This window comes from Amphritea atlantica (assembly GCF_018860855.1).
In the GTDB taxonomy this organism is placed as follows: Bacteria; Pseudomonadota; Gammaproteobacteria; order Pseudomonadales; family Balneatricaceae; genus Amphritea; species Amphritea atlantica_A.
The window spans coordinates 57672-115342 of record NZ_JAHKQE010000019.1 but is presented as its reverse complement, the minus strand read 5'-3'; the positions used below and the strand labels follow the sequence as shown (position 1 = coordinate 115342).

The 57671-nt window shown below is 48.0% G+C and carries 47 protein-coding genes (2 of these 47 cut by a window edge); 28 read left to right on the top strand and 19 right to left on the bottom strand.

The genetic code is table 11. The features are described 5' to 3' along the window. The 5 genes from KO512_RS07740 to KO512_RS07720 all read left to right on the top strand — a co-directional run. Positions 1–299, top strand: partial view of an SPOR domain-containing protein gene (locus tag KO512_RS07740; RefSeq protein ID WP_215951755.1) — the end only. Its footprint begins 1207 nt before the window's first position; 299 of the gene's 1506 nt are visible here — the last part of the coding sequence; the start codon falls outside the window, past its left edge; the stop codon is at positions 297–299. Positions 300–400: 101 nt separating this feature from the next. After that, the gene (locus KO512_RS07735; protein ID WP_215951754.1) at positions 401–2083 is read left to right on the top strand and encodes an SPOR domain-containing protein; all 1683 of its coding nucleotides are present in this window, start codon (positions 401–403) and stop codon (positions 2081–2083) included. A 121-nt stretch (positions 2084–2204) separates the two neighbouring features. Next, positions 2205–3407: a tetratricopeptide repeat protein gene (locus tag KO512_RS07730; RefSeq protein ID WP_215951753.1), complete on the top strand. Its 1203-nt coding sequence runs from the start codon at positions 2205–2207 to the stop codon at positions 3405–3407. A 24-nt stretch (positions 3408–3431) separates the two neighbouring features. Further along, complete coding sequence (locus KO512_RS07725) at positions 3432–4547, top strand: tRNA-queuosine alpha-mannosyltransferase domain-containing protein (RefSeq protein WP_215951752.1); 1116 nt, start codon at positions 3432–3434, stop codon at positions 4545–4547. 322 nt (positions 4548–4869) lie between these two features. After that, entirely contained in the window at positions 4870–6474 is a 1605-nt protein-coding gene (locus tag KO512_RS07720) for an ABC-F family ATPase (protein WP_215951751.1), read from the top strand. A 142-nt stretch (positions 6475–6616) separates the two neighbouring features. Here the strand turns inward: KO512_RS07720 and KO512_RS07715 are convergent, their stop codons facing one another. Beyond that, positions 6617–7093: a PACE efflux transporter gene (locus KO512_RS07715; RefSeq protein ID WP_215951750.1), complete on the bottom strand. Its 477-nt coding sequence runs from the start codon at positions 7091–7093 to the stop codon at positions 6617–6619. A gap of 149 nt (positions 7094–7242) precedes the next feature. Here KO512_RS07715 and KO512_RS07710 point away from each other — a divergent pair, with 149 nt between their 5' ends. Then, positions 7243–8142 (top strand): LysR family transcriptional regulator, encoded by a 900-nt coding sequence (locus KO512_RS07710; RefSeq protein ID WP_215951749.1) that lies wholly within the window; start codon positions 7243–7245, stop codon positions 8140–8142. Positions 8143–8163: 21 nt separating this feature from the next. Here the strand turns inward: KO512_RS07710 and KO512_RS07705 are convergent, their stop codons facing one another. The 7 genes from KO512_RS07705 to puuE all read right to left on the bottom strand — a co-directional run bounded on the left by KO512_RS07705 (position 8164) and on the right by puuE (position 14029). Beyond that, positions 8164–8967: an IclR family transcriptional regulator gene (locus tag KO512_RS07705; RefSeq protein ID WP_252734903.1), complete on the bottom strand. Its 804-nt coding sequence runs from the start codon at positions 8965–8967 to the stop codon at positions 8164–8166. A 91-nt stretch (positions 8968–9058) separates the two neighbouring features. Next, positions 9059–9718, bottom strand: coding sequence for an HAD hydrolase-like protein (locus KO512_RS07700; RefSeq protein WP_215951748.1), 660 nt, complete (start codon positions 9716–9718; stop codon positions 9059–9061). 14 nt (positions 9719–9732) lie between these two features. Beyond that, entirely contained in the window at positions 9733–10911 is a 1179-nt protein-coding gene (locus KO512_RS07695) for a urate hydroxylase PuuD (protein WP_215951747.1), read from the bottom strand. Positions 10912–10992: 81 nt separating this feature from the next. Next, complete coding sequence (locus KO512_RS07690) at positions 10993–11502, bottom strand: ureidoglycolate lyase (RefSeq protein WP_215951746.1); 510 nt, start codon at positions 11500–11502, stop codon at positions 10993–10995. A gap of 12 nt (positions 11503–11514) precedes the next feature. Beyond that, the gene (gene alc, locus KO512_RS07685) at positions 11515–12504 is read right to left on the bottom strand and encodes an allantoicase (protein WP_215951745.1); all 990 of its coding nucleotides are present in this window, start codon (positions 12502–12504) and stop codon (positions 11515–11517) included. Between the two features lie 50 nt (positions 12505–12554). After that, positions 12555–13073 (bottom strand): 2-oxo-4-hydroxy-4-carboxy-5-ureidoimidazoline decarboxylase, encoded by a 519-nt coding sequence (uraD, locus tag KO512_RS07680; RefSeq protein ID WP_215951744.1) that lies wholly within the window; start codon positions 13071–13073, stop codon positions 12555–12557. After that, positions 13070–14029, bottom strand: a complete 960-nt coding sequence (puuE, locus tag KO512_RS07675) for an allantoinase PuuE (protein WP_215951743.1) — start codon at positions 14027–14029, stop codon at positions 13070–13072. The genes uraD and puuE overlap by 4 nt, the downstream gene beginning before the upstream one ends. Positions 14030–14312: 283 nt before the next feature. On the opposite strand from puuE, the gene uraH reads away from it, so the two are divergent. The 3 genes from uraH (at position 14313) to KO512_RS07660 (ending at position 17380) form a co-directional block, all read left to right on the top strand. Next, positions 14313–14669, top strand: coding sequence for a hydroxyisourate hydrolase (uraH, locus tag KO512_RS07670; protein ID WP_215951742.1), 357 nt, complete (start codon positions 14313–14315; stop codon positions 14667–14669). 1195 nt (positions 14670–15864) lie between these two features. Next, positions 15865–16590, top strand: coding sequence for a spermidine synthase (locus KO512_RS07665; RefSeq protein WP_215951741.1), 726 nt, complete (start codon positions 15865–15867; stop codon positions 16588–16590). A 166-nt stretch (positions 16591–16756) separates the two neighbouring features. Beyond that, entirely contained in the window at positions 16757–17380 is a 624-nt protein-coding gene (locus KO512_RS07660) for a LuxR C-terminal-related transcriptional regulator (RefSeq protein WP_215951740.1), read from the top strand. Here KO512_RS07660 and KO512_RS07655 read toward each other — a convergent pair. Continuing rightward, a complete protein-coding gene (locus tag KO512_RS07655) occupies positions 17373–19205 on the bottom strand; it encodes a sensor histidine kinase (RefSeq protein WP_215951739.1) in 1833 nt (610 codons plus the stop codon). The genes KO512_RS07660 and KO512_RS07655 overlap by 8 nt on opposite strands. 186 nt (positions 19206–19391) lie before the next feature. Further along, a complete protein-coding gene (locus KO512_RS07650) occupies positions 19392–21881 on the bottom strand; it encodes an FG-GAP repeat domain-containing protein (protein ID WP_215951738.1) in 2490 nt (829 codons plus the stop codon). A gap of 298 nt (positions 21882–22179) precedes the next feature. Between KO512_RS07650 and KO512_RS07645 the strand changes: the two genes are divergently transcribed. After that, positions 22180–22698, top strand: a complete 519-nt coding sequence (locus KO512_RS07645) for a lipocalin family protein (protein WP_215951737.1) — start codon at positions 22180–22182, stop codon at positions 22696–22698. A gap of 26 nt (positions 22699–22724) precedes the next feature. Here the strand turns inward: KO512_RS07645 and KO512_RS07640 are convergent, their stop codons facing one another. The 3 genes from KO512_RS07640 to KO512_RS07630 all read right to left on the bottom strand — a co-directional run bounded on the left by KO512_RS07640 (position 22725) and on the right by KO512_RS07630 (position 26264). Continuing rightward, positions 22725–24077: an NAD(P)/FAD-dependent oxidoreductase gene (locus tag KO512_RS07640; RefSeq protein WP_215951736.1), complete on the bottom strand. Its 1353-nt coding sequence runs from the start codon at positions 24075–24077 to the stop codon at positions 22725–22727. A gap of 167 nt (positions 24078–24244) precedes the next feature. Next, positions 24245–24655 (bottom strand): GFA family protein, encoded by a 411-nt coding sequence (locus KO512_RS07635; protein ID WP_215951735.1) that lies wholly within the window; start codon positions 24653–24655, stop codon positions 24245–24247. A 163-nt stretch (positions 24656–24818) separates the two neighbouring features. After that, positions 24819–26264 (bottom strand): NCS2 family permease, encoded by a 1446-nt coding sequence (locus KO512_RS07630; protein WP_303493309.1) that lies wholly within the window; start codon positions 26262–26264, stop codon positions 24819–24821. A gap of 465 nt (positions 26265–26729) precedes the next feature. On the opposite strand from KO512_RS07630, the gene KO512_RS07625 reads away from it, so the two are divergent. Next, positions 26730–27452: a GntR family transcriptional regulator gene (locus KO512_RS07625; RefSeq protein WP_215951734.1), complete on the top strand. Its 723-nt coding sequence runs from the start codon at positions 26730–26732 to the stop codon at positions 27450–27452. 138 nt (positions 27453–27590) lie between these two features. Here the strand turns inward: KO512_RS07625 and guaD are convergent, their stop codons facing one another. Genes guaD through xdhA form a run of 4 tightly spaced genes read right to left on the bottom strand, consistent with a single transcriptional unit; the run spans position 27591 to position 33647 of the window. Further along, positions 27591–28901: a guanine deaminase gene (gene guaD, locus KO512_RS07620; protein ID WP_215951733.1), complete on the bottom strand. Its 1311-nt coding sequence runs from the start codon at positions 28899–28901 to the stop codon at positions 27591–27593. A 51-nt stretch (positions 28902–28952) separates the two neighbouring features. Further along, positions 28953–29783, bottom strand: a complete 831-nt coding sequence (xdhC, locus tag KO512_RS07615) for a xanthine dehydrogenase accessory protein XdhC (protein WP_215951732.1) — start codon at positions 29781–29783, stop codon at positions 28953–28955. A gap of 56 nt (positions 29784–29839) precedes the next feature. Further along, the gene (xdhB, locus tag KO512_RS07610; protein ID WP_215951731.1) at positions 29840–32215 is read right to left on the bottom strand and encodes a xanthine dehydrogenase molybdopterin binding subunit; all 2376 of its coding nucleotides are present in this window, start codon (positions 32213–32215) and stop codon (positions 29840–29842) included. Then, a complete protein-coding gene (gene xdhA / locus KO512_RS07605; RefSeq protein ID WP_215951730.1) occupies positions 32208–33647 on the bottom strand; it encodes a xanthine dehydrogenase small subunit in 1440 nt (479 codons plus the stop codon). The genes xdhB and xdhA overlap by 8 nt, the downstream gene beginning before the upstream one ends. Before the next feature lie 669 nt (positions 33648–34316). On the opposite strand from xdhA, the gene KO512_RS07600 reads away from it, so the two are divergent. The 7 genes from KO512_RS07600 to KO512_RS07570 all read left to right on the top strand — a co-directional run bounded on the left by KO512_RS07600 (position 34317) and on the right by KO512_RS07570 (position 46789). After that, positions 34317–35663 carry an 8-oxoguanine deaminase gene (locus KO512_RS07600; protein WP_303493306.1) on the top strand — a complete coding sequence of 449 codons (1347 nt, stop codon included), beginning with the start codon at positions 34317–34319 and terminating at the stop codon, positions 35661–35663. Between the two features lie 65 nt (positions 35664–35728). After that, entirely contained in the window at positions 35729–36307 is a 579-nt protein-coding gene (locus KO512_RS07595) for a phosphoribosyltransferase (protein ID WP_354667738.1), read from the top strand. A gap of 59 nt (positions 36308–36366) precedes the next feature. Beyond that, positions 36367–36942, top strand: coding sequence for a phosphoribosyltransferase (locus KO512_RS07590; RefSeq protein WP_215951729.1), 576 nt, complete (start codon positions 36367–36369; stop codon positions 36940–36942). Positions 36943–37106: 164 nt separating this feature from the next. Further along, a complete protein-coding gene (locus KO512_RS07585; RefSeq protein WP_215951728.1) occupies positions 37107–38369 on the top strand; it encodes a DEAD/DEAH box helicase in 1263 nt (420 codons plus the stop codon). Positions 38370–38633: 264 nt separating this feature from the next. Continuing rightward, a complete protein-coding gene (locus KO512_RS07580; RefSeq protein WP_215951727.1) occupies positions 38634–44024 on the top strand; it encodes an alpha-2-macroglobulin family protein in 5391 nt (1796 codons plus the stop codon). Further along, positions 44014–46347, top strand: coding sequence for a penicillin-binding protein 1C (gene pbpC, locus KO512_RS07575; protein ID WP_215951726.1), 2334 nt, complete (start codon positions 44014–44016; stop codon positions 46345–46347). Before KO512_RS07580 ends, pbpC begins: the two co-directional genes overlap by 11 nt. Before the next feature lie 205 nt (positions 46348–46552). Continuing rightward, positions 46553–46789, top strand: a complete 237-nt coding sequence (locus KO512_RS07570) for a hypothetical protein (RefSeq protein WP_215951725.1) — start codon at positions 46553–46555, stop codon at positions 46787–46789. Between the two features lie 275 nt (positions 46790–47064). Here KO512_RS07570 and KO512_RS07565 read toward each other — a convergent pair whose 3' ends face one another. Next, positions 47065–47931 (bottom strand): LysR family transcriptional regulator, encoded by an 867-nt coding sequence (locus KO512_RS07565; protein ID WP_215951724.1) that lies wholly within the window; start codon positions 47929–47931, stop codon positions 47065–47067. A 256-nt stretch (positions 47932–48187) separates the two neighbouring features. Here KO512_RS07565 and KO512_RS07560 point away from each other — a divergent pair, with 256 nt between their 5' ends. Together KO512_RS07560 and KO512_RS07555 are read left to right on the top strand one after the other, a co-directional pair. Continuing rightward, complete coding sequence (locus tag KO512_RS07560; RefSeq protein WP_215951723.1) at positions 48188–48463, top strand: hypothetical protein; 276 nt, start codon at positions 48188–48190, stop codon at positions 48461–48463. 190 nt (positions 48464–48653) lie between these two features. Next, complete coding sequence (locus KO512_RS07555; protein ID WP_126158874.1) at positions 48654–48866, top strand: cold-shock protein; 213 nt, start codon at positions 48654–48656, stop codon at positions 48864–48866. A gap of 299 nt (positions 48867–49165) precedes the next feature. Here KO512_RS07555 and KO512_RS07550 read toward each other — a convergent pair whose 3' ends face one another. After that, on the bottom strand, positions 49166–49642 hold the full coding sequence (locus KO512_RS07550; RefSeq protein WP_215951722.1) for a Crp/Fnr family transcriptional regulator: 477 nt from the start codon (positions 49640–49642) through the stop codon (positions 49166–49168). Between the two features lie 430 nt (positions 49643–50072). Between KO512_RS07550 and pcaF the strand changes: the two genes are divergently transcribed. The 8 genes from pcaF to KO512_RS07510 all read left to right on the top strand — a co-directional run. Next, positions 50073–51281, top strand: a complete 1209-nt coding sequence (gene pcaF, locus KO512_RS07545; RefSeq protein WP_215951721.1) for a 3-oxoadipyl-CoA thiolase — start codon at positions 50073–50075, stop codon at positions 51279–51281. A gap of 98 nt (positions 51282–51379) precedes the next feature. Further along, the gene (paaK, locus tag KO512_RS07540) at positions 51380–52690 is read left to right on the top strand and encodes a phenylacetate--CoA ligase PaaK (protein WP_215951720.1); all 1311 of its coding nucleotides are present in this window, start codon (positions 51380–51382) and stop codon (positions 52688–52690) included. Between the two features lie 90 nt (positions 52691–52780). Next, on the top strand, positions 52781–53725 hold the full coding sequence (paaA, locus tag KO512_RS07535; RefSeq protein WP_215951719.1) for a 1,2-phenylacetyl-CoA epoxidase subunit PaaA: 945 nt from the start codon (positions 52781–52783) through the stop codon (positions 53723–53725). Between the two features lie 12 nt (positions 53726–53737). Further along, a complete protein-coding gene (gene paaB / locus KO512_RS07530) occupies positions 53738–54031 on the top strand; it encodes a 1,2-phenylacetyl-CoA epoxidase subunit PaaB (RefSeq protein ID WP_126158879.1) in 294 nt (97 codons plus the stop codon). 15 nt (positions 54032–54046) lie between these two features. Continuing rightward, the gene (paaC, locus tag KO512_RS07525; RefSeq protein ID WP_215951718.1) at positions 54047–54811 is read left to right on the top strand and encodes a 1,2-phenylacetyl-CoA epoxidase subunit PaaC; all 765 of its coding nucleotides are present in this window, start codon (positions 54047–54049) and stop codon (positions 54809–54811) included. 5 nt (positions 54812–54816) lie between these two features. Further along, a complete protein-coding gene (gene paaD / locus KO512_RS07520) occupies positions 54817–55356 on the top strand; it encodes a 1,2-phenylacetyl-CoA epoxidase subunit PaaD (RefSeq protein WP_215951717.1) in 540 nt (179 codons plus the stop codon). Positions 55357–55392: 36 nt separating this feature from the next. Further along, on the top strand, positions 55393–56490 hold the full coding sequence (paaE, locus tag KO512_RS07515; RefSeq protein ID WP_215951716.1) for a 1,2-phenylacetyl-CoA epoxidase subunit PaaE: 1098 nt from the start codon (positions 55393–55395) through the stop codon (positions 56488–56490). Positions 56491–57211: 721 nt separating this feature from the next. Further along, a protein-coding gene (locus tag KO512_RS07510; protein WP_215951715.1) for an alginate export family protein crosses the window boundary here: on the top strand, positions 57212–57671 show its 5' end (the start). 821 nt of this gene lie beyond the right edge of the window; 460 of the gene's 1281 nt are visible here — the first part of the coding sequence; its start codon is at positions 57212–57214; its stop codon lies off the right edge, out of view.

The following is a 57671-nucleotide window of genomic DNA, read 5'->3' as shown; positions in this document are numbered from 1 at the left end:
AATATGCATTGGCTGATGGTTGGGTGATGGATAAATTGCCACCTAATTTCACCATTCAGTTGTTATACGGTACTGATGAGCGAGGTGTGCTTAAGTATATTGCCAAACATAAACTGCCGGACACGGTACGTTATTTCCGTACACAGCGTGAAGCAGGACTCTATTACGTACTGGTGTATGGAGATTATGAAAGCATCCCTGAGGCGCGTGCGGCTCTAGCAGAGATACCCGCATCAGCGCGTAAGAGTCATTGGATTCGTAAGTTCAGACGTTTACAGGAGCTTTACGTAGCCCCTTAGGCTGATGAATCTGTCAGCGTTTTAGGTTGCTGCACTCTTATGGTCGGTTGAAGTATTGACCTATCTTGCGTTGTTTTTTAGTCCTGTTGATCGGAAGTGATATGGCCCGTATTATTTTTTCTCTGTTGAGTGTGTTGTGCTTATATGCCACAGCGGTTGCTGCTGATGAGCAGAGTTGTCGAACCTTTTATCAGAATCAACAAACCCGTGAAGCGCTGCATCACTGTATGCCCTTGGCTGCACAGGGTGATGGGGAAGCCAGCTTTATTCTTTCTAGCCTCTATAGTCAGGGGTTTGAAGGGGGATCATCCGATCTACAACAGGCACTTAAATGGTTAACCCGTTCTGCTGAACAGGGTTATGCGCCGGGTTGCTATAACTTGGCGGTACTCTATGAACGGGGTGAGGTGGTTGACCGGGATCTCGGTGTGGCCTTTCGATGGTACCTTCAAGGTGCAGAATTGGGCCACCTTGCTAGCCAGCTAAAAACCGGTATTGCTTACCTTAAGGGAAATGGCACTCAACAAGACTATGTCGAGGCTAAACGCTGGTTAACTATGGCGGCAGATCGAGGTGATCAGAGCGCTAAGATTACCCTCGCGACACTGCTTAAAACGACGGAGCCGCAAAAATCAGTCAAACTCTTCCGCGAAGCCGCACAAGAGGGCAGTAACTTTGCTTTTTATCAGCTAGCGTTGCTGTTTCGTGAACCACCTGCTGGCTTGAGCAAAGACCTAGCACAAGCGCTTCACTATGCATCCGAAAGTGAGCGCTTAGGTTATGCTCCAGCAGTCGATCTTGTTGAAAGTATTAAACAGCAACAGGTGCTGGAAGAGGCTCATCGGATCTCAATCGCAGAGCATGCAGGTACCGAGTTAATGTCTGAGGCTGATAAGCCAGAGTCTCTCTCACCGAGCGTTGCGGAACCGGCATCTAGCACTTCTCTGCAAATAGAAACTCAGAAAACCGCACCTAACGAACAAGCGTTGAAAGTTGCAGCGGAAAAAATGGCTGCCAAGCAAGCTGCGGATGAGAAAGCTAAGGCTGAAGCCCTTGCTGCTAAGCAAGCTGCGGATGAGAAAGCCAAAGCTGAAGCCATTGTGGCTAAGCAAGCTGCGGACGAGAAAGCCAAAGCTGAAGCCCTTGCTGCCAAGCAAGCTGCGGATGAGAAGGCCAAAGCTGAAGCCCTTGCTGCTAAGCAAGCGGCCGATGAGAAAGCCAAAGCTGAAGCTATTGCTGCTAAAAAAGCTGCAGATGAGAAAGCTAAGGCTGAAGCTATCGCTGTCAAGAAAGCCGTCGATGAGAAAGCCAAAGCTGAAGCTATCGCTGCCAAGAAAGCCGCCGATGAGAAAGCCAAAGCTGAAGCTATCGCTGCCAAGAAAGCCGCCGATGAGAAAGCCAAAGCTGAAGCCATTGCTGCGAAGCAAGCTGCGGATGAGAAAATTAAGGCAGAAGCATCGGCAAGCAAAGATGTAATGGCTGGTTTACAGGACTTTACTTGGTTAATGGCTCAGCCGAGTAAACATTATGTTCTTCAATTAGCCCAGTTGAGCAGTAATGACTCGGTAAATGCCTATCTTCGCGATCATAAACTGCAAGGTAAGGTTAACTACTTCAAGGCGATCACCGCGGCAGGCAATAAGTATGTGGTGCTGTATGCGGAGTCGGCAGCTTCATTGCAAGGGGCTAAGCAGATAGCAGCTCAGTTGCCCAAAAAACTCTCTGGTATGGTCTGGTTTCGAACTTATCATGCGATTCAACATGCTTATAAACCGGTTAAATAGCGCGTAAAACGATATTGTCGGCAGGCAGAGGGCTTTCAGTTTTTAAACAGACGCTACGTAAAATGTATCGATATTCAAAGTAGATCAGTCCATGAGTGTGATTGAGTTTCAAGGATTTTAAATGCGTCAGGAATTTAAACTAGCGATTACCGCCGTCATTGTATGGTTCTCCTCGGTAAGTTTTGCCGCCGATAACGAGCAGTGTTATCAAGATTATAGAGAAGAGAGGGTGGTACAGGCCTATAACAGTTGCCTGCCGTTGGCTCAGGTAGGTGATCCTCAAGCGGCATTTATTTTGGCACGTCTGTATGCGCTAGGCGTTGAGGGCGGTGGGCCTGACTGGGAGAGGGCTGTTGAGTGGTTAACGCTCTCAGCGAAAGGCGGATATTCTGAAGCGGCTTATAATCTCGCCATTGCCCATCAGGTAGGTAAAGGGACTCCGGTAAACCTGTCAGAGAGCGTTAAATATTATCGTCAATCAGCAGAACTGGGTAATCCTAAGGCGATGCGTAATCTCGCGCTGCTATATGAAAAGGGTGACGGTGTTGAGCAAGATCTAGCTCAGGCATTTTCACTGTATCAGTCTTCTGCTGAAGCGGGGCTAGTCGATAGTCAGTTAAAACTCGGCTTGATGCTCTTTCAAGGCGAAGGCGTCGATCAAGATCAATTAGCTGCACGTCGTTGGATCGAACAGGCGGCAGAATCAGGCTATGGTCAAGCGCAGTTGGCATTGGCTGGCATATTGATTAATTCAGAGCCCGCCAATGCGATTGAGTGGTACCAACGGTCGGCTGCCCAAGGTAATCCCTATGCAGCTCATAATCTGGCCTTAGTCTACTCCGACGGATTTATGATCCCTCCCGATCTATTGCAGGCGTTGGCCTATGCGGATGTCAGTATCGAGTTAGGTAACCAACAGACTCAAGCCCTGTATGACAAAATACTCACCAAAATTCAGCAAGAAGGTATTAAAGAGCCGGCATTGAGTCATATTCAGGATGCTGCCGATAGTCAGATTGGCTCTGCGACTGAAACGGCAGCCTGGCTACGGGGTAGAGATTGGCTACAACAGCAGTTACCAGGTTTATACGCGATACAATTGGCGCGGCTAGCGAGTCAAAAAAGTGCCATACGCTTTATGACCGAGTATCAATTACAGGGTAGGGTGGACGTTGTACGTCTTACACCTGATGACTATGTGGTGCTGTTACAGGATAGTTTTGCTGATAAAACCATGGCGCAGAATGCTTATCGAGATAAACTTCCCCCAGCCTTAGTGAATGAAGCATGGGTTCGTAGCTACCGCTCGCTGTATGCCAAATAAGTTTAGCGATACGAGACGTGGAAAGTGAAGATACTGCTGCTGTCCGCCTACGATGCGGCGAGTCACCGTTATTGGCATCAGGGGTTGGTGAGTAATCTCAATCAGCATCAGTGGACGGTGCTCACACTGCCGCCACGTTACTTCTCATGGCGTATTCGCGGTAACAGCCTGAGTTGGGCCATGAATGAGCGAGAGACTCTTGAACAGCCTTACGACTTGATTATCGCTACGTCAATGACGGATCTATCAGCGCTAAGAGGATTTGTGCCTCATTTGGCGAGCATCCCGACACTGGTTTATTTTCACGAAAATCAATTTGCCTACCCGGAATCCGGAAGAGAGTATGGCAATGTCGAACCGAAGATTCTCAATATATACACGGCACTGGCTGCCGATCATATCTGTTTTAATACCGCCTATAATCGCAATACTTTTCTGGATGGTTGTCGCGCCTTATTGAAGAAACTGCCGGATCAGGTGCCTGCCGGTGTAGTTGAGCAGTTAGAAGAACGTTCATCGGTGCTTCAAGTACCCTTGCCGTCATCGGCCTATCTTCCCCATAAGCCTCAGCCGGGGCCTGTACGGCTGATCTGGAATCACCGGTGGGAGTATGACAAAGGGCCGCAGTTATTACTGAGTGCTGTCGAAGGACTTATTGCGGCGGGTGTAGATTTTCGTTTAGACCTCGTGGGTCAGCAGTTTCGCAAGCTGCCGGCGCCATTTGAGACCCTTAAAACCCTATTGGCGGATCAGGAAGGTCATTGGGGTTTCGTGGAATCGGTGGCTGAATATCGTCGGTTGTTGCAACAGGCCGATATCGTGTTATCCACAGCATTACATGATTTTCAGGGGATTGCCGTACTCGAAGGCGCCGCTGCTGGTGCGTTGCCGCTAGTGCCTAACCGGCTGGCTTATCCCGAGTTGTTTCCGGCAGGTTGCTGTTATTGCGATGAGGGTGATGAAACTCAGCACCTAGTGGCTGCGGTGGTGCGCTTTGCCAAAGCAAAACAACAGGGCCAGCTGGCCGTAGCACCGGATCTATCGGCTTTGAGTTGGCCGCAAATGTCCGTACCGTATGAGTGTTTGCTCAATCGCGTGGCGAATCTGTGCGGCAGCGATTCGCAACAGTTCAACGCATGAAAATAGTTTAGTGGCTCATCTTAAGAGATTCATATCTGGGTGTTAGCGACGGTATTCAATGGCTTCTGGGTTGACGGGTTTGAGCCTAAGAATATCGTGGATATCAGGGTCTTAGTCTGAGGATCACGCTCCTAGCGGCAAAAAACAGCTTTTGTTTAAAAAATGTACAATGCGCGCTCGACTTTAGGGGCTTAACTCTTTAAAGTGGCGCATTCTTTTACAATGCCGGTTTGGCACTGTGTAACCTGTACTTTTCCGGGCTCTTTATCAGGATTCTCTTTCAGTACATTCTTTCCAGAACTATCTTTTCAGGACTTATCCTTTGATCTCCTCCGCGAATATCACCATGCAGTTTGGCGCTGAGCCGCTGTTCCAAAATATTTCTGCTAAATTTGGCAACGGCAACCGTTATGGTTTGATCGGTGCGAATGGTTGTGGCAAATCCACCTTTATGAAGATTTTGAGTGGTGAGCTGACGCCAACGTCCGGTAATGTCTCTATGACACCGGGGGAAAAGCTGGGCATCCTTAATCAGGATCAGTTTGCTTTTGAAGAGTACACCGTTATCGATGCCGTGATTATGGGTGATACTGAGTTATGGAAAATTAAGCAGGAGCGTGAGCGGATCTACTCGCTGCCGGAAATGTCTGAAGAAGACGGCATGAAGGTGGCCCATCTGGAAGTCGAATTTGCCGAGATGGATGGCTACAGTGCCGAAAGCCGTGCTGGGGATATTTTGCTAGAAGCGGGCATCGCTGAAGAGTATCACTTTGGTTTGATGAGTCAGGTTGCCCCAGGTTGGAAGATTCGGGTGCTGTTGGCACAGGCGTTGTTTGCTAACCCTGATGTATTGTTGCTGGATGAGCCAACCAACAACTTGGATATTCATACCATCAGCTGGTTGGAAAATGTGCTTAACCAGCGTAAGAGCACCATGATTATTATCTCCCATGACCGTCACTTCCTGAACTCAGTGTGTACGCACATGGCGGATATCGATTATGGTGAACTGCGTATCTACCCGGGTAACTATGAATATTACTTAGAAGCCTCGGCGTTGATTCGTGAACAGTTGTTGACTGCGAACGCGAAGAAAAGCCTCGAGATGGATGAGTTGCAGTCATTTGTTAACCGCTTCTCGGCTAACGCTTCGAAAGCAAAACAGGCGAGTTCTCGGGCTAAGAAACTGGAAAAGATCGAGCTGGATGAAGTTAAAAGTTCTAGCCGTCAGTTCCCTTCTATCACCTATAAACAGGATAAGAGACTGCACCGTCAGGCGCTTATTCTGGAAGATATGGGTCATGGTTATGACGATGAAATGTTGTTCCGTGATGGTAATCTGATTCTGGAAGCCGGCGCTAAACTGGCAATTGTTGGTGAAAACGGTGCCGGTAAAACCACCTTTTTGCGCTGCCTGATGAATGAATTAGAAACCAAAGAGGGTACTGTTAAGTGGTCTGAGAATGCGTCTATTGGTTATTGCCCTCAGGATAGTACCCAGGACTTTAATTGTGATCTGACCCTGTTTGAGTGGATGTCACAATGGCGCACGCCCAAGCATGATGATTTGAAAGTACGGGCGATGTTAGGACGTTTACTGTTTACTGCGGATGATTTCAATAAGAAAGCGCGGGTCTGCTCTGGTGGAGAAAAGAACCGTCTATTGTTTGGTAAGTTGATGATGATGGATATCAACGTGCTGATTATGGATGAGCCGACTAACCATATGGATATGGAAGCGATTGAATCATTGAACCTCGCCCTCGAAGACTTTGACGGTACGCTGATTTTTGTCAGCCATGACCGCGCCTTTATCTCCTCGCTGGCGAACAATATTATTGAGATTAAAGATAATAAAGTGATTCACTTTCCTGGTACCTTTGATGAGTATCTGGATAACCAGACTAAATCATCTCAGGTCGCTTAACGATTATTATCAATCGTTATTGGCTAGCATTTAGTTAAAAAGCCCTCTCAGCTTTATCGCTGCGGGGGCTTTTTTACAGATAGATGATGGTCTGTTGGGAATCAGCCGCGAGTGATTAAGGGCGTGCTATTCATGTTTGCTCTCAATGTTTGGCGGCTAAGGCGTCAGTGGATAACGGCGCGGATGGCTGTATAACAGGAAATACTCGATCATAGATCCAGTTAAAGGTCAGTGTGTAGGCCATCACCAGAAAGATCGATATCAGATCAACCATCAAGGCCTGCATAAAGGTCACATCGAGCCACCAGATAATCAGCGGTAGCGAGGTGGCAATCAACGTTATTTCCAAGCCAGCCGAATGAATCAATCGACCGGATAGCTTTCGTTCAGTTGGAATTCTGCCGTGTTTAACATCATATCGATCAAACAGATAATTGAAAAACGGGTTGATCAGCATCGCTTTAATACTGATCACAAGCGACAGCATACCGACATCTAGAATATCTCGGTCGAGTAATAACGACATCATCGGCGCGAGTAGTGTCAGCAGTAAGAGTTCGAACATCAGCGTGTGGCGCAGGCGGTCGAGAGGGGTACGGGTAATAATTGGCTGATTCATGATGGCTCCTTGCGATGCTTACTTTATGATGCTTACTTTATGATGCTTAGTCAGCTAATGATGTTTTGAAGATGAGGCTATTCTAGGCTTTATTTAGATAGTAAAAAGTTAGATACTATCTAAAAATCAGATAGGTTGTTGAAGGGATTATGGCGGGTATTGATCCATTAGAAGCCTTTGTGATTGCTGCCGAAACCGGCTCATTCTCTGCTGCCGCTCGGCGTTTGGGGAAAGCGCAGTCGGCGGTGAGCACGGCGATCAGTAATCTCGAACTGGATAGCAATGTGGCGCTGTTTGATCGCAGCCATCGCAATCCGGTATTAACCCACAGTGGCAAGGCATTATTGGAATATGCCCGCACGGTATTACACTCCCAGCATGAATTTAGAGTGCATGCTCAAGCGTTGGGTCAGAGTGATGAGGTGGAGCTTTGTTTGGCGGTAGAGCAGAGTATCTCCAGTCAGCCGTTATTGGATATTTTGCACCGCTTTGAGCAACGCTTTTCCCATATTCAGTTAGAGCTGCTGGACCCAGGCGGCAGTGATGTTGCTGAGCTTATTCGTACCAATCGGGCAGATATCGGTTTGATGCTCGAACGGGAAGCTTATCCACAGGGCTTTGGCTTTCGCGGCATTGGTTATTCTGAGTTGGTGGCGGTATGTCGTCATGATCACCCGATTGCTGAGAAACAGCCGGTGAGTCATGCCAATTTTAGAGCCCATCGCCAGCTAGTGTTACGCAGTCTGGATTTAACGGATCGTAGCCATGAACGGTTAATGTTTAGTCCCAGTGTTTGGTTTTCAGAAAGCCCGCATCTGATTCTAGAGCTGCTATGTAGTGGTTTAGGTTGGGCTTTTCTGCATCGTAATGTGGTACAGGAAAAACTGGTCAGCGGTGAATTATTAGCTTTGCAGCGAGACTTTCAGGCGGTGGCATCGTTACAGGGTATTGATGTTGTCTGGACGGAGAATCGCTCTTTAGGAACGGCGGGTAGTTGGTTATTGGAAGAGCTGTCGCAGTTAGACCTAACCCCGCAATCTTTAAGCTAAGCCTAAACCAAGAGTTACCGCTCAGTCGTGGGCGGTGTAGCCTAACTGAGCAGAGATCGCGTTAGCCGCTTCCTTGAGAGCATCAATCCATTCCAGTTGGCGTCTTTCGATCGGTGCTGAGATCGATAGGCCAGCAACCGGTAACTGGGTCTGATCATAAATTAATACGCCAATACAGCCCACGCCGATTTCCGCTTCTTCATTATCTAATGCGTAACCCTGTGTGGCCGATTGTCGGCATTCAGCCATGAGTTCCGGCAACGTCGAAAAAGTATTTTGGGTATAGGTGGGTAGGTTGGTACGTTGTGCATAGCTGATAATATCGGTCTCACCACCGATGCCAAGCATCAGTTTGCCAACCCCAGTGACATGTAGCGGCGCACGGCTGCCGACGAGTTGATGGACGTGCATCATTCGGTTGGGGATCGCCCGTTCAAAATAGATCACCACATCGCCTTCACGAATGGTTAGGTTGATACTTTCACCTAACTGATCTCTTAATCGTTCCATATAGGGTAGGGCGACGGCACGCAGGTCTACATCGGTCCGGCGCTTATTGGTTAGTTGCAGCAACCGATTCCCCAGCCAGTATTCACCATTTTCGTTGCGATCGACAAAACGGTTGTCGATCAGCGAGCGCAGGATCCGGTGGGCTGTTGACGGGTGTAGGCCGGTTTCGGCGCTGAGCACTTTTAATGTTACCGGTTGAGAATAGCGGGATATCGCATCCAGAATATGGGCTGCTCGATCGATAACCTGAATGCGGCTGATGGGCTTGGTCGCTGTATTTTCATCGACAGAACTTGCCATGGAATGATCTGACATGAAGGCACCTGAAAGAATCGATAGAAGATACCGTATTGTAATAACTAACGTCTTGATTTCATATTGTGAAAGAAGATTTAGTTAGATGATATTAGATATTGATAACGGGCTCGTTGATGAGCAGTGGGATGAGTTGATCGGGATGGTGGATAATAAAATCGCTGTTGGCACGCTGTAGTTCGGCTATTTCACCATAACCCCAGGTGACGGCAACCGAGTTAATGTTACAGGCTTTAGCGGCTTGGATATCATTGGATCGGTCGCCGATCATCCAGTGCTGTTTGTCGCGCTGATGATGTTGCAGCAAGCTATTGAGGTGCTGGGTTTTATCACTACGACTGCCATCGAGATGACTGCCATGAATGCTGCTAAATAGAGAACTGAGTTGGGCATGCTGTAATAGTCTCTCAGCTTGCGGCTGAGGTTTGATCGTTAAGACTCGCAGCGTTTTCCCATGGCTGGCTAGCTGCATCAGCAGTGCTGCTATTCCGGGGTAAAGTTGATAGTTGTAGATACCCTGTTGTAGATAGTGCTCGCGAAAGTGTGTGACGGCCGTTTCGATAAGATCGCCGTTGTCGCTATCCATGAGACGTGCAAAGCTGTCTCGTATGGGAGGGCCAAAACAGTGTTGCAGTTCAACGGCTGAAGGGGCTGGATAGCCAAGCTTGGTTAGCGTCGACTGTATTGATTCGCTAATCCCAGCTTGGGTATTCAACAGCGTGCCGTCTAGATCAAAAAAGATATCCCCCATGACGGATAACCCGATTAATCGGTCAGCGCACCTTGCGCAATCCACTGGCCCAATAGGTCCCGTTCCTGTGGCGTCATCTGGGTGATGTTACCCAATGGCATGGCGGTTGTTGTGATCGCCTGAGCTTGAATACGAGGGATCAGTGCTTTGATTTGCGCAGGGGTATCCATGATAACGTTCAGTGGTGGGGCGTTGAAGCCTGCATAGCTCGGAGTTGCCGAGTGACACACTGCACAGCGTTCACTAATAATGGGTTGAACCTGAGCGAAGCTGACTCTGTTAGAGGTGTCCATGGGGGTTGTTTGTGGGGCGACAACAAAGGCTAAACCAATCATACCTAAGGCAGCAGCAGGCAATGTCCAAAGGTATTTTTGGGTCAGGTGGCGGGTGTTGAAATAGTGTCGCACCAGTATGCTAAGAAACGCCAGTGCACCCAGAATAGCCCAGTTATATTCATAGCTATAGGTGCTCGGGAAATGGTTGCTGATCATGATAAACAGCACGGGTAAGGTAAAGTAGTTGTTATGCCGAGAGCGTAGCAGTCCTTTGGCCGGTAGTTTAGGATCGGGCTCTTGTCCTGCTTCAATCGCACGAATCATGGCCCGTTGAGCGGGCATAATAATACGGAAAACGTTACCAACCATTATTGTGCCGATGATGGCGCCAACATGAATAAAAGCCCCGCGACCGCTATAAATGAGTGTTAAGCCCCAGGCGGTTAGTACCAGTAGAGCAAAGAGTACAACGCCTAAGAGAAGTGGTTTTTTACCCAACGGCGAGTCGCATAGAGTGGTGTATACCAGCCAGCCCGCCAGTAGGCTACCGATACTGATAGCAATCGCGGTAGCGGTGCCCATATCAGAACCCGGCGCGATAAGGTAAAGCGGCGCGTTAAGGTAATAAACAACGGCCAGCAGCGTAAATCCAGAAAGGAAGGTGGCATAGGCCTCCCAGTAGAACCAGTGGAGTTTTTCCGGCATCTGAGGCGGGGCAAGCTTATATTTTTCTAAGTGGTAAATACCGCCGCCATGGATAGCCCAAAGGTCACCCGATAAACCCTCCTTTGGTTGACTTCGCTCCAAATGGTTCTCGAGCCAGACGAAGTAAAAGGAAGCACCTATCCAAGCGATACCGGTAATCATATGAACCCAGCGTACTGCTAGGTTAAGCCATTCCGTGATATGTGGATCCATCGTTTATTCCTCATCAAGCCAGACCTCTGTCGAGGTATTCATCGTCTAATATTTCGCTGTCAGGAACCGTTCCTGCAGGTCTCAGCTGGGTATACCGCTTTCAAGCACCATCTCGTCGTCAGTAAAGTAGTGTTCATCGCAGTTGTTACCGTCGCCTTCGCGGTCGACGATTAAAAAGTCGTCTTCAGCTTCACAGCTGAGTATTGGGTGGTGCCAAACACCGGTATGGTAGTTAATGCCTTGATGGCCATTAGTGATAAAGGCGCGGATCGTTTCGGGGGCCGGATGATCGCCGGGTTCAGCCACTAGAATCAGAAAGGGTTTCTGTTTTAGGGGAATAAAGGCCTGGCTGCCGAGAGGGTGTCGTTCTAGCATTTTTATCGGCAGTGGATAGGTCAGCTTTTGGGCCCTAAAAATGCTGATGATAGCGCGATCATCCGGTTTACCCAGCATCACCTCAGAAAGCCGATGAAAACGTTGAGTAGAACCGTTATTAATCATAAAGAAGTCACTACCCTCGGTTTCAATCACATCGCCATAGGGAGCGAAACGTGCTTTCGTTAGGGGTTCAGGTGTGAGTATCCGCTGCATCCGGTATATCCTTTATTGGCTCGGTTTGCCGAACAGCCTGAGGCGACTTACACCGCCATCAGGGAAGATGTTCAGACGAATATGGGTTATATTGCCCAGCGAGTTAAGCTGTTGCTCGAACTGATGCTCTTGATGCATTGCCAATTTTTGTGAGGGCAGCAACTCTTTCCAGAAGAGGCTCTGGGTTTCGATCTGTTCATCGGTGCCCCCTTTAACAAAGGCCGCCTGAATTGAACAGCTATCGGGGTAGTTACCTTTGAAGTGCAGGGTGTCGACCACGACTCGGCTGATTTCACCTGGGTGCCCCAGTGCAATAATCACCCAGTCATTACCGGGGGTTCGACGACGAGCCGTTTCCCAGCCATCGCCCATATTGATACCTCGGCCTGGGTTGAGAATATTACTCATAGTACCGTAGTGTTCATTACTGCAGGCCAGTGCACGACCGCCATTGATGGCTGCGGCTAGATCGATTTCCTGATCAGAGTTAACGCTAGACCAGTCCAGATAAGGAATGCCGTACAGTTTCAGGCGAGCAATACCGCCATCGGGGTAAATATTAAAACGGACGTGGGTCCAAGGTGTAGCATGATCGATGGCGTGTAGGTGCTGACTATCACCGTTTAGACTGACGGCACCTAACAGTTCGGTCCACTCTGTATTGTCGTCTGGGTCTCCTTGGGTGCAAAAACAGGCTTCCAGTGATGCAGAAGGAGGGAAGTTGCCGGTAAAGAAGGCTGTGTCAATGTTGACGCCTTTGATGATGCCCGGTACTCCGAGACGAATGATCGTGTAATCGTAACCCTCAAAGCGTTTACGGCGGGATTCCCAGCCATCCATCCACTTACCGTTATCATCGTAAACATCGTCTTTCCATACCGGTGCTTCCGGTTGCAGCATACGATCAACAGCGGCAAACCAGTCATCGGTGACAAACACCGCTTTACTACCGAGCCGCGCATCGGCTAGGTTGATATATTTCGTAAATGTAGGGTTACTCATAAGTTTATTTGCCTTGTCTCTTCATTCATTGCCGACTGATGGAATAGGATTTAGAGGGATTCCAGTCTAAACCGAGCTATTTTGTTAATTTCCACCAAGGCGCGCTGGAACTCTTGTTCAGGGCTGTGATGAATTCTTTCTTCAAACGCGGCCAATATCTGCTGCTTTTGACTGCCTTTGACCGCCATAATAAAGGGGAAGCCAAATTTTGCTTTATAGGTATTGTTTAGCTCGGTAAAGCGAGCAAACTCGGCATCGGTACATTCACTGATACCGGCGCCTGCTTGTTCCGATGTTGATGACTCGGTCAGTTCGCCGGCAATAGCCGCTTTGCCTGCTAAATCAGGGTGAGCGTTAATGAGAGCGAGTTGAGACGGCTGATCAGATTCAAGCAAGATCTTTGCCATGCGAGCCTGAAGGGTATCAATTTGGTTATGGCTGTTATCGATTCCTAGGTCATAAGCCTGTTCGGCTATCCAAGCTGAGTGTTCATAGATATCACCAAAAGTGGCAATAAAGTCAGCACGACTCATCTGGCTAGGCGTGCAGCTATGGAAGGTTCCGCTCATTTACTGCTCTCCGGTTGATAGGGGTGTTGATGTTGCCAATGTTTGGCTATATCGATGCGTCGGGTAAACCATACTTGATCATGACTTTGAGCATAACGGATAAAGCGCTCTAAGGCAGCCGCGCGCCCGGGACGCCCCGCAAGTCGGCAATGTAGGCCAACTGACATCATTTTTGGTGCATCTTCACCTTCCGCATAAAGGGTATCGAAGCTATCTTTTAGGTATTGATAAAACTGCTCACCACTGTTGAAACCCTGTGCGGTAGCAAAACGCATATCGTTAACATCGAGAGTATAGGGAATGACTAGGTGTCCTTTACCGTCGTTATCGACCCAATAAGGCAGATCATCATCGTAGGCATCGGAGTCATACAAGAAGCCACCTTCCTCCATCACCAATTGTCGAGTGTTAGGGCCGGTTCGGCCGGTATACCAGCCCAGAGGCCGTTCACCGGTGATCGTTTCGATAATGCTGATTGCCTGAAGCAGGTGATCGCGCTCTTCGTCGATATCGGTATATTGATAATCGAGCCAGCGTAAACCGTGACTACAGATCTCATGGCCCGCCGCCACCATTGCTTGAGCGACCGCGGGGTTGCGTTGAATGGCCATCGCGACAGCAAATACGGTTAATGGGATATCGTATTTATTAAATAGTTTTAGTAAGCGCCAGACACCCGCACGGCTACCATATTCATAGCAGGATTCCATGCTCATATGACGTACATTGGGTAACGCCTGGGCACCGGGCATTTCCGACAGAAAGGCTTCCGATTCACTATCACCATGAAGAATGCAGCGTTCGCCACCCTCTTCATAATTCAACACAAAAGAGATAGCAATACGGGCGTTATCAGGCCAGTGGGGGTGAGGTGGGTTATTGCCATATCCAATGAGGTCGCGCGGATAATCGGTATTCACGGCGGAACTCCTTACATAACGATCGATGTGGGTCATCTGGTTTAGCAAAATTGATGCTTTGATTGTATACAATTGGCTGCGGATGATTCAAGCTAAAAGTTGTCCAATCGGTCAGATTTAATTCAGCTTTGCTGAGAATGTCTGGCTTGAATGAGCGGAGTTAAGCTAAATGAGTCTCGATATCCTATAAAATAAAATGTATACAATTTTATCAGTGGACTGTTGTTTTGTTTCTTCGCGTTGTTTTATAGTAGTTAGCAATCGTTTGGCAATATATTAGTAACAACCATATTTAATAAACAGTTAAAGGGGAAGGGCGATGGGATATCTGACAACACATGTATTGGATTCGGCTCATGGTTGTCCAGGGGCGAATATCCCAGTAGCACTGTATCGTATCGACGGAGATGTCAGCCGAGTACGGTTACATTATACCCAGACCAACGATGATGGTCGTTGCGATCAGCCAGTGTTGGCTGGGGATGATTTTAAAAAAGGGGTATATGAGCTGGTCTTTAGTGTTGGCCCTTATTATCGTCACCGTGGTGTCGAACTGCCAGAACCCGCTTTCTTAGATGATGTGGTGATACGCTTCGGTATCGCCGACGAAGATGAGCACTATCATGTACCGTTGTTGATTTCGCCGTATAGTTATTCGACCTATCGGGGAAGTTAAAAGCAGTTGCTCACATCCATATCTTATCTTCTCTGCATATACCGGTAGCACTGTTAGTCCCAGAGATATTATCGACTAGTCAATGATATTCACGGTTAATGGTGCGGTTCGCAGGCTCACCAGCACCTTACGAGGTTAAGACGCCCCGTCCTTATACCACTCCCATGGTGACTCACATATCTTTTGACTGTTTGTAGGGTGTCGATGAAGAATGAATCGCACCAAGGGACGTGATGATTTCACGGTATCCACGGTTAATGGTGCGGTTCGCAGGCTCACCAGCACCTTACGAGATTAAGACGCCCTGTCTCTATACCACTCCGATGGTGACTCACATATCTTTTGGCTGTTTGTAGGGTGTCGATGAAGAATGAATCGCACCAAGGGACGTGATGATTTCACGGTATCCACGGTTAATGGTGCGGTTCGCAGGCTCACCAGCACCTTACGAGGTTAAGACGACCCGTCCCTATACCACTCCTATGGTGACTCACATATCTTTTGACTGTTTGTAGGGTGTCGATGAAGAATGAATCGCACCAAGGGACGTGATGATTTCACGGTATCCACGGTTAAGGGTGCGGTTCGAAGGCTCACCAGCACCTTACGAGGTTAAGACGACCCGTCCCTATACCACTCCTATGGTGACTCACATATCTTTTGGCTGTTTGTAGGGTGTCGATGAAGAATGAATCGCACCAAGGGACGTGATGATTTCACGGTATCCACGGTTAATGGCGCGGTTCGCAGGCTCACCAGCATCTTACGAGATTAAGACGACCTATCCCTATACCACTCCGATGGTGACTCACATATCTTTTGATTGTTTGTAGGGTGTCGATGAAGAATGAATCGCACCAAGGGATGTGATGATTTCACGGTATCCACGGTTAATGGTGTGGTTCGCAGACTCACCAGCACCTTACGAGATTAAGCCGACCTGCGGTTATCGTTTCGTAGGGGCGTTGCTGCTCTCGCCCTCAGCCTAATCTCTGATCTGTTATGTCCCGCTTAACTATCTATTCACTCAGTTCAATTATTATCTAAATAGAACTTATCGCTAGTTTCGCTGTAGAGAATGACTGGCCGAGCTGTTAAGACAGGGTAAAGATAGGGGTGGTTAAGCTGATGTTTTCCCATCGTGGTACTTAGCACGTATGATAACCGACCGGATTCCGTATTAGGACTGTTTCACATGCCACTATTTGAAGAGATCGATAGCCAAGCCTCACCTTTGGGGCAGATATCCCTACGTCGGCGGCGGATGCCCGCGTTTGGTGATCGAGAGATCTATGAAGTAAAACTCGGAGAAGAGTTTTTAATGTCTAGCATGTTTGTCGATGCGGAAGAGGCATTATCGACATTGGGGTTAGCCTCTGTTGAAGGGGATCAGCTCAGTGTTGTCGTTGGTGGTTTGGGACTTGGCTATACTGCGGTGGCGGCTTTAAACGATCAGCGTATTGCCGAACTGCTGGTGGTTGATGCGCTCGATACGGTGATCGGTTGGCATCAAGATGAGTTGGTGCCGTTGGGTAAAATACTCAATGCGGATAGTCGCAACCGTTATATTCTTGGCAGCTTCTTTGATCTGGCTATCGAGCCGAGCACTGGCTTTGATCCCGAATCTGATGGTAAGAAGTTTGATGCGATTTTGTTGGATATTGATCACTCCCCTACGGAATACCTTAATTCAGCCAATGCGAGTTTTTATACGACGGCTAACCTGAGTTTGATGGCTGAACAACTAAAACCGGGTGGGGTGTTTGCCATGTGGTCACAAAACTTGCCAGAAGCGCCGTTTGAAGCATTATTGCGAACGGTATTTGAGCGTGTCGATGCCCATGTGGTCTCTTTTTATAATCCGTTTCAGAGTGATGAATCAACCAACTCTGTGTATGTGTGTGTTAAAGCGAGCCACTAGTGCTTTAATGAAAGCTTAATGACCGGTGAAGGCCAAGTGACTTCAGTGGTAATGTGAAGGCTTTGTTCATTGCTATACGTTATGTTGCATGAAGTGTTGAGCCTTACGTAAGTTTGCTGGCCTGGCGCTATGTGACCTTTTTATCGGCTATGGAAGGAAGAGTTAAATGTCAGAGTTTGTTACCATCGTAGCGGCTGATGATCATTCGATGTTTTTGGAGGGGCTCAGTAGCCTTATTGGGAAATCCTCGACCTTCCAATTGCTAGGTACCGGTGCGAACGGCGATGAGTTGATCGCACTGGTTGAACAGTTTTCTCCCGCCATTGCTTTAGTTGATCTGTCGATGCCGGGAGCTAAAACGGAAGATATTCTCAAGTATGTTGAGCTGCATAGCCCCGAGACACAGCTGATTGCGCTAACCATGCATCTTGAGGCACATCTGGCTAAAACCCTGCTGAAACTTGGTTTATCTGGCTATGTGTTAAAAGAGAGTGCGTTTGAAGAGTTAAGCGATGCTATTGAAAATGTGATCGCCGGCGAGCAGTTTTTATCACCGGCGATGGTCGACGCGCTGAATGTTTTTGATTCTGATGAGGCAGCTTTAACCTTACGTGAGATTGAAGTGCTAGCCTGTGCATCGAATGGGTTTTCCAATAAGGAAACAGGACGACAGCTTGATATTTCTGAACGGACGGTTCGTTTCCATATTTCGAACTCCTGCCTCAAATTAAATGCCCACGGTCGTGCTAATGCGGTCGCTGTGGCGCTTAAAAATGGCTATATCAGCTAACGAATGAGGCTGGTGATAGGGGAAATTTAATCTGAATATGGCTGCCTTTACCGGTTTCACTGGTCATATCAAGATGGCCGCTTAGTAGGGTGATTCTTTCCTGAAGGCTGACAAAACCATAGCCGCCATCGTCGCGATATTCACGTTTGTCCTTAATATTAAAACCGATACCATTATCTCGAATAGAAAGGCAGACATAGCCCTTTTTAGTGGATAGCTGTATCGCAATAGTGGTCGCTAGGCCATGTTTGATGGCATTCGATACACACTCTTGAAACATCCGGAAGACATGAATCTCCGTGTTTTTATCCATCTTTACATCAGCACAATTGAGCGAGGTAGTAATGCCATATATCTTGCCAATATTTTTACATTCGCTCTCTAATGCTTGATTAATCGGGGTCTGATCGATAATCACCGGGTGTAGCCCATTAATCAGACGTCGTAACCCTTGTACCGCTTGTTCTAGTTCAGATTTAACGAAGTCTAGATGTTTATCTTTTTCATCTGAACTTAACGCTAAGCTTGTTTGGAGTTTTGCCGATGCTAAGTGCTGACCAATCCCATCGTGTAGCTCCCGAGCAATCGAATGTCTCACACTGTCAGTAATACCGACGATACGGATGGATAGTTTCTTAAAGTCCATACGGATATGGGTTAGCTGCTGAAAGTAGGCGAACAGCAGTGCATAGCGATAGATGATACTGCCGAATTGAATATTTCGGTGGCCAAAGAAATCGTCGGGTAACCATTGGCTACGAATAGAAAAGACATAAATGATAATGCCAAAAAACTGGGCGTAGGCCCCGACACGTTTGTATATGAGCCCTTTGAAGGCGGCATAAATAGCATAGAAAAAAAACATCACGGCTTGTATATTCCAGAGATACCAGCAAATATTTTTCAGCTCGAATGAAATGCTCGGTAGTAGCAACATAGTAATATTGAAGGCCCAGATAGCCGACAGTACCGTGATTAGCTTGGTTGAGATATCTCTGTATTGGCTCCAAAAGTACATGGCGGTGGTATAGGGCAAAACGAGCATTGCCGTCACCATGGATAGGTTGGTATTGATAAATCGAATGGAATAGATGTAATTGATATCATGAGCCGCCGCGCCCAACAGGAGGAAAAAGCTACAGGCGAGTAGCCATTTAAACTCAGGTACTGGGCCTAAGGCCGTTTTTAGAAGTACCAAAATAATCAGTAAGTCTAAAATGCCTAGTACGGCAAAAACCGTATCAAGGGTGATGATTTTTAGTTTTGTATTATGGACCCTATCAAGTAACGTATCATAGTCGCCTATCAGTACTTTACCTTTAGTGATGCCTGCACCACCGGGAAACATGGCCCCCCAGGCTTCGCCAAAACCGACATTGGTTTTAATTGCCAGAACATTATTTTTTTCAGTGAGTAGTTGGGGAGGAATTTTGTACAGCCGAGGCAGACTTTGTGGGTTGGTATGGAGAAAATCCCACGCTTCATAGGTCTCACCGAGACCGCCGATACGAGTGCCATTAAGCCACGCTTCATCCGCATGTCTGATCGTTTCAATAAACAGGGCTAAATCGTGTTGCTTAGGCGTATTAAAATCAAAGTGAACGCGATACCAGCCTTTAACCGGCGTGTTATGGCCTTGAAATAAAAGCCTAGGAACCTCAACGGTTTGCCAGGCGCTGTCATCATATAATGGTTGGCTCCAACTCGGGAGATCGCCATGCTGGAACAGCCAGTTGTTTTTGATCTGTACATCACTCGCCGCCGCCAAACCACTTGCGATCACGAAGGCCAACAATACTAATGCTTTAACGTATCTGATAATCATTAATCACTCTGGCTGACAGTGAAGTGGAATTTGATTGGCTAATCGACGGATAAAATTTCCTCGATGATATTGTCTGATCTTAAATAGGTCTGCGAATGAATAACGATCAAAGCAGGACTATTTAGCATCGGACGAAACGAAGAAGGCAAATAGACGCCTTCTTCGTTTGGCTGTTAAAACGTTTAGCTATTGTTTTAGCTGTTGTGCGTTAATGGCTTTATTGACCACTTTACCACCGGATACGGATGGTTTTATTTGTGGCAGTACGGTCGCTTTTTTGACAACGGCTTTGTTAGCAGTGGAAACAGTCTTTACACAGCCGCCACAGGGATGGAAGGTTCCGCCACCGGCCCATCTCATCCCACCGCTAAGGGCGGGGTATCGCATCAACATAAGCGTATCGCCGGTCGCGTTGTATTGCGCGTCGGAGAAACTACCATCGCTTTTGCTTAACTTTGAGCGTATCAGTATGCCGTTAGCCGTCCGTGCTCGTAGGATAAGATCAGCCGTTTGTCCTTTATCGATATTACCGATCAAAGCAGAAAAGTTATCGATTTGAGGCCCATCCCCTGCCGTATGTTGAACATGGGTATAGTGACCATCGCCTTTGGCAAGTTTAAGCCGCAGGATCAAGCCATTTTGTGGGTCACGTTTACGTAGCAAAATATCGGTTCTGCGATCGCCATTGAAATCACCGACTAAGGTTTCCAATTTATCAACGTCGGCGTTTTCGGCAAGATCGTGTATGACTCGATGATAGGTACCATCTCCTTGAGAGAGATAGGTATTGGCGCGTAATAACTTCGTACCATTGTCACGGGTGATTAGGATGAGATCCGATTTCTTATCGCGATTCACATCACCGACAAAGCTTTGCATATTGTTCATATGCCACCAACCACCAGGAATCAGTTTTTTATAGGTGAAGCTGCCATCGCCATTGGAGATCTGAGTTCTTATTTGGAAGTTATTTGAACCACTTTGAAAGTGGTAGATGAGATCGGTTTTACCATCGCCGTTAACATCGGCGGCATGCATACGCAGGGAGTCACCCATGGCGCCATCACCGGAACGGTGATCAGTTTCTCGGTAAGTACCATCGCCATTCGAGTATTTAACGCGGATGTGTAGTCCTGAGGTGGGGTGCTGATACAGTGAGATCAGATCGGACAGTTTATCGCCATCGACATCACCGATAAACGCCAGTTTTTCTGCTGCACTATGACCATCGCCAGCCTGATACTCTTTTTCTGTAAAGCTACCATCACCATTAGAAAATTTGGTGCGCAGCATTAAGCCTTTCTGTGGGTGGTAATAACGTAACAGTAGGTCGGTTTTATTATCGGCATTGAAATAACCGGAGAGCATCGGTAGCAAGTCTACCGCTGCACCATCGCCGGAGATAAACGCTTTCTCGGTAAATGAGCCATTGCCGTTGGATAATTTTGTGTGAATGCTGAGCCCTTGTTGCGGGTTACGGGAACGCAGCACAATGTCACTTAAGCCATCGCCGTTGATATCTACCGGATGTTGAGCGGTTGATTTGAAATGGGTGCTGCCAAATACGTACATTGAATCGTAAATATGGGTGACCGCTAAATCAACGGTTTGCCATGAATGCTCATATTTGCCTCCCATATCTTCATGACCAGCATTCACCCATTTTTGTTTCCACCAGCCGAGGTCGGTATCGCTGGCCTTCCATGTGAATGAACGGATGCCTGGCTCTAGATCCCATACTTTTCCGCCACCGTGAATATCCAGAACCGCCAATTTGTTACGGTGGTCGCTGGGGAAAACTTGATCCATATCGATAGGATAGGATTCATAACCACTATTGAGTGGGTTTTTATATACGCCACTTAAAGGAGGGAGTTCCCGGTCAACATTTGGGGTGCCGGTGGTGGTGCAAACAGGGTCTAGGCCTTGCACGATTAGGGGGATATTTTGATAGGTGGATGTTGCCCGTAGTTTTTGTCCGAGTCGGAACATCATGCAGCCACCGCGGCTTTGACCTGCCAAGACGATTAGCTCCACTTTTGTAGGATCAAACTTTGACGTGAGAAATGCCCAATAAGCGTTTTCTCGTTTCTGTTTTTCGGCGGTGGGTCGATAGTAGCCAAAGCGCATATCAAACGCGGCGATAAACAGGGTGTCGTTATCACTAAATTTACCATCTCCACGCAAGCGACCGAGGACTGATCGAGCGTCAATCGTACGGGTGCAGCTTTTGGTGGCGTTCATACAGCCATCTTTATAATCGTTGGGTTGCCCCGTCAGCACATTAGGGTAGCCTTTACCAAACTTACCTTTTTTCTCTCCACCGGGGTCTGTTTGTTGTCCTGCTGAGATAAACACAACCTTTCGGACCTGACCTTTTGGTGGCTGGTTAACGATGGAGATGTAGGTGTTGCGTTGGCCCTCGGTGGAAACACCAGCGTTGCTCCACGCTTGAAATTTTGATGGGGTGGTGGCTGTACCTGCGCAGATATTGTTGAGGCCTCGTTGATCACAATAGCGGACCCTTTCTAACGTGACGGATTCATCGGCATAACTGATCAACGAGGTTAGCAATAAAGAGAGCGCGATTGATGATTTAATCACGGAGCCTTTTAGACTCGACCTAAGGGACGCTGATGGCGTGGTTAAATTCGGTCTTAGATATTTATCGCTCATGACGCTACCTGTCTTGTTATCCTTAAGCCAACATCATCGCTCAAATGGATAGATTTTTTATTAAAGTTATCAGACTACACTCTAGAGACAGTGGCGGTGATAGACAACTGTCGTATGCGACAGGTGCTTGAGGTCGGCCTCAGGCAGATTGATAGGGATATGTTTTAGGGTGCTGTTCCAATCGCTTTGATCCTTGGTAGGTAAAGCAGCGGGTGATGAGGGTTACAGCAGTAATGATCTGAATAGTAAGTGCAACGTATGATCAATGAAACGTGCGTGTATAAGGACCCAAGTGGCGATGAAAATTTTATTAATGCTGATGACGACGATGCTTTTGACCGGCTGTTTAGGTATGCCGAAGTCGGTGACACCGGTCGATCAGTTTGAACTAGAGCGATATTTAGGTCAGTGGTATGAGATTGCTCGGCTAGATCACTCTTTTGAACGGGGGCTGATACAGGTGTCGGCTGAATACACTCGGCGAGACGATGGCGGCGTGGCCGTGCTGAACCGAGGGTTCTCTGCCGCAAAAGGTGAGTGGCAGGAGGCGGAAGGGAAGGCTTATTTTGTTAACGATAGTGATCAAGGCTACCTGAAGGTTTCTTTCTTTGGGCCATTCTACGGCTCATATGTGGTGTTTGAGCTGGATCACGAAGGCTATCAGTATGCATTTGTCTCTGGGCCTGACACCTCTTATTTGTGGCTGCTGGCCCGAACGCCGGAGGTACAACCTGAAGTTATGCAGAAGTTCATGCGTATGGCAAAGGTAAGGGGCTTTGATACTGACGCTGTTATCGTTGTTGAACAGCGTCAATAACCACAAAGGCGGAAGTTATGCTCCCTTTAGATATTGGGCCCAATATCTAAGGTGCTGCCATCACTGAAACGGGAGAAACGGAAGCGTGATAAATCATGCTCACTATCTTCTTTATTCACCATTTGAGCCACAATTTTGCCGAACGCGGGGCCGATACCGAAGCCGTGGCCACTCATTCCCGTTGCGACAATGAGTCCTTCAAAATCAGGTACTCGGTCAACAATAGGCACAATATCTGGCATGGCATCGATCATCCCCCCCCAAGCATCTAGAATTTGGGGCTCGCCTATTTGTGGAAATCTTTGCGCAAAGCGTTGTTGCATCACTTTTACTTTGCCCTTGGCGGGAGCAGGGTCGAGAACGCGGGTTAATTCAAATGGTGTTATCTCGTCTGCAGCCCAATGACGCTCAACCCGCCAAGCATCAGGGGAGTTGGGTACTTCATTTACCCAAGGGCGGATTTCATGAATGTTTTGCAGTCCTGTTTTTATCCATTTAGACAGCCAACGAAATGAATCGGGGCCAATAAAGTGATCATGGGAATCCGTGAGCGCGAGCGAGTAACCGCCGTCATTGCGTCGACGTACCGCTAATTTTTTATCGGCAAAGCTGGTGGTGGTAATGCTTTGAAGAGGCGCGGTTCTGGCCACAGAGGCCCGTACCGATAACTGGGGAATATTGATCCCATGACGGCGCAGAAACAACGATGACCAAGCGCCTCCGGCGACTACGACTTGCGCAGTTTTAATACGTCCAGCTTCGGTGATCACGCCCGTGATTTGGCCTGCTTCAATATCTAACGTGCGTACGGCGCAGTTTTCTTTGATGAGCACGCCTTCACTGTGGGCTAGTTCGGCGATCGCGGGGATCGCCTGCCAAGGTTCGGCACGCGCATCACTGGCGGTATAGGTTGCGCCAACCCAAGGGTTCTTCGACTGTGCATCCAGTTGTATGTGTTGGCCTATTTGTGCACTCGATAGGGCCACGGTATCGACACCATGTGCAGCGGCAGTGCTAAGCCATGCTTCGCGCTGAGCTTGAGCCTCCTCTGTTTGTGAGAGATACATCACGCCGACCCGCTTGAATCCGGTGCGGCCTTTGACCTCTTGATCAATGTTTTCCCATAACCGAGTGGCTTCCATCATAATCGGTAATTCGGCGGCATCACGACCATGTTGGCGAATCCACCCCCAATTGCGTGAGGATTGCTCTCCGGCAATACGTCCTTTTTCGATCACCATTACACTGAGACCCGAACGGGCAATATTTAGGGCTGAGAAGATACCGATAATGCCACCGCCAATAACCACCACATCGACCGCGTCGGGGAGTGCGTCATTGAATGTAATAGGTGTGTTTAGATTGATCATTTTGGTCATATTAATGGACCTGTGGTTGTTCTAGTTTGATTGTTACTAAAAAGACCGTAAACATGTCCGTTAGATGTAACCGGCAACAAAATAAGCGTTGGGCCATTTAGTTCGACTTGGTTTTTTAGGCGGTTGTTGTTAGGAAAACCGGTTTATTGATGCCTTCCTTTTATCGCTTAAGCACCTTGTTTTTCAAATGTTTGAACACCGGCGGGAATTTCAAACCAGTCTTGTTTTTGACTGACCCAGATATGGCGAATGGGCTTAATGATACGGGTATCTGAGAGGGTGCTGGGCTTTAGCTTTATTGAGTTAGGCTCGTCGGGATTGAAATGGTAAATTCGGTTGCCGCAGGCTGGGCAGAATTTTGCGGCAGAAATGTTGCCGCTATCAGCAGGTCTGCGCCACTCTTTCATCTCACCTTCAAACTCAATATCACTTGCGTTAACGACCGCGGTAACGCTGAAGGCGCTGGTCGATAGTTTCTGACATGCGATGCAATGACAGGCCTGAATTAACAGCGGGGCTTTTAATAACTTATATTTTACGCCGCCACACTGGCAGGAGCCCTCAATTGGATACGTCATTTACATCTCCAGATAAATTAGAATTGCTAATAGGCGGTTATGCGAAGGTCTACTGTAATTCAGCAACGATATTTGAAGCAAGTAATTCACGACAGTCGTAGCATTTTTGTGTTGCATAGAAAAAAGCCCTCAACAGAGGGCTTTTTCAGGGGGTATGAATGAATTAGGGCAGGAAAATAAACTTCGCGACAAAGATAGCGGTAAGCACCCACACACCGCTAGTGATAGATGATGCTTTGCCGGTAGTGACTTTCATAACGGTATAGGTGATAAAGCCGATAGCAATACCGTTAGCAATAGAGAAGGTCAGCGGCATCATGATGGTAGTCATCAGGGCGGGGGCAAACTCGGTGAGATCATCCCAGTCGATACTGGCTAGCGAGCCCATCATCAACATAGCGACATAGATCAATGCACCATCCACGGCAAAGCCGGGCAGCATCTGCGCCAGAGGCAGTAGGAAAAGTCCTAGTAAGAACATGATGCCAATGACGACAGCGGTCAAACCGGTTCGGCCCCCGGCGGCGACACCGGCTGCCGATTCCACATAGGAGGTGACCGGTGGGCAACCGAACGCGGTGCCGATAACCGAGGAGATCGAGTCGGCTTTAAGGGACTTATCCAGACCTTCGATTTTACCGTTTTCATCCTGCAGATTAGCTCGGTGAGCCACCCCCATTAGGGTACCGGCAGTATCGAAAATGTTAACGAATAGAAAGGTGATAATCACTGGAATCAGTGCAACATCCAGTGCGCCCATAATATCGAGCTGCATAAAGATGGGGGAGAGGTCGGAAAAGTTAGGCACTGCGACGAGGCCGTTCTCGGGCCAAGCCATAAAGCCAGACAGTGGCGCTCTATCGGAGGTGACCGTGAAAAAATCGACCGGCAGTAGCGCGGTCATCAGGAAGGCAATGGCGGTGGTCACGACAATGCCAATAATGACCGAACCAAACACTCGGAGATAGCTCAGCACACTGATAATCAGGAAGCTGAGTAACCCGAGGGCTGGTGCTTCTGGGCCGAAGGGACCGAAACCAAAATGAGTTAGGTCGGCGAGGGCCAGCATATTGTCGGGGTTAGGCACGATCAAACCGGTAAAACGTAGTCCGATAAAACCGAGGAATAGGCCGACACCAGCGGTCATCGCTAAACGCATACTCATGGGAATACTTTCTAACATCCATTCTCGTAAGCGGGTGACGCTCATCAGTACAAACAGAATACCGGAGAGAAACACCGCCCCCAGTGCTATCTGCCAGCTGTAGTTCATTTCTAGCACGACGGTAAAGGTAAAGAAGGCGTTTAGGCCCATGCCCGGTGCTAAGCCGATCGGCCAGTTGGCATAGATGCCCATAAAAATGGTGGCGATGGCGGCACCGATACAGGTGGCGAGAAAGAGGCTATCGAAGGGCATGCCGGTTTTCGACATGATGATGGGGTTGAGAAACATGATGTACGACATAGTCACGAAGGTGGTTATGCCTGCGATTATCTCGGTGCGGATATTCGTTTTATGCTTGCTGAGTTTGAAAAAGCGATCCAGAAAGCTGAGTTCTGAGGACGGGGTTTGGTCCTTGCTTGCATGTTCTTGTTGTATGCTTTCCACAACTTTAACTCCTCATTGGGGTAATAATGTCCCTGTGAAACATTTGATAATGTGGTTGTTTGTGTTCGGTAGTCAGAGGTTTGTGCTTCTGTAGCGCTAACTTGACCGGCGCAGTCACAAGATTGTGCTAATCTTTAGAATAAGATTGTATACAAAAAAGTCAACCTATTGATGACATTTTAATCAGTTACTGTTTTCGCATTGATGGATTATTTCACTTGGCTCTAATTTAATTAAGGGTGGTAATGTGCTGCTAAAAAGAGATAAATTGGGGTTAAATGAAGTGATCTGTCGTGTTTCGTTGTGGTTGTTGATTGACGTGAATGGCAAGAAGTAAGGGCGTATTATGTGTACAGAAATTTAGCTTTTATGTATCATTCTCCGAAAATTAAGCCATCATTACTGTGCAGTTATGTGTTTTGTTATAGATAGATTTTCGGGTGTGCTTGGAGAGACGTAAGGTTTATGAATCAATTATCTGAAATAAAAAAAATTGATATCAGAAAAGGCAGCAAAAAAACGCAAGATGATATTGTTTATGAGCACATCTTTGATGCGATTCTAGAGCAGCGTTTAGCGCCTGGTACGAAGCTGAATGAAGAATCACTCGGTGATATTTTCGGTGTGAGCCGAACAATTATTCGTCGGGCTTTATCACGTTTGAGCTATGAGCAAGTGGTGGTGATTCGGCCTAATCGAGGGGCTGTGGTTGCAAGCCCATCGAATGACGATACTCGGCGTATTCTTTTTGCCCGTCGGGTGGTTGAAAAAGCGGTCACCGAGCTGGTGTGTGATGAGGCGGATCAAGCCCAGATTGAACAGCTGAAAAAGAGTGTGCGGGATGAGCAAGCTTGCTTTGAGAAAGGTGATCGTGCGGCGGGTATTCGTCTGTCAGGTGAGTTTCATCTGCTGTTAGCTGAAATTGCCAATAACCCTCCACTGCTAAGTTTTCAGCGGAGCCTTGTATCACTGAGTTCGTTAGCGATTGCGCAATATGAGAATCATGCGAGAGCTCACTGTTCCTATGATGAGCATTTCAATTTGATTGAGGCGCTGGCCAATGGCGATAAGGCGCTAGCGACTCAGTTGATGATGCAACATCTGGATCATATCGAAGCTAAGCTTAATCTTGATGATCATGCGGCCCCAAGCGACCTTAAAGCGATCTTCTCGAATGTGAATAAGTAAAGAGCGTTAATGACATCGAATAAATATATTTTGGTCTCGATGTTTCGATAGAAAGTTAAAATGTTTCAGTAACGCAGCTAAAAAAGTACAACTCAAACGCCCCACGAGGCGTTTTGTGTTTTGGCTGTTGATAAGGGGTTAATCGCGGCTATAAACCGGTTCTCCCATGGCGTAAGTCTTCTTGACCGCTCGGTCGTCTCCCAGAGTCATCATCACAAATAATCGTTCTTCCAATGTTTGGGTTTGTGCCATACGGTATTTCATCAGCGGTGTGGCATTGTAATCAAGCACGACAAAGTCGGCTTCGGTACCGGGTTCGAGATTACCGATTTTATCCGCCAGTTGCAGTGCTTTAGCCCCACCAAGGGTAGCCAAGTAAAACGATTTGAATGGGTGGAGTTTTTTGCCTTGCAGTTGCATCACTTTATAGGCCTCGTTGATCGTTTGCAGCATCGAAAAGCTGGTGCCGGCTCCCACATCGGTACCCATGCCAACATTGATTTTAAACGCTTCAGCTTGAGGTAGGTTAAACAAGCCGCTGCCAAGAAATAGGTTTGATGTAGGGCAGAAGGCAATCGCTGAATCGGTGTCTGCTAGGCGTTGACACTCTTCATCACATAGATGCACTCCGTGGGCGAAAACTGAGCGCTCGCCCAGTAACTGATGGTGATCATAGACGTCGAGGTAACCCTTCTGTTCAGGGAACAGCTCTTTTACCCATTCGATCTCACTCTTGTTTTCAGAGAGATGGGTATGCATATACAAGCCATCGTATTCCTGCAGTAGTTTTCCCGCGAGGCTTAGTTGCTCTGGCGTGCTGGTCGGCGCAAAACGGGGGGTGACGGCGTAATGCAGACGCCCTTTACCGTGCCAACGCTCGATCAGGGCTTTGCTGTCGGTATAACTACTGTCAGGGGTATCGGTGAGTGCCTCGGGTGCATTTCGGTCCATCATCACCTTGCCGGCGATCATGCGCAGATTGCGTTGTTCGGCTGCTTGGAAAAACGCATCAACCGATTGTGGGTGAACGGTGCCAAATACCAGTGCAGTGGTGGTGCCGTTTCTGAGCAGTTCATTGACAAAGATATCGGATACTTCGGCGGCATGCTGCGGATCTGCAAATTTTTGTTCTGCTGGAAAGGTATAGTTTTCAAGCCAATCTAACAGCTGTTCACCGTAGGAGGCGATCATACCGGTTTGCGGATAATGGATATGAGTATCGATAAAGCCCGGGATAATGAGAGCATCGGTATACTGTTGTATCCTTATGTCTGCGGGTAGCGTGGACAGTAGCTCGCTGGCTTCACCTAGGGCTGTAATTTGGCCATTTTCAACCACCATTAATCCATCGTCAAAATAGCGATAACTGTTTTCGATGCCGACTTCAGAGGGATCGCCAAGGCTATCGAGAATCGCGGCGCGGTAGGCTGTTATAGCTGATTGTGTCATTGATATTTCTCAGAGTTTTAGTCTATGTGAAGTCTAGTGAATGGCGGCTGGTTAGATGGCCAACCGTTCAATAATGGTGGTGTCGGTCGGTGTTGATTGTTGATCAGAGCCGAAGTCCGCGTTGTAGTGGGCGATGATTTCACCGGCCACCGAAACAGCAATTTCTGCCGGTAATTTCCCTTTAATGGTAGCAATACCCATCGGACAGGTCATTCGATTGATCTGCGCTTCACTAAAGCCTTTGGCTTGTAATCGGTGGATGAATTTATGCCGTTTAGTCTCAGAGCCAATGAGGCCGAAGTAGGCGAAATCGTTACGTTGTAGAATCGCTTCGGTAAGCGTTTGATCTAGCTGATGATTATGGGTCATCACGATGAAATAACTATTAGCGGGTTGTGCCTCAACCTCGTCGGCGGGGAATTCACTGACGAGCGTTTCAACGCCCTCGGGAATGACCTTTGGAAATTGATCTTCTCGACTATCAATCCAACATACACGACAGGGCAGACTGGCGAGTATGGAGACCAGCGCGCGACCCACATGCCCAGCGCCAAAGACGACAATCTGTACAGTGTCAGTATTCACCGGTTCAAATAGTAGCGTGGTGGCACCCCCACAGCATTGACCCAAACTCGCTCCTAGGGAGAAACGTTCTAGGCGAGGTTGGTTTTGTTTCTGCTGTAGCATCTGTCGGGCAATTTTGATCGCTTTATATTCGAGATGGCCGCCGCCGATGGTGTCAAACTGCTCTGCCTGACTGATCACCATCTTTGCGCCCGCATTACGCGGGGTAGAGCCGCGCTCCTCTACCACGGTAATGATTACGCCGGGAGTCGCCTCGGTAGCAAACTGATTCAGCGCTGTGATCCACTTATGATTCATCGGTTTGCTCCGTATGGTGGCCGTATCCTGCTGTTAAGAGAATAGCGGCCAGCCGGTTAATGTGCTGGTGGTTTAACGCTGTCTTGCTGTATCGCTTGAACCGCCCAAAGCACCCGTTCCGGCGTGGCCGGTGTATCGAGTGCGGGGCTGATGCGATAATCAGAGAGGCTCGAAATTGCATCTTTGATGGCGCAGTATACCGAGATGCCAAGCATAAACGGCGGTTCACCGACGGCCTTCGAATTAAAGACGGTATCCTCCTTATTTTTACGGTTTTCAACCAAGCGAACGCGGAAATCGATCGGCATATCGGTAATGGCTGGAATTTTGTAACTGGCGGGGCCGGAGGTCATTAGGCGTCCTTGATCGTTCCATACCAGTTCTTCTGTGGTCAGCCAGCCTGCGCCCTGAACAAAGGCGCCTTCGATTTGACCGATATCGATAGCGGGATTGAGTGAGGCGCCGACGTCGTGAAGAATATCCACCCGCAGAATTTTATATTCACCGGTGAGGGTATCGATCACCACCTCGCTGCAGGCTGCACCATAGGCAAAGTAATAGAAGGGTCGGCCACGGGCGGTTTCGCGGTCATAATAAATTTTCGGCGTGCGGTAAAATCCGGTACTGGAAAGGGATATCTGGTTGAAATAAGCCAGTTGAATAAAATCAGCAAAGGCCATCACTTGATCGCGAATAACGACATGGTTATTGCGAAATACAATATCTTCTTCACTCACGGTGAAGTGGTGGGTGGCGAAGTCAATTAACCGCTGTTTAATCGTGCGAGCGGCATTTTGGGCAGCTTTACCGTTGAGATCGGTACCGGATGATGCTGCCGTCGGTGAGGTGTTCGGGACTTTATCAGTATTGGTAGCGGTAATTTGAATCGTGTCGAAATCGACCTGAAACTCTTCCGCGACTATTTGAGCCACTTTGGTATTGAGGCCTTGGCCCATCTCGGTGCCGCCATGGTTAAGATGAATACTGCCGTCGGTGTAGATATGAATCAGCGCACCGGCTTGGTTTAAGAACGAGGCGGTGAACGAGATACCAAATTTTACCGGTGTTAGTGCTAAGCCTTTTTTAAGGATGGGGCTGTTAGCGTTGTATTCTTTAATCTCTTGTCGACGCTGCTGATAATCACTGCTCTGCTCTAAGTCATTCAGCAGCTCAGGCAGGACATTATCCTCGACCTTTTGATAGTAGTGGGTAGTGTCTCGCCCTTCACCACCATAGAGATTAAGTTTACGTATTTCGAGGGGATCTTTATCGAGTTTACGGGCTATCTCATCGAGAATGATTTCCGGCATGATCAAGCCCTGAGGCCCACCAAAGCCACGGTAAGCGGTATTGGATGCGGTATTGGTTTTACAGCGATAGCCGGTGATCGTTGCATCACCTAAGTAATAGCTGTTATCACTGTGAAACATCGCGCGGTCGATGATGGAATCCGACAGGTCAGGAGAGTTACCACAGTTACCGGCCAGTTTCATTTCGCAGCCGGTGATCATGCCGTTGTCGTCATAACCGACGTTATATTGATTAAAGAAGGGATGCCGTTTACCGGTCATCATCATATCTTCCACCCGAGGTAGACGAATTTTGGTTGGGCGGCCCGTAAGCTTTGCCACCACCGCGGCAATACAGGCAGGCCCCGCCGCTTGCGTTTCTTTGCCGCCAAAACCGCCGCCCATTCGACGCATATCAATCTGTACTTTATTGAAAGGGATCGCTAATACTTCGGCCACTAGTTTCTGTACTTCGGTCGGGTTTTGCGTAGAGGAGTAGACAATCATGCCGCCATCTTCGGTAGGCACCACTGAGGATATCTGGGTTTCTAGATAGAAGTGTTCCTGCCCTCCGATATGCACACTACCGGACACTTTATGCTTTGCCCCAGCCAGCGCGGCACTGGAGTCTCCTCGTTTATGGGTGTGGGGTTCGCTAACGAAATGCTCAGTTTGTAGGGCTTGTTCAACACATAGGACGGGTTCGAGTGGTTCATACTCTATGATAGCGGCCATAGCGGCTTGACGCGCGGTGTCATGATCACCGGCAGCGACGGCCAATAGGGGCTGACCAAAAAACTCCACGATATCTTCAACTAATAACGGGTCGCCGGGCTTCAAGGGGCCAATATCCTTTAGGCCGGGAATGTCTTTGGCGGTAATCGCGATGGCAACACCGGGAAAATCGTAACAGGGGGTTGTATCTATGCGGCTGATACGGGCGTGCGCTTGATCCGAGGTGCGGATATAAACATGCAGTTGATTTGGAAACTCGAGTCGGTCATCGATATAAATCGCTTCACCGCTGACCTGCTTGGCTGCACTCTCATGTTTGACGCTGCGGCCGACGCCCGTGGTTAGATCCTGTTTAGCTAACGCTAGCATCTCGGCGTGACTGTTTGACTTGTGTGTGTGATTAGACATAAGCGGTCACCCGTGTTGTGACGTCAGGCGTGTTGATTTCGATAAAATATCGAGTCAGTAGATTAGTGGCGACCTGAGTACGATAGGCCTGCGATGCGCGAAAATCGGAGATCGGACTGAAATCCTTAAGAAGCGCCTGTTTTGCGGTGTCGATGGTGGTCATATTCCATGGTGCACCGATGAGTGCCTGTTCGCAGGCGGTCGCGCGTTTGGGAATCGCCGCCATCCCGCCAAAAGCGATACGGGCGGATTCAATGATGCCTTGCTTGATCTGTAGATTAAAACAGCCAAGTACCGCCGATATATCATCATCTAACCGTTTGGATATTTTATAGCAGCGGAACTCTCCATTATCTGCAGCGCGGAGTACCATTATTTTTTCAATGAACTCACCAGGCTGCTGAGCGGTGCGCTTGTAATCAAGAAAGTAGTCTTGTAGATCAAGGGTGCGACACTGATCCTGTTTTCGAAGCACTATTTTGGCATTCAGAGCGATCAGGGCCGGAGGGGAATCACCGATGGGGGATGCATTGCCAATATTACCGCCGAGTGTACCTTGATTTCGAATCTGTAAAGAGGCAAACCGATGCAGTAGGGCGCCTAAGTCTGGATAGTCATCATTGAGGGCATCATAGCAGTCGGTGAGCGATGCGGCGGCCCCCAACTCTATCTGAGTCTCTGTTACCTGAACCTGCTTGAGTGCGGCGATGTCGCCAATGTAGATGAGCGTGTCGATGGCTCGATGAAATTGAGTCACTTCCAATGCGAGATCGGTACCACCGGCCACCATGCGAGCGTCTGGGTATTGCTCTAGTAGCGAGGAGAGCTCGGCTAAGGTGGTGGGATTGAATGATTTTTTATGGCCATCGCTCAGTTCAGCCTGTTGTTTGGGCTGTATTTGGCGTAGCTGGGCAATCGTTTGCTGCTGCTCGGTGGCAAAACGGTCGGGGGTTACATCGGCATACATCTTTTCAGCCGCTTCAATAATCGGGCGATAGCCGGTGCAGCGACAGAGGTTACCGGCGAGGGCTTCATTGATCTCCTCTTTATCCGGTTGGCCGATATTTTTGCCCAAGGCAAACATGGACATAACAATTCCCGGGGTACAAAAACCACATTGGCTAGCGTGATTGTCGACCATCGCTTGCTGGGCTGGGTGTAATTGATCCCCCTGCTTTAGATCTTCGACGGTGATCAGTTGTTTGCCATTCAGTGTTGATATAAAGGTCAGACAGGCGTTGATACTTTTATAACGGATTCGGTCTCCGTCCAGTTCGCCTAATACGACGGTGCACGCACCACAGTCCCCTGATGCACAACCCTCTTTAGTGCCAGTTTTGCCGAGCTGGTGCCGCAAGTAATTTAGCACTGTCATATTGGGGTCTGGGTGTTGTTCAACCCGCAGTTCTTTATCGACTAAGAAGCTGATCAAGGTGGACTCCTTCTGACCTGAGTTAGTTAGGTAGTTTTATTGCTGTCCAATGATTAAAATGAAACCTGACTTTTAAGTCAAGATAACGCTAGGCTCTATTTTTTTATATCCAAGCGGCTGTGTAGGCATATATTTTTATTTTTACGGTAATAATTAGACGTTTCTCCTGTATGTAGTTTTATTTTTAGAAATATGGGCTGCATAAAGGAAGATATATGAATTCAATTATTTTTTAATAAATTGTATACAATTTTTATGGGTCTATTTTTTTTGTGCTATAGATGGGCAGGATTTCGACCTAATGCACTGAATAAAAGCACTTTAGAGTGATGAATGGCCTTTTTTTAGTCTGTGATTATTGTTGTTTTTGGCTCAATTTAAGGTGGTTTTGACCTATTTTTGGATAATATTGTCTTTATTGACGGCCATAATTGTGGACAATATTGACCTTGTATCATGAGTCTGTGCCTAATCAGGTTAAACGTAGCGGATAGGCTATCGGTAAGCTCATGTAGCGATCGATGCCGGTGGCGTATCAGTGTTTGCCACAACTTTTTAGCAATAAGAATTGAGTAGGAGCGTTTAGTTTAGTCGTTAAGACGTAGTACGGGTTAGTCATAACCGTTTAGCCATATTTTTTTACAAACACATTAAGTTGGATGAGATTACGTGAACAGTAGCCGACGTATCTGGATTAAAGCGCCATTAGCGACCCTTGAGAGCGAGAGTGCGGGCGGTGTTGTGATAGAAAATCAGTTGATCACCGAGGTACTTGCCCGTGGCGAGGAGCCCTCCTTGCCAGTGGATGAGGTGTTTGATGCTAGTGAGCATGTGATGTTGCCGGGGTTGATTAATAGCCACCATCACTTTTATCAGACCCTCACTCGGGCCTTCCCCCAGGCATTGAATAAATCCCTATTCAGTTGGTTAAAAAGCCTCTATCCCGTTTGGGCTAAACTGGGCGAAGAGATGATTGAAGTATCCACTCAGGTAGCGCTGGCTGAGTTATTACTGTCCGGTTGTACCACCGCCAGTGATCATCATTATCTGTTTCCGGATGGTTTAGAAAATGCTATCGATATCCAGATGGCTCAAGCAGAGAAATTAGGCGTGCGAGTGCATTTGACCCGTGGTTCTATGAGTCTGGGTGAGGATGATGGTGGATTACCGCCACAATCAACGGTGCAGCACGAAGATACCATATTGGATGATAGCGAACGGTTGATTCAGCGATATCATGATCCCAAAGCCGGGGCGATGTCCCGTATTGCGTTAGCGCCTTGTTCCCCTTTCTCTGTTAGCGAAGAGCTAATGACAGCCAGTGCGGTGCTGGCTCAGAAATATGATGTCAGGCTGCATACACATCTGGCGGAAACCCATGATGAAACCGATTTTTGTATACAGATGTTTGGTTTGCGCCCGTTAGATTATTTAGAAAAAGTGGGTTGGCTGAATGATCGAGTTTGGCTGGCTCACGGTATCCATTTTAATCCAGATGAGATCCGTCGGTTGGGTGCGGCAGGGACGGGTATCTGTCATTGTCCATCATCGAATATGTTGTTGGCGTCAGGTTTATGCCCAACGTTGGATCTAGAGCAGGCCGGCAGCCCAGTGGGTCTAGGCGTGGATGGTTCGGCCTCTAATGATGGCTCCAATATGATTCAAGAGGTGCGGCAAGCGTTCCTGTTGGGGCGGCTTAAATATGCTGCCGCTGAGATTACCCATCAAAAAGTACTTTCTTGGGCGACAGAGGGATCGGCTCGTTGTTTGGGACGGGAGGATTTAGGTCGCTTGAAGGTAGGTATGCAGGCGGATATTGCGTTGTTCAAATTGGATGAGTTACGCTTTGCCGGTGCTGGTGACCCTTTGGCGGCACTGGTGTTATGTGGCGCACATCAAGCGGATCGGGTTATGGTTGCAGGATGTTGGCGGGTGATTGATGGTGCCATCGAAGGCTTTGACCTCGGTGGGCTGATCGAACGTCAGAAACAATTAGCACGGCGGTTGGCGATTTAAACGGCAAGGCCTTAATTATCATGCCTTTGGGCGCAGGCTTAAACCGATCACAGATAGAGTAAATAATGATGGTTCAGAAAACCTACCTTGATGCACAAACTTTGCTGGATGATTCTTTTCGCCTAGGGGCAAAGATTATTAATGACGGCTTTAAACCCACCTATATCATCGCTATTTGGCGGGGGGGGACGCCGATTGGTGTCGCCGTGCAGGAGTTTCTCGCATATTACGGCGTGCAGAGTGACCATATAGCGATCCGTACTTCATCTTATGCCGATGAGATTGATCAGCGAGCTAAAAAGGTCAAGGTTCATGGGATGGATTATCTGATTAAGAATATCCAAGCCACCGATAGTTTGTTGATTGTTGATGATGTGTATGACACCGGCTTGACCATTCAAGCGGTGATAGCTGAGCTAAGAGACAAGTGCCGCTTAAACACCCCAGAGGATATCCGGATTGCGGTGCCTTATTTTAAGCCGACACGGAATAAGACCGGAGTCGATCCAGAGTACTATCTGTATGAGACTGAGGCTTGGCTGAAATACCCGCATTCATTAGAGGGGTTGACGGTTGAAGAACTCAAGGAGCATCGACCAGAGCTGTTCGGGATTATTGGGCATCTGCTGCCAGACGCGGGCTAATCGATCAGTAACAGAGACTATTCTCAACAGTACTATTCTCATACGAGAAGGTGAATATCGTGGAAAAACATTTTATTACTGAGCAGGAACTGATCTGTGATTCGTTTCGCTTAGGGGCACAAATTTTTGAAAGTGGTTATCGTCCTGACTTTATTGTTGGTATTTGGCGTGGTGGCAGCACAGTGGGGATCTATGTGCAGGAGTGTTTGCAATACTTAGGGATTAAAACGGATCATATCTCTATTCGTACCTCTTATCGTGGACTACCCGATTACCAGTCGATGATTGAGGGTGAAAACAGTATCAAAGCCCACGGATTGCGCTATCTGCTGGAAAACCTTAACCGTGACGATAAATTACTGATTGTGGATGATGTTTTTGGTTCAGGCAAAAGTATTGATGCGGTGTTATCGCAGTTGTCAGCACGGGCCAAGCGGAATATGCCGGAGGATGTCAAAGTCGCGGTGCCTTGGTTTAAGCCGGCCAATAATCGTACCGATAGAACCCCTGACTTTTATACTCATACTACCGATAAGTGGTTGGTGTTGCCTTATGAAATGGTGGGTTTAACAGAAGCAGAGATCTTTGCGAATAAGCCGGGATTACAAGCGATTATGGAGACGGTACAGCGCTGATTTTCCTTATCGTGCGAATCCGCTGTAATCAGCCTCACTAAAGTGGATAAAATCCTTTATTATATGTGCCCAGAATTCAGGGAAGGCGCGAATATGTCGTGCCGAAAGGACGTTAACGTATTCGCACCTTCCTGAGCTATAGCAAGGTATACAGAGGATTTATCATGAAGTTTTCAGCATTAGATCTTGCCCCAGAGATTCAGCAGGCCCTGGATGCCTGTGGCTATAGCCAGATGACCCCCGTTCAGGAGCAGGCAATTGTGCCCGCCCGACGGGGTAAAAATGTGCTGGCCAATGCTCAGACCGGTACCGGCAAAACCGCCGCTTTCAGTCTGCCCATTTTGCAACAGATGAGTGATCGCCCTAAGCCGACTGAACCAAACTGCCCTCGGGCGCTGATTTTGACGCCGACCCGCGAGTTGGCCGAACAGCTGGCCGAGACGATCAAGCGTTATGCCCAGTTTATGCCACTGACGGTGACCGCCCTTTATGGTGGCGTCAATATGGATGGTCAGCAGAAGAAGCTTAAAGCGGGTGTCGATATTCTTATCTCTACTCCAGGTCGTTTGCTGGAACATGTTGTGCAGTGCAATGTGAGTTTAGCTAAAGCTGAATTTGTCGTGCTCGATGAAGCTGACCGTATGTTGGATATGGGCTTTATCGCCGATGTTGGCACACTGCTGCAGCAAACGGCGAAAAAACATCAAACATTAATGTTTTCCGCCACGATTTCGCCGACTGTAAATACGGTGGCTAAACAGCTGATGAGCCCCTATGAAACCGTTCGGGTGGCGAAACTCAATGCTACCGCCGATACTATTGAGCATGTGGTTTATCCGGTAGAAGAGAAACGCAAAGCCGACCTGTTTGCTGAACTGATCAATAAACATCAGTGGTTTCAGGTATTGGTGTTTACCAGTACTAAAGCCCAAGCCGATTCCTTGATGGTCGATCTTAAAATCGATGGTATCCGTGCCGCGCTCTGTCATGGGGATAAGTCGCAGGGTTCTCGTCGTCGTGCTATCGCTGATTTTAAATCCGGTAAGATTCAGGTGTTGGTTGCCACCGAAGTGGCCGCTCGAGGCTTGGATATTCAGGGGTTGGAGCTGGTGGTTAACTTTAATTTGCCCTATCTGGCTGAAGACTATGTGCATCGTATTGGTCGTACCGGTCGTGCTGGTGCTAAGGGTAAAGCGATCTCTTTTGTTAGCCGCGAAGAGGAACGAGCACTGGATGATATCGAACGTCTGATCGGCGCGCGGATTCAGCGGGTTTATATGCCGGGTTATGAAGTTGGCAGCCGTGATAATCTACGTAAGCAGATGGGTAAAAAGATTCATCGTCCACGTACCAATAAAGCTGGCCGGACAAAAATTATTCGCAGTAAACCGAGCACCGGTAAACCTGGGCGTAATAAATCTAAGTAAGCTTAACGGGCGGTGATGTTACACCGCCGGTTTTGACTACCCTTGATATATCTCTTTTAAATTCTCGCTATTATCTGATCTTTTATTGATAAAGCTTTGATATAAACCTTGATACGGGTCGCTTGTATGAGCAGTTTTCCTACCGGAGAGGTTTTAGCTGAAACTTGATTGGTATATAACGTTACATTAACTATTTGCTGGGCTCCCATCTTGCGGTAAAGGTTTGAATAGCGATGGATAGCTGACACCACAAAAGGATTTACTATGTTACGTACTGCTATGTTACGTGTGTCGATGTTGTTTTTGGTTGTGCTGCTGGTTGGGTGCAATGATGATGCCGCCACGGTTGATGCTCAGAAAGATAAAGCTGCATTGCCTGAATCAACGGCTAGCGCTGCGACCGCGTCTTCCGTATCAGACTCTACTGCATCCAAATCTACGCCTGCGGTAGTGACAACGACGTCAGCGAAGCCTTTCACCTTAACATGGTTAGATTTCCAATCCGGACAACCGGCTGTGCGAGATGCCACCGCTGATACGGTCGATATCTATGCCACCATTGATGCTGACGAATCCCGAAAGACTGCTGAGTTAGCGTCACACATCCATGTGTCGGATAGTGCTGCAAAGGTTGCGGTTAATTTAGTGGATAAACAACCGCAACTGGTTATTAGTAATATTGTCCGCCCCCGTGATTGTGCTCAAGAAGTGACGGTGACTTGGGGCGAGGCTGATACACAGATGCAGCGGTTTATAGTGCCTGCGATTTCAGGTGCTGATAATCGTCCGCTCGAATTGATTTCTGGGACAATAGTCGGTGATTCAGGTGGCGTGCTTGAACTGATCTTTAATCGTCAATTAAAACAGGATCAGGCCCTCAAACATCTAATCTCCAGTTCATATCGTTTTACCCGTTATCAGATTGAAGGCAACAAACTGCGTTTAGGGTTGAATAACTCGGCGGCTGACAAACTGAACGTCACGATTCATAAAGAGTTGCAAGACCGCTGTGGTATGGGGCTACAGTCTAGCCTGCGAAAAACCTTTGAGATTGCACCGCATAAGCCGGGGGTTAGATTTGCGGGTAGTGGCATTATCCTGCCGGATGCTGCGCATATCGAATTACCGTTTCAAGCGGTCAGTGCTAAGTCGGTGACGGTTACCGCATTTGAAGTGTTTGGCGACAATGTAGGTCAGTTTCTACAGGAGAACCGTTTAGACGGAACACGGTCGCTAGACAAAGTTGGGCGCTTTATTTGGCAGAAATCCATTCCGTTGACGGAGAGTGACCTGCGCAGTTGGCAGGATTATCGTCTGGATATTACCGAGTTAATGCAGCAGAAAGGCGGTAGTCTTATCCGGCTTTATCTCTCGCTTGATCGGAGCGATTCACTGATTGCCTGTAGCGATGCCGAGAATGCTGTGCCGGTGCCGCCGCGTGGACTGCCTGATAATGCAGATGAGCTGAATTATGGTGGAGGCTATAGTTCATGGAATAATTTTGAGCCGGGTTCGTCTCGATCAAACAACTTAAATGCCTGCGATGACCGTTATTATCAGTATTCAGCGGATACGAAAGCCGCTAAAAACCTGCTGCGTTCGAATATCGGTATCATAGTGAAGCAATCACCTGCGGATAAGTATGCCCGAGTGATTACGACTAATTTAAAAACATCAGCGCCGTTAGTGGGCACCACCGTTGAGTTGTTCAACTTTCAAGGGCAATCGATCGGTAAAAGTGAAACGGATAGTGATGGTTTTGCGCGTGTTAAGCTGCAAGGGAAACCGTTTTATCTGCAAGCTCAAGCGGGAGATCAGTTAGGTTATATTAAGCTGAATGACGCGGGTGCGCTGACCACCAGTCAGTTTGATATTGGTGGTACACACCTACAGAGCAATATCGATGGCTTTATTTTTGGTGAGCGGGATATTTGGCGGCCCGGTGATGATATCTATCTGACCTTTATTCTGAAGGATAAACTCAAAGAGCTACCGCCGGAGCACCCAGTCGTCGCTGATCTGTATAACCCCTCCGGTCAGCTGGTGGAGTCGGTTTACAGTAACCAACCGGTAGGGCGTCTTTACAGCTTTAAGCTAGGTACACCTGAAAGTGCGCCCACCGGTAACTGGGAAGCTGTTGTGCGTGTTGGCGGGCAAGATTTCCATCATCCTTTGCGTATTGAAACGGTTGTACCTAACCGCCTTAAAGTTGAGCTGGATATTCCTCGAGACGCGCGGTTACAAAATGGCCAAGAGCAATCGGTGGGCCTACAGTCTGCCTGGCTTCATGGTGCGCCGGCTAGCAATTTAAAAGCGGATGTGTCGGTATCGTTGGTGCCCGTAAAGACTCAATTTGCGGGTAAGTTTCCTGAGTATACCTTTGATGATCCAGCTCGGGATTATCGTTCAAGTCGAATAAAGTTGTTTGAAGGGACGTTGGATGAGCAGGGTAAAACCCAGTTTGATCTTTTGATCGAAAGCAACACGCCCCCGCCGGGAATGTTAAAAGCGGTGTTTACCAACCGAGTGTTTGAGCAGAGTGGGCAGTTTAGTAGTAATAGTTTTTCCCGTCCGTTTGATTACTATGATCGCTATCTGGGGCTGTTATTGCCGAAAGGCGATGCCGAGCGGGGCATGTTGTTGACCGATGAGGATCATAAAACGCGTCTTGTGGTGTTGGATCAAACCGGCTTGCCGGTGAGTAATACCGATCTTGATGTGACGGTTTATAAACTCGATTGGAAATGGTGGTACGAAAAAAGTAACGAATCGCTAGCGCGTTATACCGATGGGCAGCATAGTCGAGTGGTCGCCTCGGGGAGTGTTGTTTCCGATGATAACGGCATGGCAGAGTGGCCTCTGCGGATTAATTATCCACAGTGGGGGCGCTATTTAGTGCGGGCTTGTATCGCCGGTAATGATACTCACTGCACGGGTAAGGTGGTCTATATCGACTGGCCTGGCTGGGCAGGGCGGCAGCAGGAATCTCAGGGAGATAATGTTGATCGGTTAACGCTCTTCAGCGATAAAAAAACCTATCAAGTGGGTGAAACCGCCACGGTAACATTGCCAGAACTCGACAGTGGCCGAGCATTGGTAACGGTTGAAGCGGCTAATCGGGTATTGAAGCAGTTTTGGGTTAAGACGGAACAGACTCAAGCATCTACACAGCCTGCTTTGCAACGAGAGATTAAGATCGATATTACGGCTGAGATGACGCCGAATGTCTATGTCAGTGTGACCTATCTGCAGCCCCATGAAAATCGGCATAATGACCGACCGATGCGATTAATGGGGATTATTCCGTTGGCGGTTGAAGATCCACAAAACCATCTGCATCCGGTGATTAAAACGCAGGATCAAGTACATTCCCGTGCCAGCTTCGATATTCAAGTGGGCGAGTCGGATGGTCGTCCAATGGCCTATACTTTGGCGCTGGTGGATGAGGGCCTGTTAGGTTTGACAAACTACCGCACACCGGACCCGTTTGGATATTTCTATCGTCGTCAGGCGTTGCAGGTGAAAACCTGGGATCTATACAAAGATGTCGTCGGTGCCTATAGCGGTGAGTTGCATGGACTGTTACCGGTGGGTGGTAGTGATGCACAGAAAGATGACGATAAGAGTAAGAAAAACCGCCGCTTTCCGCCGTTGGTTCAGTATCTGGGGCGTTTTGAGTTGAAGTCTGGCGAGCTGCGTACCCATCATGTCACTCTGCCCATGTATCTAGGCGCGGTGCGGGTAATGGTGGTTGCTGAAGACGGCGGCGCTTATGGTAAAGCGGAACAAGAAGTGGTGGTGCGAGATGATATCTCTATGTTCCCAACCCTGCCTCGAGTACTCAGAGTCGGTGAGGAGGCAGAAGTGCCGGTCGAGCTATTCAACAATACGGCGGAAGAAACCGAGGTTAAAGTAACCTTGTCGGTGGATAGTGAGCGAGTAAGCATTGCGAAGCCTTCGGTCAACCTAACAGTGCCACCTTATTCATCGGCGATAGCGGAATTTGCCATTCAGACCGGTGAGCAGATGGGTAAAACGGCCTTTAATTTTGCGGTCGAATCGGCCACGGCAACGAGTAATCAGACCCTATATTTGGATATTAATGCGCCGAACCCTCTAACAACTCGGGTTTCATCACATCTGTTGGATAGTCACTCAGAATTGGATTTAGGCCTGCAACCATTCGGTATCGCCGGTAGCAATAGCGCCTCTATTGCCCTGAGCCTGTTTAAACCGATTCATCTGCGTTCACGGATGGATTATCTGGTTCGATATCCCCATGGCTGCCTAGAGCAAACTACCTCTTCCGTGTTCCCTCAGCTGTATCTGAATCAGCTCAGCCACTTGGATGAGAAAACGGGGCAACAGACACAACAGAACATTGCGGCGGCGATTGACCGGTTGCAGTCTTTTCAAACCTTGGATGGCGGCTTCGCCTATTGGCCGGGGCAGAGTCAGAGTCACGCTTGGGGGAGTAGTTATGCTGGGCACTTCTTGTTGCTGGCGAAACAGGCCGGCTATGACGTGCCGGAAAACCTCCTGCAACAGTGGCTAGCTTATCAATACCAAAGCTCGGAGTTTGCTGTTGATAGTGGTGATAGCGAAAAAATTCGTGCCCAGGCTTATCGGTTATTTACTCTAAGCCTTGCGGGTAAGCCAAACTGGTCGGCCATGTATCGTCTGAAAGCGTTACAGGTTGAGGATAGTGCGAGTTTGGCGATGCTGTCGTTGGCCTATGTGTATGCGGGCCAAGAAGATGTTGCTCGGACATTGATCGGTGATGGTCTGACGGTCAGCGATTCATATGATACTAATTCGCCTAGTTTTGGCTCAGCCCTGCGGGATAAAGCACTGTTCTTAATGCTGTATGCCAATATTGCCGACCCTGTCGCGGCGGCAACCCTTGCGGATGAAGTCGCTGATGGTTTGGCAGAAAATCGTTGGTATAGCACCCAGACCTCGGCTTACGCATTAATCGCACTGGCTAATTATCAGCAGGTTGCTCAGCCGGTGCCGCAACAAAGCCCGCAAACGGATCAAAACCAGCCGCTACAACTTGAGGTGTTATTGCAGCAAGCGCAACAACAGCAACGTTTAATGGTCGGTCGTCAGGTAACCGAGGCGCAACTGCAAAGCGGTGCTGAGGCGGCGAAGCTGTTGAATGTGACTAATGGTGGCGATGTGCCTGTTTGGTTAACTTTAACTCAGACAGGCGTTGCTGGTGCAGGTTCAGAGCAAGCTTATGCCGAAGGGCTAGAGCTGCAAGTTGATTATCTTAATGGCAACGGTGATGAGGTCGATGTTCGCTCACTCAAACAAGGTAGTAATATCACTGCGCAGATTTGGCTACGTAATACCACTGACCACGATATCACCAATGTGGCGCTGAACTTTAGAGCACCGAGTGGCTGGCAGATCGATAATGAGCGCGAAGCGTGCAGTGAGGCTGTTTGTCAGTTTGATTATGTTGATATTCGTGATGACCGGGTGAGTGGTTATATGACCCTGAAGGCTGACGAGCAGAAAAATATGACCTTGCAGTTGAATGCTTCCTTTATGGGTCGCTTTTATTTGCCAGCCATTTCGGCTTATGCGATGTATGACGAAACGATTAAAGCGCAATTAAAAGGCCTAAGTGTTGAGGTTGTTCAGTAAACGTCGGATCGCACTAGCGGGCTTACTGCTATTGCTGGCAGGCGCTACGCTATGGTGGCCACTGCCCGAACCGTTGTTTAATCAGCCCTTTTCTCGGCAGTTACTGGATGAAAACCAGCAACTGCTGAGTGCTCGGATAGCGGCTGATCAGCAATGGCGCTTTAAATCGGTCGCGTCTCTATCGCCAGCTTACCAAACAGCGCTGATACAGTATGAAGATAAACGCTTTATGCATCATCCCGGTGTTGATCCGCTAGCGATTATTCGGGCGATGTATCTCAACCTGAAATCAGGGCGGGTGGTGAGTGGCGGCAGTACTATTACCATGCAGTTGGCGCGTATGGTCTATGGCAATCGAGCGCGAACCCTGTGGCAAAAACTGCAGGAACTGCATCTCGCGTTGCGATTGGAGATGCAACTTAGCAAAACAGATATCCTCAATTATTATGCGGCCAACGCCCCGATGGGTGGGAACACTGTTGGGATCGATGCGGCGGCTTGGCGTTATTTTGGCCGGCGACTAGCAGAGCTTAGCTGGGCCGAAGCAGCATTGTTGGCGGTTTTACCGAATAATCCGGCGGCGATGCATCTTTCCCGTAGTCGCAATAAATTACGGGCGAAACGCGACTTTCTGCTGCATAAGCTTTGGCTTAAAGGTTTCTTAAGCGAGCAAGATTACCGCCTGTCGCTTCTTGAATCGATTCCTCAACGTCCTCGACGCTGGCCTGTCTATGGGCAGCATCTGCTTGATCGTTTGAGTCAGCAGTATCCTGATCAGTCTGTATTTTATACTTCGATTGATCGGCGTTTAACGCAGAAGATCGAGTTTATTACCCGTCAACACAGTCAGCGATTGGGTGCTATCGGTATTCATAATCTGGCGTTGGTTGTGGTGGATAATGCCACGATGCAGGTAAAAGCTTATTTTGGGAATGTGGCTTATAGTCAGCGCCCCGAGGATGCGTCTCATGTGGATATTGCTAGCCGACCTCGTTCATCAGGCAGCACCTTAAAGCCGTTTCTGTATGCCGCGATGCTGGATAATGGCGATATTACCCCATACACATTGATTCCTGATGTGCCCACTGCCTATGGTAGTTATCAGCCGAGTAATTATGACAAAAGCTTTAGGGGGGCGGTGACGGCGCGTTCAGCGTTGACCGCATCGCTGAATATCCCCGCGGTTAGAATGCTCAATGACTATAGCTATCAGGCATTTTATGACAAGTTACAGGCGTTGGGTTTTAGTGATCTTTTTCGTCAGCCGGATGAGTATGGTCTATCGCTTATTTTGGGCGGTGCGGAGGTTAGCCTAGTCGATTTGACCGCCGCTTATGCGGGGCTGAGTCGCCGTGCACAACAGGCCGTACCGCTGAATCTCGAGCCGCTGAATTATACGAGTTCATTGGGGTGGCGTAATCAGCAGGAAGAGAAAGCGGCCTATCCATTGAGTCAGGGAGCTGCTTGGCTGACATTGGATGCCTTATCTGATGTGACCCGTCCCGGTTTACATAAAATTCATCGATTATTTGCAGGTTCCGCTCGGGTTGCTTGGAAAACCGGCACTAGTTATGGTTTGCGTGACGGCTGGGCGGTCGGTACTACCGAGAAAGTTACCGTGGGCGTCTGGGTGGGAAATGCGAATGGTGAGGGGCGGCAGTTATTAACCGGTACAAGTGCTGCCGCGCCGGTATTGTTTGATACGCTGAATATTATTAATGATCTTGGCTGGCCGGAAGAGCCAAGCGGGGCATTGAAATGGATTGAGGTCTGTCGTGAAAATGGTTTTTTACCTAAATTCGGCTGCCCAAGAGAAACCGTAGCGATACCGGTGGCGGCACAGTTTGAAAAGGTTAGCCCGCATCACTTTCAGGTAACGGTGGATCGCAGCACGGGATTGCGTAGTAGTATCGGCTGTAATCCGACCGGTAGTATTATCAGTAAAACGTTTTTTCAGTTGCCTCCCTCTCAGGCCGCGTTCTATCGTATTGCTCATGCGTCTTATCGCCCTGTGCCAGAGTTTGATGAAGACTGTACCCCTGATCGGCGGGCGTTAAACGGGCGTTTTGAAGTGACCTATCCGCGTGCCGGTCAAATTATTAGCTTGCCTCGGTATATGAGTGGTCAACAGGGCGAGGTGATTTTTAGAGCCACCGCTAAAAACGATTCAGCGCAACTGTTCTGGCATCTGGATAAACGTTATCTTGGGGCGACACAGACATTTCATGAACTCAGCGAGACGATTTTGCCGGGGAAACACCTGTTACGGGTGATTGATCAGCAGGGAGTATGGCAGCAGATCCGCTTTACTGTGATTCCGTAATTTCGACGGTAAAAACCAACCAATCTCGTCAAAGTGTATTTTTTATCAAACACAGGTGATAAAAAGTTGATCAATGAATGATGTTGGTATACAACTAAGGTATATAGAAAAACCAGCTTCGAGCTGGTTTTTGTTCCTATTATTTTAGCTGTTAGGAGCAAAAAATAATAATAACGCAACCGGAACTGTTGCAGGAGCAAGTGCGATGAATGCTATTTTGAAGGATCAGAATGATTTTTTTGCTTTTCTCAAGGGATCAGGTGTACCGCTAAAACAAACATGGACACCGCAACAATGTAGTCAGGCCGCTCTGGCGTGGTTAGTTGATCAAAATGATGTGATTCGAACTCAGTTCGCCGTTACCGTAACGGAGCTGAAGGATAATGATCAGGTCATGCCGCCTGAGATTAAAGAAGCCTTGTCTATTTTGGTCGATAATTGAGGTCGCTACGTCTGATAACAGAGTTAACAGCAGTGTTAGTTATCAATGCTAGTTATTAATGTTAGTTATCAGGGTTAATTATTAGAGTTAAGAGGTGTGCGTGGCCATAGGTAAGGTTCTCACTTTACTATGTTGCTCAATACCTTAATTGCTGGCAGTTACGTTTTTCTGCGGGTGATGAGAGTTTTTTGACAGTAGTCATTATCCGCAAACCATTGTGATTCATGGTTAGCGCGTCAGTGTTACCGCATCACTAAGATGAAGAATAGCGTTGCTTAGAGGGTCATCTCCGGTTTTAGCTCATATTCACATAACTTCTTGATAATAGCTTGCACCTGCAACTGTCGCTCTGAGTCTTTGACGTAGACGGCAAACACAGAACGTTTCACTGATTTTATATTATTCACACGGTGTAGCTGTGTTGAGGATAGGTAAGGCCCCGCTAATACCAATGGTAGAAACGCACAGCCGCCATGGCTAAGAAGAAATTCCAATGCGATCTGGCTCTGTTCGGTGTGTAAAATCGGCGTCAGGGTTTTCTTGAAAAGTTTAGCGGTGCGCATATTAAACGCGACGCCCCAGTCTACAAACACAAAGTCGCAGTCCTGAACCTGATCAGGTGTAAGCTCTGCTGCGCTACTCACTAATACCAGTTCTATTTGACCGATCTTGAGATGATCCAGTTCATCGAGGTTGGGTGGGTCGAGTACGATGGCGAGATCTAACGTACCGGAAAGAAGTGAGCGGGTGAGCTCCAGATGATTATTAATTTCAGTCCGGATAATCATGTTAGGGAAGCTGCCCACCAATTTCGGTAGCGTGGACTGTAGAAAAGTCCCCCACAGGTTTGAAATCCCCCCTAAGACGAGCTGTGATTCCTGTTCTTCGGAGATCGCCACATCTTGCAGTGCCATTTGCCAATTTTTAATAATATTTTCAGCGTGAGGTATCAAGCGTTCGCCAGCACTGGTGAGCAGAATGTTATTACGTTGGCGGGTAAACAGCGGCACACCGATCAACTCTTCTAGGTGTCGGATACGAAAGCTGACCGCTGATTGGGTCAGGTAAAGGTTCTGTGCCGCTTTACCAAAGTGGCGCGTACGGGTGACTTCAAGAAAGGTGCGCAGTAATCCGATTTCCATTGCTTAGGCCATCTGCTGAAGGTAGTGAACGTTCAATTAGTATTTTCGATCGAAGTCATAAAAAAGCATCATTTTACACCGTTTAAATCTCTGACAATAATCCAAGTGTACTTTAAATAGTGCATAAAGAACGGATCAATATTTTTTATGGTCAGGTTTTCTGACGTCTTTGAAAGGCTTTAGGTGCCTGGTCAGGTGAGTAGCACACAACGGTGCTCTACATCATCAACGCCATTAGGTATTAAAGAGAAGCATTATGAGTAACAAAAATCGTTTGAGTAGCTATTCAGAAGATCAGGATGGCTGGGAAGACTGGGGTGACGATAGCTATAAAGGAAGCAAACGTCGTGCACGGTCGGCTCGGGCAGTTGAATTTAGTGCTGATGATGACTGGGATTATGAGGATGACGAACTGCCAGAGGAACTTGGCCGTAAATCACATAGTCGCAGACGAGATATTGAAGATCGTCTTGAACGACAGCGATTGAGACAGGATATCTTTGGTGATATGGATCGGCAAGACCGAGCATAACTTCTTTCAAAGCAGGCATCGCCTGCTTTTTTGATTTAGCGCAACTTTAATTCAGTATGGCTTCATTATAGGAGTTTTTCTTATATACCCTCGGGCTTCTATTTCTCAAAATAGAGGTAGGTCGAGTGGATCTGATGGTCGTTAAAATACTCTGAGACCTGTAGTAGCGCATTAAATTAAGGAGCATCGAATGCATACGGGAACAGTTAAGTGGTTTAACAATGCGAAAGGGTTTGGCTTTATTGTATCGCCAGATTTTGAAGAGGACTTGTTTGTCCATTATTCCGCGATTATTACTGAGGGCTATAAGAGCCTTAGAACAGGTCAATCTGTTCAGTTTGAAGCCGCGCCAAAAGATGTTGGTATACACGCCGTTAATATTACCCCGATTACCGCTAGTTAAGCAGCTTTCGATATCTTGTCATGCACAGCTTGAAATAGCTGTGCATTTCTTTTCTCTCAGGGCTTACGTTATTCTCAGTAAGTCGCCTCGCTGGTCATTATTGATTTGACCCGTCTGCTCTTTGAATTATTTACCATCAGCCATCAGCCATCAGCCATCAGCCATCAGCCATCAGCCATCAGCCATCAGCCATCAGCCTTCAGCACTATAAGCTATTGAGTGAGATAGGTTAATATCAGCATGATTCTGCGTCAGTAATGTATTGCGATCGTGATATAGATGCGACGACTATCGTTTATTCAAGATCGGTCGACCAATATATTGTTGGTTTTTCTGAGTGTACGGGCCATCTCACGGGCAAGATTCATCATTAGAATGCCAAACTCAAGTGGATAACTCAGATGAAAATCATGAAATGTCTCCGAGTTTATCTCCAGCGAAATACCAGCTTCGCAAGCTTCAGCTCGTCCCACTCGGTCATGCAGTGCGATCATGCTGACGAAACCGATCTGTTCGCCTGAGTTGAATGTTCGTATATAAGCGTAACGTCCGTCATGGAATTTATAGTAATCAACAGAACCTTGCAGAATAACGTGAAAGCTATTACCCGCTTGATCGGGGCTGAAAAGTTCATCTCCGGCGTTAAAATTTCGAATAACACCATGATCCAATAGCCAAAGGATAGATGCTTCCGGTAGAGCGCCGAATACTGAAGCACTCTCAAGCTGACTTAATGTTAACCGTGTTAATAGTTGTTGGCTGGTGATTCTGTCCATTACTGTTTCCTGTCCCTAATACAGGGTTAAGTCTAGTCGGACTGTCGTGATTGTCAGTATTTTTAATTGACGGCTGAACCGGCTTGTTTATCGACTATTCTGATACGTTATGACGATGATGTTAGATCATAGCGCGCTTTATTCCATCCACCATCTATACTTTAAAGAACTGTTTTGATTGATACAACTTTAGGATGATTTGTATGAATTAAGTTTCATTAGTCATCGCTATTATGAGTTGGTGCTTAATAGAATTCATTATTCTCGGGGTTTTTCTAGCTTCAAAGTGATACATAAAAGTTGTCAATCGTTCTGATTTGTGTAATATTAACTCAATCCGGAACTGACTGGCTGTATTGTCACCACAGGCTTCCACACTGAATGACGCTCGGTTGTGCGTCATCAGGAAAATAGAAATGAGGAAATAATAATGACAGATGCCTATATCTGCGATGCTATCCGTACCCCATTTGGGCGTTACGGTGGCGGTCTTTCTGCTGTTCGGGCTGACGATCTGGGTGCGGTGCCTCTGAAAGCATTGATAGATCGCAATCCACAGGTGGACTGGTCTCAGGTAGATGATGTTATCTACGGGAATGCTAATCAGGCGGGTGAAGATAACCGTAATGTCGCGCGTATGTCCGCGCTCTTGGCGGGGATGCCGACCGAAGTGCCCGGCACTACGGTTAACCGTTTGTGTGGTTCAGGTATGGATGCCATTGGTATGGCTGCACGGGCGATTAAGGCCGGTGAAACTGAATTGATGATTGCGGGTGGTTGTGAATCGATGTCACGGGCGCCGTTTGTGATGGGGAAAGCGGAAGCTGCCTTTAGTCGCACACCGAACGGGTTGTATGACACCACTATCGGCTGGCGTTTCATCAACAAAAAGATGAAAGAGCAATACGGCGTCGACAGTATGCCGGAGACCGCTGAAAACGTCGCTGAAGAGTTCAATATCTCGCGCGAAGATCAGGATCTGTTTGCTCTGCGTAGTCAGCAAAAAACCGCCGCCGCGATGGCAAAAGGTCTTTTCGATGAAGAGATTGTGCCGGTCATTATTCCTCAGCGTAAGGGTGATCCATTGGTATTTGATACCGATGAACATCCTCGCGCATCAACAACCTTGCAAGATCTGACTAAACTGAAAGCACCTTTCCGTGCCGGTGGGTCGGTGACGGCGGGCAACGCTTCTGGCGTCAATGATGGTGCCTGTGCACTGCTGGTCGCGTCGAAAGCCGCCGCCGATAAATACGGTCTGACTCCGAAAGCCCGTGTTGTTGGTATGGCAACGGCGGGTCTCGCACCACGGATTATGGGCTTTGGCCCATCCCCTGCAACCAAGAAAGTGCTGGCACAGACTGGCCTGACGTTGGACCAGATGGATGTGATCGAGTTGAATGAAGCGTTTGCTGCTCAAGGCTTAGCGGTCATGAGAGATTTAGGCTTGGATGATGACGCCGCCCATGTAAACCCGAACGGCGGCGCTATTTCATTAGGGCACCCTTTGGGAGCCAGTGGCGCGCGTCTTGTTATGACCGCGATGTACCAATTACACCGTACCGGTGGCCGCTATGCACTGTGCACTATGTGTATCGGTGTGGGTCAGGGTATCGCGATGATCATTGAACGCGTGTAAGACTGTTAATTAGCCCGTGCTGGACCGAATGCTGGCCGGGCTTCTATTTTTCCCTGTGCTGAATGCCTGAACTATAAGAAATACAGGACGACAAAATTATGAAATATGAGAAGCATCCCCGCCGGGCATTAGACCCGATAGAAACCGCCAGTATTGATGAGCTTCGTGCCCTGCAACTCGTGCGTATGCAGTGGAGTATCGCCCATGCTTATAACAATGTGCCGGCCTACAAACGTCTCTGTGACGATGCTGGGGTTCATCCTTTTGAACTCAAACAGCTTGAAGATCTGAGCCTGTTTCCTTTTACCACGAAAGCTTATCTGCGTGATGCTTATCCGTTTGATTCTTTCGCTGTGCCCATGGCTGACGTTGTGCGAGTGCATGCATCATCCGGTACGACCGGTAAACCAACTGTCGTAGGTTATACCCAAAACGATATCAATGTCTGGGCTGATGTTGTGGCGCGTTCTATCCGTGCGGCAGGTGGTCATGCCGGCGATAAAGTTCATATCTCTTACGGTTATGGGTTGTTTACTGGGGGGATGGGCGCGCACTACGGTGCTGAACGTTTGGGTTGTACTGTGATTCCGATGTCCGGTGGTCAGACGGAGAAACAAGTCCAACTGATGAACGATTTCGATCCTGACATCATCATGGTGACGCCATCTTATATGCTCAACATTATCGATGAGATGGAGCGTCAGGGCTTAGATCCGCACAAAATGGCGCTGCGTTGCGGCATCTTTGGCGCCGAACCTTGGACCGACGAGATGCGTAAAAACATCGAACATCGTTTAGGCATTGATGCGGTGGATATCTACGGTCTGTCTGAAGTGATGGGACCGGGTGTGGCGCAAGAGTGTATCGAAACCAAAGATGGTCCAACTATTTGGGAAGATCACTTCTATCCTGAGATTATCGATCCGAATACCGGTGCGGTATTACCGGACGGCGAATACGGTGAGCTGGTATTTACCTCTCTGACCAAAGAAGCACTGCCGATTGTGCGTTATCGTACTCGTGATTTGACCCGTCTATTGCCGGGCACCGCGCGTCCAATGCGTCGTATCGATAAGATCACGGGTCGCTCCGATGACATGATGATTATCCGTGGTGTGAATGTTTTCCCAACCCAGATCGAAGAACAGATTTTGAAGATCTCTGCTCTGGCGCCGCACTATGAAATTGTAGTGGATAAGCAGGGTAACTTGGACACCGTACTGATTAAAGTTGAGCTAACACCTGGTGCACAGAGTGCTAATCAGGCAGCGGTAGCGAAAGAGTTAGCACACCATATTAAAGCGGTAATTGGTATCTCAACAACGATTGAAATTCTGCAGCCAGGAACGATTCCTCGCTCTGAAGGCAAGGCTAAGCGGGTCTTTGATAACCGCCCTAAAATAACATAAGACGGATGCCCTACTAGTAGGGTCGCCAACGAAAGGTCATCGCGAAGGGCTTGCCTAGGCAGGTCTTAAACCGAAGTGGAGACGATTGAAATGACAATACCTCAAGAAGAAAACTTCATGCGCAAGATTTCGGCGGAAGAGAAAATCGAGCCGAAAGATTGGATGCCTGCTGCGTATCGTAAAAACTTGATCCGTCAGATTTCGCAGCACGCGCATTCTGAAATTATTGGCATGCAGCCAGAAGGCAATTGGATTACTCGGGCGCCATCTTTGCGTCGTAAAGCGGTACTGCTGTCCAAAGTTCAGGATGAAGCGGGTCACGGTCTGTATCTTTATAGCGCTTGTGAAACCCTAGGCATTTCTCGTTCAGAGATGATCGAGCAGTTGCAAACCGGTGCAGCTAAATACTCATCAATCTTCAACTATCCGACTCTCACTTGGGCGGATGTTGGCGCGATTGGTTGGTTGGTTGATGGTGCCGCGATTGTTAACCAAGTTTCGTTGCAGCGCACCTCATACGGCCCCTATGCCCGTGGCATGATCCGTATCTGTAAAGAGGAATCCTTCCATCAGCGTCAGGGCTATGAAGCTATGTTAGCGCTGGCGAAAGGTTCTGAAGGCCAGAAAGCGATGGCTCAAGATGCCCTCGATCGTTTCTATTGGCCGGCATTGATGATGTTTGGTCCACACGACTCCGATTCGGCGCATTCGCAGAAATCGATGGAGTGGAAAATCAAACGTGAAACCAACGATGATCTGCGCCAAAAGTTCATTGATCAAACAGTTCAGCAGATTGAAGTGTTAGGTCTGGAACATCCAGACAAAGATATCAAATGGAATGAAGAGCGGGGTCACTACGACAGCAGTGATCTGAACTGGGATGAATTCTGGAGCGTTATCAACGGTAACGGCCATTGCAACCGTCAGCGTATTGAACACCACGTTGCTGCTCACGAAGAGGGTGAGTGGGTACGTGATGCGATCACCGCCTATAACGAAAAGAAACGTGCCAAAAAAGCACAGCACGCGGCATAAGGGGTAACTGAGATGACAACGTCTACTGAAAAGCTGGAACTGTTTGAAGTATTTGTACGTTCTAAGCGTGGTTTGGACCACAAACATATCGGCAGCCTGCATGCCGAAGATCATGAACAAGCGCTGGAATATGCCCGCGACTGTTACACCCGCCGTAGTGAAGGCGTCAGTATCTGGGTGGTTAAATCCAACGATATCTGTGCCTCTCAAGAAGACGATGCCGATTGCTTCTATGATCCGAGCGATGACAAACCTTACCGTCATGCGACGTATTATGTTTTGCCTGACCCCGTCAACAACATGTAATTGGGGAGAGCCTGCATGAGTGATCAAATGAAAAATGCACTGCTGGAATACACAACCCGCCTCGGTGATGATGCTGTGGTACTGGGTCACCGCATTTCCGAATGGGTGAGCTATGGGCCTTTCCTCGAAGAGGATATCGCCTATGGTAATGTCGCACTGGATTATATTGGCCGTGCGCGGATGTTCTACACCTATGCTGCTGAACTAGCGGATGATGGTCGTGATGAAGATGATTTTGCCTATATGCGCAATGATCGTGAATATCACAATCTGCTATTGCTCGAACTGCCGAAAGGGGATTTTGCCTATTCGCAGGTGCGTCAGCTATTTGCCGATGTGTATTACACCCTGATGTTGCCACAGCTGCTGCAATCGAAAGATGAGCGGTTAGCCGCCATCGCCGCCAAAGCGATTAAAGAGACTAAATACCATCTACGTCGTAGTCGAGATTGGGTTTTACGTCTTGGCGAAGGCACTGATGAAAGTCATCGTCGCGCTCAGAAAGCCCTCGATCAACTATGGGGTTACACCCATGAGCTGTTCGATATGGACGAAACTGAGCAATTGCTGGCGGACGCTGATATCGGTGTTGATGTATCTAAATTACGCGATGATTGGCTAGCGATGGTGACGGAGATTGTCACTAACGCCACCTTGAGCGTACCAGAAGATAGCTGGGCCGTGCGCGGTGGACGTATCGGTTATCACACCGAAAACCTTGGCCACATGCTGACCGAAATGCAGATAGTGCATCGTTCACATCCTGGCTGTAAGTGGTAAGGGTTATGAATGAAATCTCTCTGATGGCTGAAGAGCACTACCAACGTTTACAACAGCGTAATGCTGATGACGTTAAAGTGCTCTGGGATCTTCTGGATGCGGTTAAAGACCCCGAGGTGCCGGCGTTAAGTATCTGGGATCTGGGTATATTGCGGGATATCCAGTGCAATGGTGATCAAATAGTGATCATCATTACACCAACGTATTCCGGTTGTCCGGCGATGGATAATATTCGTACCGATGTTATCCAGTGTTTGAATGACAATGGCTATGCCGATGTGACGGTCAACATGTCACTGTCGCCGGCCTGGAGTTCCGAGTGGATGTCACCCGAAGGCCGCACTAAGTTGCGCCAGTATGGTATCGCCCCGCCGGAAGATGCTGAACTGGATGCCGATGGCTTGACGCCCGATGCGCACGCCGCTTGCCCCCATTGCGGATCGCGTAATACCCACAGAGTCAGTGAGTTTGGTTCCACCGCTTGTAAAGCACTGTTTCAGTGTGACGATTGCGGTGAACCGTTCGATTATTTTAAAAAGATCTGACCACGTATCAGTTCTGATAAAAACAATAGGTGAAGCATGTCTGACACCAATTTTTACACGCTGAAAGTCGCCGATGTACAGCCAGAAACGGACACCGCGATCTGCGTAACCTTTGCGGTTCCGGCTGAACTGACCGACAAATTTCGTTTTATTCAGGGGCAGTTTCTGACCCTGCGAGCAACCGTCGACGGTGAAGAAGTGCGCCGTTCCTACTCGATCTGTTCCGGTGTGAATGATGGCCATATGCGGGTCGGCATCAAACGGGTTAAGAATGGTCGGTTCTCTAACTATGCCAACGATGTCTTTAAGCCGGGCATGTCGGTAGATGTGATGCCGCCTCAGGGTAGTTTTTATACTGAGCTTAATCCTGAGGTCAGTAAAAACTATATGTGTATTGCTGTGGGCTCTGGTATTACGCCGATGATCTCCATCATGAAGTCGATTCTCGATACTGAGCCAGGCTCTAATGTAACCTTGATCTACGGTAACCGTCGTAGTAACTCGGTGATGTTTAAAGAGGAACTGAACTTCGTTAAAAACCGTTTTATGGATCGTTTTCATTGGATCAATATTATGGATTACGAAGATCAGGGCGCGGATCTGCTCAACGGTCGCATCGATAATGCTAAAGGTTATGCCCTGCAAAAAGCGGGCTTGATCAACATAAAAGAGGTGGATGACGCCTTTATCTGTGGACCTGAGTCGATGATGTCGGAAATCTCACGGGGCTTCCGTTTGGAAGGTTTGAGTGATGAACAGATTCATTACGAACTGTTCGCTAACTCATCCGCTGACTCGAAAGAGATGTTGGAAAAGGCCGCCAAACGTAAAGAGCAGTTCGGCGAAGAGAAAATGTCGAAAGTGACGGTACGCGCCGATGGCCGTGCGGTGATGTTTGATCTAGCGACCGTGGGTGAAAATATCCTCGATGCCGGTATGCATAACGGATTGGATCTACCTTATTCTTGTAAAGCCGGTGTCTGTTCAACCTGTAAATGTAAACTGGTTGAAGGAGAGGTGGATATGGATATCTCTCACGGACTTGAGCAGCATGAGATTGAAAGTGGCTATATCCTGAGCTGTCAGGCCCACCCGATCTCCGATACGGTGGTCGTCGATTTCGATCAGCGTTAATTGTGACAAGGGTTATTGTCGGTCTTACCTTGTAGGGTAAGTCACCAGTAAACCGTTAGAAAAATCCACTTAAGTGCCCATGTTAGATAAATGGAGCATTTAAGTGGATTTTTTTTTTGCCATAGTCACTGGCTTTGAGCTCTTGACCAGCGGCATGGTGTTTTTTATGTATCGGACACACCTTCAGCTCGTCTCAAAAGTACTGGATTAAATAAGCATGGTGACATTGTTAAATATTGAGTGAGGGGAGGATCATTTATGAGTACGCCATATATCTTATTAGGAGGTGAAACGAGAGTGTGGATTCTGGCCAATGAGTTGTATCGGGCCATGTCGCAACGGCCATAGGCCGAGGCCATCCGTTTGAAGCATAGGCAGGATACTCCGTCATGGTATCTATTCTCTTTTCTAAAGCAGTTTCGGCTGCTTTTTGTCGTTTATGGCGATTTATTTTTTCAACGCTTTACAGCGGGCTTGCCGTTTTAAAGGTTATTGCGCGAGCTTGTTTTATTTCGTTACATTTCTGCACAACATTACACATTTCTCCGAAAGCTGGTTTACACACCGCGGTTAGTCTGGTCTCAGTGCTTAATGTATCTGTTTGACTGGCCGAGGTTTCCCCTATCTCGCAGCAGGCTAATCGATCGCAATCTTGGGCTATTCAGTGATTGCAGCACCCCAATATTATAAAAAAATCGCGGCTACGCGGAGGATAAAATCGATGAAAAAATTTACCAGCCATAAGCTTTCAGGCTATTTACTGACAGCAGCCGTGGCGGCAGCAACGGCGGCTATGGCCTTGCCAGCACAGGCTTATAACCTCTATGCAGAAGAGGGCGCCGAACTGAATCTCGATGTAGAAGCGGTGTTTGGTACATTCAGTAGTGATGAAAACTATTTTGGTAAATCAGGTAATGGTTCGAGCTGGCAAGAAGGCTATATAAAGGCGGGTTTTAGCGGTAGTAAGGCATTATCTGAGCAAACTACTGTTTATGGTGGGCTGAATTTTGTCTCTTCCGGCACCTGGGGTGATGGAGATGCCGGTGGTAATAGCGATGGTAGTGAGCGTCGCACGGCCGTTGAAGATGCATTTATCGGTTTTCGTTCAGATATGTTAGATATCTCATTTGGTCGTCAGAACTTTTCCATTGGCGATGGCTTCCTCATTAATGGCGATGCGT

Bases quoted from the DNA above. Each gene is read 5' to 3' on its own strand.
- KO512_RS07735 (WP_215951754.1), top strand. From the start codon at position 401: ATGGCCCGTATTATTTTTTCTCTGTTGAGTGTGTTGTGCTTATATGCC.
- KO512_RS07730 (WP_215951753.1), top strand. From the start codon at position 2,205: ATGCGTCAGGAATTTAAACTAGCGATTACCGCCGTCATTGTATGGTTC.
- KO512_RS07715 (WP_215951750.1), bottom strand. From the start codon at position 7,093: ATGAATCAGCCAATTATTACCCGTACCCCTCTCGACCGCCTGCGCCAC.
- KO512_RS07710 (WP_215951749.1), top strand. From the start codon at position 7,243: ATGGCGGGTATTGATCCATTAGAAGCCTTTGTGATTGCTGCCGAAACC.
- KO512_RS07705 (WP_252734903.1), bottom strand. From the start codon at position 8,967: ATGTCAGATCATTCCATGGCAAGTTCTGTCGATGAAAATACAGCGACC.
- KO512_RS07700 (WP_215951748.1), bottom strand. From the start codon at position 9,718: ATGGGGGATATCTTTTTTGATCTAGACGGCACGCTGTTGAATACCCAA.
- KO512_RS07695 (WP_215951747.1), bottom strand. From the start codon at position 10,911: ATGGATCCACATATCACGGAATGGCTTAACCTAGCAGTACGCTGGGTT.
- KO512_RS07690 (WP_215951746.1), bottom strand. From the start codon at position 11,502: ATGCAGCGGATACTCACACCTGAACCCCTAACGAAAGCACGTTTCGCT.
- alc (WP_215951745.1), bottom strand. From the start codon at position 12,504: ATGAGTAACCCTACATTTACGAAATATATCAACCTAGCCGATGCGCGG.
- uraD (WP_215951744.1), bottom strand. From the start codon at position 13,073: ATGAGCGGAACCTTCCATAGCTGCACGCCTAGCCAGATGAGTCGTGCT.
- puuE (WP_215951743.1), bottom strand. From the start codon at position 14,029: ATGACCCACATCGATCGTTATGTAAGGAGTTCCGCCGTGAATACCGAT.
- uraH (WP_215951742.1), top strand. From the start codon at position 14,313: ATGGGATATCTGACAACACATGTATTGGATTCGGCTCATGGTTGTCCA.
- KO512_RS07665 (WP_215951741.1), top strand. From the start codon at position 15,865: ATGCCACTATTTGAAGAGATCGATAGCCAAGCCTCACCTTTGGGGCAG.
- KO512_RS07660 (WP_215951740.1), top strand. From the start codon at position 16,757: ATGTCAGAGTTTGTTACCATCGTAGCGGCTGATGATCATTCGATGTTT.
- KO512_RS07655 (WP_215951739.1), bottom strand. From the start codon at position 19,205: ATGATTATCAGATACGTTAAAGCATTAGTATTGTTGGCCTTCGTGATC.
- KO512_RS07650 (WP_215951738.1), bottom strand. From the start codon at position 21,881: ATGAGCGATAAATATCTAAGACCGAATTTAACCACGCCATCAGCGTCC.
- KO512_RS07645 (WP_215951737.1), top strand. From the start codon at position 22,180: ATGAAAATTTTATTAATGCTGATGACGACGATGCTTTTGACCGGCTGT.
- KO512_RS07640 (WP_215951736.1), bottom strand. From the start codon at position 24,077: ATGACCAAAATGATCAATCTAAACACACCTATTACATTCAATGACGCA.
- KO512_RS07635 (WP_215951735.1), bottom strand. From the start codon at position 24,655: ATGACGTATCCAATTGAGGGCTCCTGCCAGTGTGGCGGCGTAAAATAT.
- KO512_RS07625 (WP_215951734.1), top strand. From the start codon at position 26,730: ATGAATCAATTATCTGAAATAAAAAAAATTGATATCAGAAAAGGCAGC.
- guaD (WP_215951733.1), bottom strand. From the start codon at position 28,901: ATGACACAATCAGCTATAACAGCCTACCGCGCCGCGATTCTCGATAGC.
- xdhC (WP_215951732.1), bottom strand. From the start codon at position 29,783: ATGAATCATAAGTGGATCACAGCGCTGAATCAGTTTGCTACCGAGGCG.
- xdhB (WP_215951731.1), bottom strand. From the start codon at position 32,215: ATGTCTAATCACACACACAAGTCAAACAGTCACGCCGAGATGCTAGCG.
- KO512_RS07595 (WP_354667738.1), top strand. From the start codon at position 35,729: ATGATGGTTCAGAAAACCTACCTTGATGCACAAACTTTGCTGGATGAT.
- KO512_RS07585 (WP_215951728.1), top strand. From the start codon at position 37,107: ATGAAGTTTTCAGCATTAGATCTTGCCCCAGAGATTCAGCAGGCCCTG.
- KO512_RS07580 (WP_215951727.1), top strand. From the start codon at position 38,634: ATGTTACGTACTGCTATGTTACGTGTGTCGATGTTGTTTTTGGTTGTG.
- KO512_RS07570 (WP_215951725.1), top strand. From the start codon at position 46,553: ATGAATGCTATTTTGAAGGATCAGAATGATTTTTTTGCTTTTCTCAAG.
- KO512_RS07565 (WP_215951724.1), bottom strand. From the start codon at position 47,931: ATGGAAATCGGATTACTGCGCACCTTTCTTGAAGTCACCCGTACGCGC.
- KO512_RS07560 (WP_215951723.1), top strand. From the start codon at position 48,188: ATGAGTAACAAAAATCGTTTGAGTAGCTATTCAGAAGATCAGGATGGC.
- KO512_RS07555 (WP_126158874.1), top strand. From the start codon at position 48,654: ATGCATACGGGAACAGTTAAGTGGTTTAACAATGCGAAAGGGTTTGGC.
- KO512_RS07550 (WP_215951722.1), bottom strand. From the start codon at position 49,642: ATGGACAGAATCACCAGCCAACAACTATTAACACGGTTAACATTAAGT.
- pcaF (WP_215951721.1), top strand. From the start codon at position 50,073: ATGACAGATGCCTATATCTGCGATGCTATCCGTACCCCATTTGGGCGT.
- paaK (WP_215951720.1), top strand. From the start codon at position 51,380: ATGAAATATGAGAAGCATCCCCGCCGGGCATTAGACCCGATAGAAACC.
- paaA (WP_215951719.1), top strand. From the start codon at position 52,781: ATGACAATACCTCAAGAAGAAAACTTCATGCGCAAGATTTCGGCGGAA.
- paaB (WP_126158879.1), top strand. From the start codon at position 53,738: ATGACAACGTCTACTGAAAAGCTGGAACTGTTTGAAGTATTTGTACGT.
- paaC (WP_215951718.1), top strand. From the start codon at position 54,047: ATGAGTGATCAAATGAAAAATGCACTGCTGGAATACACAACCCGCCTC.
- paaD (WP_215951717.1), top strand. From the start codon at position 54,817: ATGAATGAAATCTCTCTGATGGCTGAAGAGCACTACCAACGTTTACAA.
- paaE (WP_215951716.1), top strand. From the start codon at position 55,393: ATGTCTGACACCAATTTTTACACGCTGAAAGTCGCCGATGTACAGCCA.